The sequence below is a fragment of the Flectobacillus major DSM 103 genome, assembly GCF_000427405.1.
Lineage (GTDB): Bacteria > Bacteroidota > Bacteroidia > Cytophagales > Spirosomataceae > Flectobacillus > Flectobacillus major.
On sequence record NZ_KE386491.1, the window covers coordinates 2,777,203 to 2,834,873 of the forward strand.

The window sequence follows — 57,671 nt, forward strand, 5'->3', positions numbered from 1 at the left end:
GGCTTGGGCGAAGTTCAAGAAATTATCGACATCTGTGATTTTGCCGTAGGCTTGTCACGACAACTTTATGGACTAACCATGCACTCAGAACGCCCTGCCCACAGAATGTACGAGCAGTGGCATCCCATAGGCATAGTAGGTATTATTTCGGCCTTCAACTTTCCTGTGGCGGTATGGTCGTGGAATGCCATGATTGCTTGGGTTTGTGGCAATGTATGTGTTTGGAAACCTTCCGAAAAAACACCTCTAACGGCTATTGCTTGCCAACATATTATCAGTGGTGTACTTCGCAAAAATGAATTACCTGAAGGGCTTTCTAGTATTATTTCGGGCGATGCCCCTGTAGGCGATTGGTTGGTATCGGATAAACGTATCGCCTTGATTTCGGCCACAGGCTCGACCCGAATGGGAAAAGCTGTAGGAAGTAAAGTAGCCGAGCGTTTTGGTAAATGCCTGCTAGAACTTGGCGGCAATAACGCCATTATTGTTACAGAACAAGCCGACTTGAATATCGCTATTCCTGCTATTGTATTTGGTGCGGTAGGCACTGCTGGGCAGCGATGTACCACTACACGGAGAGTTATTGTTCACCAAGCCATTTATGAGCAAGTTAAAGAGCGTTTGCTAAAAGCATATACGCAATTGAAAATTGGGAATCCGCTCGACCCTCATAATCATGTAGGGCCTTTGATAGACAAAAAGGCAGTAGAGGCCTATCTTTACGCAGCCAAACAAGTAAAAGAAGAAGGTGGCTCAATGCTTATCGATGCCCATGTACTAGAAGGCGAAGGTTATGGGTCGGGCTGTTATGTCAAACCTTGTATTGCCGAAGTTAAAAACCATTTCGCCATAGTACAGCACGAAACTTTTGCCCCTATTCTGTACTTGATTTCGTACCAAACTTTAGAAGAAGCTATTGCCTTACAAAATGATGTACCTCAAGGGCTATCGTCGGCTATTTTTACCCTCAATATTCGTGAAGCAGAGTTATTCTTGTCGGCAAGTGGCTCAGACTGTGGTATTGCCAATGTCAATATTGGTACTTCGGGAGCCGAAATTGGTGGGGCTTTTGGTGGCGAAAAAGAAACTGGCGGCGGGCGTGAATCTGGCTCGGATGCTTGGAAAGCCTACATGCGTCGCCAAACCAATACTATTAATTATGGCAATACATTGCCTCTGGCTCAAGGTATCAAATTTGATTTTTAAATAGAATATTTACCTCAATAATATTAAAGCATGAAAAGTCAAGAAATCATAACACAAGAATTGATGAGTAAACTTTGGCAAAACTATTGCCAAAGAGTAACCTATGCCCAACAATATGCCGATATGGTATTGGCCAAAGGTGGCAATGTTGTAAACGACCACTGTGCCTTCAGAACATTCAATACTTTGACTGGAGCTCAAAAATCGGGTATCGAAGCTATTTCGGAAGTACTGGAAAGTTTGGGTTATGAAAAAATAGCCCCTTATTCGTTTCCATCAAAACACTTGAATTCTTTCCATTATCAGCATCCTACCAATATCAATTTCCCTAAGTTTTTTGTAACACAATTGGAGGTAAGCGAATTGTCGGAAACAACCCAAGAACTTATTAATGAAGCAGTTGCCAATGCCGTTGATTTATTGGCTGGCGAACCTCGTATATTATTGGCCAAATTGGCAGAGCAAAAAGCTTTAGCCGATACTCAGGCCAATATTCTGGTAAATGCCTTGGTAAAATTCTTTGCTCGGCCGTGGTCACCTGCCAAACGTTCTACTATTTTGGCGGTCAATCAAGAGTCTCAATTTGCAGCATGGACGCTTTTGCATGGCAATGCTGTTAATCACTTTACGGCCTATATTAATCATCAGCATGTACCCGAATGGAATGATATTGAGTCAACGATGAAGGCTCTCGAAAATGCTGGTGTACCTATCAAGCCAGCAATTGAAGGAGCAAAAGGTAGCAAATTACGCCAAAGCTCGACACAAGCTATTGACGAGCCTTGCCCTGTAATAGAGGCCGATGGCTCGGAAGGCTCTTTGCTGTGGTCGTATGCGTATTATGAATTAGCCGAACGCAACTATATCCAGCAAGAGGATGGTCAATCAGTATGGTTCGATGGATTTTTGGGCGAACAGGCTACTAATCTTTTTGAAATGACCAAAAGATAAGCAGACCCAACTCCACAGTTTTCAATAATCTTTATCACTTATCAGCAAACAAAGTTATTAATGCAGGGCTTTACTACATTGTAAAAGCCCTCATTGATAGCGATTCTTCTCTATGAAAAAAATACTTGTTATTGGTATGGGCAAAGTAGGCTCGCTAGTTGGCGTGCTACTTTCCAAACGTTTTGATGTAACAGGACTTGACAAAAACGTTCCTGCTGTTTCGGTAGCTTTTCCTACCATACAAGGTGATGTTTCCAACCGTGCTTTGTTAGAAGAACTTATCCCAACCTTCGATGCTGTGGTATCGTGTATGCCTTACAACCTCAATTTGGCAATTGCCCAAACAGCTTATAAGGCAGGAAAACATTATTTTGACCTTACCGAAGATGTACCCACCACTACCGCTATTCGAGCAATGGCCGCTCAGGGAAGCCAAGGGGTTTTAGCACCACAATGTGGGCTAGCACCAGGGTTTATTGGAATTGTTGGGGCAGACCTTGCCAATCGCTTTACTCGCCTGCGTGACATAGAGTTGCGTGTGGGGGCATTGCCCAAATATCCCAACGGTTTATTGGGCTATTCGTTTACGTGGTCGCCTGCGGGGGTTATCAATGAGTACATCAACGACTGTGAGGTAATTCATAATGGCAAAACCAAACTGGTATCGGCATTGGATGGCCTCGAAACTATCAATATTGAAGGAATGGAGTTTGAGGCCTTTAGTACTTCGGGCGGCTTGGGTACTATGTGCGAAACCTATTCGGGCAAAGTAGATACACTTAATTATAAGACTATCCGATACCCGGGTCATGGTAAATTAATGCGTTTTTTGTTGTATGAATTGATTCTAAAAGACCGCCGTGAGTTGATAGAGGAAATTTTGACACAAGCCAAACCACCTGTTCAAGAGGACGTTGTATATGTATATGCCGTAGTGGAGGGCTGGAAAAACGACCACCTAGAACGAGAAGAGTTTTATCATGCCTATTCTCCTAAAATTATCGACGGACAACACTGGCGAGCTATTTCGTGGACAACCGCCGCTTCTATTGTGGCTGTTGTCGAGCTTGTTGCCGATGGCAAATTACCACAAAATGGATTTATTAAGCAAGAAGAAATTTCGTTAGAAAGCTTACTAAATACTACTACTGGTCAGTTTTTCAAATAAATATTGCTGACTTTTCTCCAAAATCCCTATCTAACAATTATGTTGGATAGTTTTTTTTTTGGATAAAAAATACAACCTATGCAACCCTTCTCAAAAACGTCTTGTCAATAAGAGTGAAATATATTTCGTAAATCTCTTTTCAATTAAGTGAGCAAATTTTGTTGTAACTGGTGAGTGTATTTCTTGATTATATTTTACTAGCTCTACCACTAGCTCACATCCTTAACAAAGTCTGTATCAATAAGTCAATAATAATGTATATCGAAATAGGCCAATTTCTGATTCCTTTATTATCTTCTATTTATACAGCTATTATGTCCGTTAAACCATGAAAAAGATAGTATTTTGTGTATCCATTTTTGGCCTAGGCTTGTTAGCAAGTTGCTCAGAACAATTGGCTATTCAGCAGCCCGCCGACGCTTCGGCCACGACTGTACCTTCGGCCGTTAAAACTACCGTTTTGCGGGAATTTCCGCAGGCAACACAGGTAAGTTATTCGGCATTAGACAACAATAAAGTATATGGTGTAGACCTAAAAATAAGTAATACCACCGTAGAACTGACCGTTTCGGCTAATGGAGCTGTACTAAGTAGCTTCAAGGTATCGGACGACAGTACAAAAATTATTTTGCCAGTCGCTGCCAAAACGTATTTATCAACCAACTACAGTGGATATCAATTAGAGCGTCTGGGGCAAGGAACAGATGCTGACGGTAATACTTTATACAAAGTACTGATTGAATACAACAACCAAAAAATCACGGTGGTATTTGATACCAATGGTGTTTTTGTAGCTGAATTTAAAGAACCTCAAAGAGCTGGTAATCATAAAGGGAAGGAGCGAAAGTTTTATCAGAGTACATACGACGACCTGCCCACTACCATCAAAGACCAACTGACAGGTTATACTTTCCTAAAAGCAGCCGTCAATGCCGATTCTACGAGTAATAAATATTATTTTGTATTGGCTCAAAAAGACAGTGTTTACTACGAATTTTCGTTCGACAATGCTGGAAAACTTCTTAAAACCAATACTTATACAGCTGAGGTTCGAAAAATAGAAGACAAATCGTTGAAGCAAGCTGATTTGCCTACTACAATTGCTACTTACATTCAAACTAATTATGCTGGCTGGAAATACGAAAAAGGAACTGTTATTAGCAAAAATGGAGTAGTTGATTCTTATTATATTTTGTTATCGAACAACAAAAAGCAAGTAACTCTGGTATTTGATACCAATGGGCAGTTGCTAAAAAGTAGCGAACTAGAACTTAAATTACCCAAATTTGAAGATGTTACAATAACGCTCGACCAACTACCCGACGCTATCAAAACATACCTAACCACTACTTACACTGGCTGGACACTCGACAAAGCAGTTGTATATCAGGTAAATAGTGTTGCCGAAGCGTATTATGTACATATCAAAGTAGATAATACCAAATACCATGTGTATTTTGACAAAGACGGCAAGTTTTTATGGGCAAGGAAAGGAGAGTGAGTTTGTTATTGAGTGGGTGTTAATTGAGTGAATTACAACTGAATGAGTATTTGTAGGCGAGAAGGTAAACCATTATTTATCAAAATTAATTTGACCTAATTATGCACTAGTTCTTAGGTACGATTCTCTAACTAACTTACTTATTCACAACCCTCTCAATCACTAATTCACTCAATAAATAAGTACCTAAAATGATTGACATTAAAAGATATTGGATAGCAGTAATATTGCTGGTCGGGCTTTTGAGTGCTTGTGATGAAATCAAGGACGATATAAAGCCTGTTGTACCAACAAACAATACTGCTATGCTTTGGGATAACCGAACACTTTATACTACACCCAACAATATGGGAATAATTAGTGTAAAAGATTTCTTGAAAAATGCCATAGGAAATGCGCTAAAAATAGAGAAAAATGGCACTTTCGGAAAGGCTTATTTTTCGGCAAATGGCAATTTTATTATTTATTTTCCAGATTCTACAGTTTCGGAGGCAACGGATTTGTTGGTTTTTAAGGTCATGAATGTAGATACCAAGAAAGAAAAGAAAGATAGTGTTTGGGTAAAAATTGTGAGTAATACCGAGCGAATACCCTGTAATGCTGGCGTAGTTCCAGATTTTTTTCAGGTAAACAACAACGGACAAGTTCATATACTAGATGTCCTGCATAACGACCGCTATTGTAATGCCATCTTAGATTCGGCAAGCTTGCAGATTACCCAAGCACCGCTTAAAGGAATAGCCCAAATACAAAATAATAAAATTGTGTATCTGCCCCCCAAAGACTACGATGGCATAGATATATTGTTCTATAAAGTGTGTTCGGGTGGGTCAACGCCCGTGTGTATGACAGCCGCTATAAAGTTGGATATTCATGGAGCTACGGTTCGGCCTTGTTATCCGTATTTGTTACCCAACTATTATTTAATAGCCAAAAACAGAGTCGAAAAAGCGGTATTAGATGTCTTGGCCAACGACAACCTGTGTACTGTTTATAAACCTCAAAGTTTGCAAATAAGCAAAAAGCCCCAATACGGGACAGCCACTATTTCGTCCGACTTTAAGGTAGAATACAAAATACAAACTACCCTATTGCCAGCCAATCTAAACGACGTAGAAGATGGCTTTGAATATACCCTAACCGACTCAACAGGTAAAGTGTCTGAGCCTGTATGGGTAAAAATTAGCTTGTTACAACCTATTTCTTGCGACGAGACGTTTGACAATGGTGTCATGGAAGTATCTGAGAGCAAGGTTCAATACAATGATTTTGAAATACCGTACTATTTGTACCTATCGTTGTGTACCCAAGTAAGCGAAGTAAGCATTGTGTCGCAGGGAACACACGGAATAGCCAAAGTAGTCGGTAAAAAAATATATTTCCAAATAAAAAGTGACGATAAAGATAAAGGGAAAGACAGAGACGATGAATTTAAAATTCAGGTAATTACCACCAATGGAAAAACCCTCAAAGCCAATTTTAAGGTGAAAATCAAAAAATAGTCATTTGGATTCGTAAACAATTATACAAGTGGTTTGAAGTTAAAGGCTTTCCCGAATTTCGGGAGAGTCTTTCTTGTGAAATTGTGTATAAAAAGCTAATTGCCAACTGAATGATAAATGAACAGGAGTTAGTTAGAGCCTGCCAGCGTAATGATAGAAAAGCCCAAACTGCCTTTTACAATATGTACAAAGGTAAGCTTATGGGTGTATGTCGCCGTTATGCACGTAGTAAAGAGGAAGCCGAAGATATTTATCAAGAAGCATTTGTCAAGATTTTCAACAATATAAAGTCACTCGAAAAACCCGAAGCCGTAGGGGCTTGGGTGCGTAAAACCGTTATTCACACAGCCATAAATTTTTATCATTCAAATTTAAAATTTCAACAAAATACAGATTATGAAGCAGTTGTACTAAGCAATGATGATTACCCTAATATTCTAGCAGCACTTTCCAATGAAGATTTGCTAGCTCTTATTCACCAACTTCCCGACGGCTATCGGATGGTTTTTAACCTGTATGTAATAGATGGGTACAATCATGTCGAAATAGGCAATATGCTGGGAATTAGTGAAAATACATCCAAATCACAACTGTCTCGTGCAAAAGAATTATTGCGAAAGCAATTAAAAAAACTGGGAATTGTCAGCTATGAACGTATCCAATAATGACGAAAAAGACCCTTTAGAGGATTTTTTTAATGACCGATTTCAAGATTTCGAGTCGGACGTTGACGATATGCTTTGGGCAAAGATAGCTCCTGAGCTACCTTTACCTTCTTTTATCAAACTCATTTCGTGGCAACTTATTTCAGTTGCTGCCTTGGTGCTGTTTGTAATGGGCTTATTGTGGCTTGATCCAACAGAATATGAAAAAAATACATTGACTTCAATAGCAACTATCTTTTCTCCCCAAAAATATAATCCAAAACACATATTGGCAACTCCTTCAAGCCAACTCAATGGCTCAACGATAGCCTCACCAAACACAAAAGAAACACTCGACCCAAGCAGTAAGCAATATCAAATCGCTGATGGTGTTACAGAAAACTCGGGTATTCGTTTAGCAGAAAAACAGGCGTTTGCTACTAGCTCAAAAAGAGAGATAGCAAAATATTTTGCCAAAAGGACAGCAACAAATAAGCAATCATCTGAGCGTTTGCCAAACAGTACGACAACCAAGCAAGGGCTAGGAATAGGTATTGTACAAGATAAACCAAGTGCTACAACGACCTTGCCTGAGTACAATCTCATGTCTACCGACAAACCATCGGAAGATTATTTAACCTTGCTCAACAAAAAAGATTTTAGTGATTTAGCGGTACGCTTTAATAAAGCCAAAATAAAGGCTAGCCAACGCAAAACCGTAAGGTATTTTAAAGAAAGTAAACCTGTATCGTTTTATATGAGTGCTATGCCATTGGTTAATTATTATACTATTACACCCAATAGTGGCGACAACAATTATATTCATGATATAGTAGTAAATGACGATGCTGGCCGTATAGGTGTGTATTTGCAGGCTGGGCTTATGTTTACGCTAAGCCAAAAACTAAAGTTAAAAACGGGTTTATCATATACCAAATCGAGCCAAAGTTTTAGTTATCAGGTACGTACCGACTCGCTGGTGATCAAGCCAAGCGACAGCCAAGTAGCTGATGTAGCATTTGCCGAAATCAACAAAGTTTATGCTACTTCTACGCACTATTTAGGAACTCGCTTTGATTTGCAGTACACTTTCCTCAAAGGCGAGGCACTAAGCCACCACCTAAGCTTGGGAATGGAAGGAAATATGCAGCTCAATGGCAAAAACAAAATTAATAGCTTCTTGAATATAGGCTATGGTGTTAGCCGCCAAATAGGAGACAACGCCTATTTATTTATAGAGCCAACATTGAGTTTTGCCCTCAATAACCATACCGACGAAAGTTCGCTCTTGCTGGTTCGTCCTAATAAAATTGGGTTTAATATTGGTATGCACTTCAAAATAAAATAGTGGTTAGGCACTGATTTAGCATATCTTATTCAAATCGTAATCTGGTAATAATATTCTTGAGATAACCTATCTCACCCAAATGTTGGTACTCGTGGAGAAAAAAAGTACTCAATTGTTCTTCAACCGTAACACCCACAAAAGGCAAATTAAATGGACTTACAGAAGCCAGATGTTGGGGCGATGCTTGCGATAATAGCACTAATAGTTGCTCGCCTCTTTGGCTAAAAGCATTCAATAGCTCTTCTAAAGGTGGAAATACCTCGTTAGGTTGTAAAGGTGTTTTAGGAGCAAAAATGACCTTTTCGTTGCTAAATAAGCTCAACTTTTCATCGGGATTGAGCAGCTTAATAAGTGTATTTCTAACAAAAGCGATATGCCCCAACTCCCATGCTAAATGATTGACTTTGCTGTAAGGTCGGAAAAACAATTCTTCTGGAGATACATCCTGATAAATTTTAGCAACTTTCGCATTGTTATTGCTAAGCCCCTTTTGTATAAATTGTATAAAGTCCATAATCAAATTTTTATTTTATCAAACGATTGTTTGATAAAAATGCCTAAATAAAATGACTTCTACAATACTTTGTAACTTAAATATTTAGACCCATTTGCCGAAGGTGATGGTCTAAATGTTGAATATAGTCGTAAGCCACCAATTCAAGCGACACCAAATCCTTCTCTTTGTTTTTAGGAATAGCATTTTTGCCCCAATTAGTCAAAACACCATACTTTTCGGTAGGAAGTTTGTTGAGTACCTGAGCAAAATGCTTGTTGAGTAAAACCCATAATAGCATAAGATTTTGGCTATCATAATGCTGATAGTCTGCTGCCTGTACCCAATGATTTTGCTGATACACAATATGAGCTTCAGCCTGATACTGCCCAACGATTAAACGGCGAATATTCGTTTGTGCAGAGTCGACCAAATGCCCTAGTACTTCTTTGATACTCCACTTTTCGGGAGAAGCTTTGGCCCGACGTTGTTCTTCTGAGAGTTGTTCCCAAAAAGCTTGAACCAGTATAATTCTATCGTAGAGTTTATGAATAACGTCTTGCATATTGCTGATGAGTTATAACTAATTTCCTGATTACTGAACCATGTAATTATTTAGTAATAAAAAAGAGAAAATGGATTCGTAAAAGTCTTTTCTCTAGTATCATTATTCAGTAATCAGGGCGGCTTCGTATTGTATATACTTTCTAAATATTTCTTACAAAATTTCCTCAATCAAAAGTAACTCTTCTGTCGAGAAAAGAAGATTATCCAAGCATTTAAGCGAATCCTGTAGTTGTTCTGTACGGCTAGCACCTATCAATACCGATGTTATACGTTTGTCTTTCAAAATCCAAGACAAGGCCATTTGAGCCAATGTTTGTCCACGCTCAAGAGCCAGTGTATTAAGTTGCTGAATTTTGGCTAAAGTTTCGTCTGTAATAGCTGTTTTTTGTAAAAAACCATGAATTTTTGCCGCACGAGAGTCGTCGGGAACACCCTTGAGGTATTTGTCAGTTAAAAGCCCCTGAGCTAAAGGAGAAAAAGGAATACATCCAATTCCCTCATTTTCAAGCACATCTAAAAGCCCTCCTTCTACCCAACGCTCAAACATCGAATATTTGGGTTGATGAATAACACAAGGAGTACCCAACTTCTTCAAGATTTGGGCAGCCTTGGCTGTATCCTCAGCTCCATAGTTAGAAATCCCAGCATACAAAGCCTTTCCTTGGCGTACAATCAAATCCAACGCCGCCATGGTTTCCTCCAAAGGGGTTTCGGGGTCGGGACGGTGATGGTAGAAAATATCCACATAGTCAAGTCCCATTCTTTTCAAACTTTGGTCAAGACTCGATACCAAATATTTTTTTGACCCCCAATCGCCATAAGGGCCTTCCCACATGGTATAGCCAGCCTTGGTAGAGATAATCAATTCGTCACGATAAAGAGCAAAATCTTTTTTCAACAAAATACCAAAGTTTTCTTCTGCCGAGCCTGGCGGTGGCCCATAATTATTGGCCAAATCAAAATGCGTAATACCGCTATCAAAGGCCAAACGAAGAATTTTACGGTAATTTTCAAAGACATCTACACCGCCAAAATTATGCCATAAGCCAAGCGATACAGCTGGTAATTTCAAACCACTTTTTCCACAACGGCGATATTCCATCTGTTGGTATCGTGTTGGATTTGCTAAATATGTCATTGCTTTTTTTATATAAAGAACGTACCTATACTACACTTCTTGAGGGTATTTGAGTCCAATCTGAGCCCTAATTTCGTCCATCAGCTCCATTAGTTCTAAACTAAACTGTAGAGGTAATTTATCGTTTTCAATACGACCTTCGGCCAAGCAGCGTTGTACATCGGAAGCCTCATAGCCATACCCCCAACCATTACGTTCTGTAGCAAAAACCTGTGGTTCTTCGCCATCGAGGGTTAATGTAAAGCCATGTGTTTCATGGAAACGACCATGAATATAGATTTTACCCTTCGAGCCATAAATCGTACATGTGGTATCTGTTTGAGCAGCCAATGTTGAAAATAACGAAGCTGTAGCACCATTTGGAAACGTCAAAGCCACCGAAACATTCATATCTACCCCTGTTGGAGCCATCACTCCTACCGCTTTTACCTGTGTTGGTTTGCCCAGTAAAAGTTTACTAATGAACAAAGGATAAATTCCGATGTCCATCAGCGAACCACCCGTAAGAGCAGGATTGAAAAGGCGACCCTCTGGATTTATGTCGGCCAAAAAACCAAAATCAGCTACAATATGTACGATTTGGCCAATAGTACCAGCTTTAATAATATCTTCTATTTGATTGATAGCAGGATGAAAGCGAGTCCAAATAGCCTCCATCAAAAAAACCTTTTTCTCTTGCGATTTTTGAATCATGCTTGTTACCATCGAAGTGTTGATAGCAAAAGCTTTTTCACAAAGAACAGGTACACCCGCCTCAAGGCACATGAGGGTATTTTCGCAGTGTTGGGCATGTGGTGTTGCAATATATATTACATCAACCAAGCCACTTTGAGCTAGTTGTTCGTAACTCCCAAAAGCATGAGGACAATGATAAGGCTGTCCAAAAGCTTGGGCTTTTTCCAAGCTTCTAGAGGCTACCGCATTGAGTTTGGCATTAGGAACATTCATTAAATCGTCGGCAAATTTTTCAGCAATTTTTCCACAGCCTATAATGCCCCAACGAGTTGGAGGTACTTGATTGTTTTCAGTTTCCACAGTTAAGTAATTTTTATATTGAGATAAATAAAAGGATATTTTGGAGGTATTTCCCCCAAATGGTTTTCAAAAATACATAAAAAAAACAAGCCCTTACAAGGTTTTATTCTTGGAAAGGGCTTGTTGATGTTCTTTGAACTTTTATAATTATAGAGAACCTTAATGAATCTCTAAAAGCAATTATGATACCGAGCGGTATGTTTCTGATTTCAAACTTATTTTATACACCCACCCCCAAATACGCTTAAATAGTTTTGTTAGTATAAAATAAGGTCTTTATTACTATGATAAAGCCTTTAGGGCATCTATCAATTGTTCTACTTGTTCGGTATTGACAGCCGCAAAGTTGGCAATACGCAACTGAGTAGCCTTAAAATCGCCATAGCCCGAGCCTATCACCATATTGTGCGAAGCTTTGATTGATTCAATAATTTCGGCAGCAGGCTTGTCGATAGTATTTACTACTACTACTGTTTGCGAACGGTGTTCTGGATTTTTGACAAAAATTTCTAAGAAATCACATTTTGTTGCAAAATCATACAGCAGCTTAGCCTTACGTTCAGTTTCCTTTCTGATATTGTCGATACCAATACGATTCATATCTTCGGCTACTTTGCCCAATACATAAATCCCTAGTACATTGGGGGTTTCGGGTGTTTCAAACTTTTCAAAGTTTTTCCACAACGACGGCAATGAATGATACGTACCAATAACCCCTTCATTTTTTTTGAGATTTTTGGCCTTATCCAACATAGCAGGGTTGGCTATCCAACAACCCAAGCCAGCAGGCATTCCAAATGATTTTTGTACCGAAAAGAAAGCCGTATCTACTGTTTCAAAATCCAAATCAGGATATGGAGCCGACGACACCATATCTACAGCCACACATTTATCTTTATTGGCTCTTTTAAGTTTATGAATTTCTGCAGGACGCATCTGTACACCCGACGACGTTTCGTTGGCTGTAGTACAAATCAGTTCGGCATATTCAGGAACTTGGATTTCGGCATAGTCAAACCCTTCGCCAAAAGGTTTTTCGTATTTATGAGCAAATTTGTTGAGCTCGTTAGAAAAGTCGTAAAACTTCTTTGAAAACGAGCCATTTACCAAGTGAAAACTTTCAAACTCAACCGTATTTTGGATAATTCTTTCCCAAATTTCTGTTGCAGAGCCAGTAAAGAAAATACCCGAAGATTCAGGGATATTCATCAACGTACGCAACTGCTCGACGGTATGTTGATAAATTTTACGAAACTGAGCAGAACGATGCGAAATAGACCCTAATTGAAGGTCAAACGCATCGCGATAGTGTTGTTCAACAGTTGGAAAAAGTTCGGCTGGTCCTGGGGTAAAGTATGTTTTACGCATGAATCAATAGTGCTTTAATCTTGTTCAGTAAATTATGGAAATCTTCAAATTGGTACTTGAGTTTTTCAGGGTCGAGTTGCTGAATTATTAAGTGATACTTTCTTTACGATACTTTCATTCCTTTCATTTTTCTCAAAAATCATTAAATCTTCTAATTCAGAAGCATTTAATAACAAAGGCGAATGCGTCGCAATAATCATTTGTGTGCCATTTTGTGCAGCATATTTGATACCCCTTGCAACGCCATTAATCATATCTGGATGTAAGCCCATTTCTGGTTCGTCAATACATACTACGCTTCCTCTATTTGGGTTATAGAAGATTGAAAGCAATAGCAAGTACCTTAAAGTAGCATCAGAAATATGCTCAATAGTAATGGCTCTATCTAAGTTTTTTTCTTTTAGAGAAAGTAAGCTTTTACCCGCAATAGGAGTGGTAAAAACAAGTTCTCTGAAGTTTGGATTAATCTTTTTAAACTCTTCTACCAGTTTATCAAAAGCTTTTACTGAATTCCCATTCAAATAACTTAACAATCCTGTCAGATTTTTACCATCACTTAAAAGGTTTACTTCCGAATAGTAAGGCGACAATTGACGGATGGGACTTTCAAAAGTAGTATCGAAATTGTCGTATATTTCGATGCCTTTTAGTAATTGATCAGCAACCTCCAAAGTGGTATCTCCTACCAAAATATCGTAAGAATTTCCAATTTTTCTTATTGTAAATTCAATATGGTAATTATCATTAGTGAAAGTATCGTCAACATTCTTTACAACATTTTTATCAAAATCATAACGTAAGTAAATTGTAGAGGCATCAGGATGTATAAAATTACAAGCACCAGAAAAGCCTCCCCATTTTTGCATAAATAACTTTTCAAATTCACTCGCATTTAAAAAAGCTTTCAACAAACATATCGCCTTAATGAAATTTGATTTTCCTGTTCCGTTAATTCCTAGCAGAACATTGGTATCAGCATTTAATTCGATGGTTTGTTCATTGCCAAAACTAAAGAAATTTTGAATCGTTATTTTCTTAATCATAGTGTTGTGATGAAATGCTGAAATATACCCTTATAAATAATTTGTGCCACGACAATCGTGGCACAAATATAAACGCTTAATACAACATTCTGAACTTAATCGTATTGTCGATTCCTTTCAATTCCTCTACGATTTCGTCGGCATATTCTTTGGCAACATCGGTAATTACATAACCAATATTGTTGGTTGTTTTTAGGTACTGACCTTTGATATTCACATTGTATTTAGCAAATATTCCGTTCATTTTTGCTAAAATACCTGGCACATTGTGGTGAATATGCAACAAACGGTGGGCATCTTCGAGTGCTGGTAGTTGTAGCTCTGGGAAGTTGACCGAGCCATAAGTACTACCGTTGTTCATAAACTGCAACAATTTACTTGGCACAAACTCGCCAATATTGGCCTGAGCTTCTTCGGTTGAGCCACCTACGTGTGGAGTCAAAATAACTCTTGGCAAACCTCTGAGTTCATTGATAAACTCTTCGTCGTTGGTTTTTGGTTCGTATGGAAATACGTCTACAGCTGCTCCCCATACTTTGCCCGACTTGAGGGCATTTACTAAGGCTGGGATTTCTACAACGTGACCTCTTGATAGGTTAATAAAAATCACGTTGTCTTTCATCAAGGCAAATTCTTTTTCGCCTATGATATTGGCGTTGGTTTTGCGGCCATCTACGTGCAACGATATAAAATCAGCAACACTCAATAACTCTTCAAGTGTTTTACATTTTTTGGCATTTCCCAATGCTAATTTATCTACAGCATCATAGAAGTACACTTCCATACCCATAGCTTCGGCAATTACCGATAACTGTGTACCAATACTACCATAACCTACTAATCCGAGTTTTTTACCACGAATTTCATACGAATTAGTAGCCGATTTATCCCATTTTCCAGCGTGCATTTTATTTGACTTCGTCATGATGTCACGTGTCAAAATAATCATTTCGCCAATAGCCATTTCTACTACCGAACGAGTATTTGAATATGGAGCATTAAATACGGCAATACCTCTGTTTTCGCACTCTTCCAAATTAATTTGGTTAGTACCTATACAGAATGCCCCTACAGCCATCAAACGGCTAGCGTTGGGATGTTCTAATACACGTTTGGTCAAGTTGGTTTTTGAACGTAAGCCCAAAATAGATACACCCTTGATACGCTGAATTAGTTCTTCTTCGTCCAATGCCCCTTTTAAAAGCTCTACTTGAAAACCTTCCGTTTTGAAAGCTTCAACGGCTTTTGGGTGTACATTTTCCAATAACAATACCTTAATTTTTGATTTTGGATATGACTGGGCACGGCTTAGACCATTGATATACAAAAACTCATCTAACGACCCTACTACCTCATCAGCCTTTTCTACGACCTTCTGGCGTTCTACGTTTTCGATAAAAGCAAAAAACTTATTGGCTAAGCCCGATTCACGCAATTCGTAGTCGGTATAACCATCGCCAATGGCGTATACATCGCCCTCCAAGTGTAAATCTTGGAGTAATTTTACTTTACCTTTATCCTGCGAAAGAAGGTTGCTTTCGTCATAACCGATAATATTACCTTCGGTATCGTAAACAAAAGTATTGGCATAGACATTTTCTTCTTTTACGCCCATCGATACGGCTACAGGTACAATAAAGTCTTTGAAGCCACTCGATACGATATAGATATTTTCGCTATATTGGTTAATAAACTCTTTGTTACGAGCAAATGAATCTGAGATTTTTCCCATCAAAAACTCAATCAAAGTAGCTACATGCTCGCGGTTTGCTGGCAATAATGCAACTCTTGCTTTTAAGGAATCTGCAAATCCTATTTCGCCTAACATTCCTTTATCGGTAATGGCTTTGATTTCACCGACAATCTTGTCTTTATCTTTATGACCAGCCAATGCTATGGCTGCGAGTTCGTCTAGTCCTTCTACTTTGGTAAAAGTACTATCAAAATCAATGACGAAGTTTACTTGTTGTTCTGCTGTCTTTGTCAACATTTTCTTGCTGTATTGTAAGTCAGGGTCAAAGCCTTTTCCTACGTAATTATTGATAATAAATACAATTTATGAATGAGTCAAAAAATCAAAAGCTCTATTTTCCGACCAGAGTATTCCTTCAAATTTTTTTTGTAAAAAGCCACAATGACCACCTTTGGCGGGTGCTTGAAAATAAACCTTTTCTAGCGACTTGGCTTTATCAAAAGGGAAACATTCTTTTGATAAAAAAGGGTCATTTTGGGCATTTACAATTAATGTGGGTATGGCAATTTTATCAATAAAAAACACCGAACTATTACGGTGGTAATAGTCTTCTGCGTCTTTGAATCCGTGGAGTTGTGAAGTGTAATAATTATCAAAATCTCGTAAAGTACGAATTTTTGATATATTTGAAGTGTTGATTTTTTCTGGAAAATACTTTGCTTTTTCTAGGATTTTCTTGGTAAGGGTTTTGTTAAACCTTCGGGTATAAACCCAATCTTGCCAGCTTTCCATTTTGCTACTACTTCCAGAAAGGTGCAAAGGTACGGAAAATGTTACAGCCTTTTTGATTTCAGGAGCAAGATTTTCGCCTTTTTCGCCCAAATACTTCAAGGTAAGATTGCCCCCTAGGCTAAAACCCATCAGGTATATTTCGGTATACGTTTTGCTGGCATACCTAACCACAAAGTCCAAGTCGTCGGTAGCTCCGCTATGATAAAATCGAAGTTGCTTGTTGACCTCGCCCGAGCAACTTCTGTAATTCCATGCTAAACAATCAAATCCTTTGTGGTTAAATAGGCTTACCATACCCGTAATGTATTGTCGGGTAGAGTCGCCTTCGAGGCCATGACAAAGAATCAGGAGTGGGTTGCTTTTGTGGGCTGACAGTGGTGGTACTTTTGACCAATCTAAATCCAGAAAATCGTGATCGGGGGTATCCAAACGGACACGCTGATAGTTGATGCCCTCTACTTTACGAAACAGTGAAGGGTAAATGGTTTGAAAATGACCATTTGGCAGCCAAAAAGGTGGCTGGTAATCAGAGTGTTTGATAACTGGCATTTGTTTCAGAATTAGTCCTTGAAATTAGGGCTAATCTTTGAAATCCAGTATATTTTATACAAAATTCATAATTAATTCATCGTAAAGTTACATTTATGTAAATTACTCAGCATATTGGTGATTTGCGAATAATGGTGTTGAAAAGAATAAGGTATTCTCTCCAAAACAATTATCTGATTTAAACTTTCTATTAACAGGCAAAGCTATCCGCCTGTCAATAGAAAGAATATTAACCAAGTGATTCGTTGAACGCTTGGCTATCTATAAAAAGCGACTGTACCTTGTAGCTCTATTACATACCTACTTTTGGTAAAATAGGCAAACTTTCGTTGCCATCTTCACCCACAGCCTGAACAGCAAAGAAGTAATGGTCTTTTGAATAAGGTAAATTGATGCCATTTTTTGTCGTAAAAATTTTCTTTTGCCAGAAGGGCTGATACGTTTCTCGAACCAAAACATAATATCCTTTTACCTTGCCCGCCGACTTAGGGGTTTGCCAAAACAACGTGGTAGAATTAGTTAACGACTTGGTATCGATAGTGACATTTTGGGGCGTAGCTGGGGCTTTGGCCAAATTGGCCAGTGTAGCCAAGTTCATAGCAGTATTTTTACGAAGGTATTCAAAATCCATGAATTCGGGTAAATCACCGTACTGAGTACCTTTTTCTGTTCTTAAATCTTGATGTTGGTGTTCAAAATTTTCATTCATCTCGGTTACTCGCACAGCCGCAAAGCCACGATTGACAAACGGTGTGTGGTCGCCTCCACGCAAGAAACGGTCGTTGCGATACACCATTACTACCTCTAAATTATCGACATATCGTTCTCCAATTTCTTTGGTATAGCGAGCCAGCTGACGAGCCTTGCCATCGTTTTCTTGCCCCATATTACGAATACTTGCTGCTTTTTTATCTAGTTCAAAAACAGGTAATCCTTCACTGAATACCCTAACTCGGGTATTGTCGATAATACGTGTTTCGTTACTATTGTTTGAGCCAACAATATCATTATTGAGAATAGCCTCTATATTCCATTTTTCGTCTATGGCTTTCTGAGCCAAATAATCTGCTCCTAAAAGCCCTTGTTCTTCGCCACTTACTACCAAAAAGATAACCGTTGCAGGGAATTTGGCTTGCGACATTACCCGAGCTAGCTCAATTACAGTAGCTGTACCCGAACCGTCGTCGTTAGCTCCAGGGGCATCTGATTCGCGATTCATGACATTAGAAACACGGCTGTCGATGTGTCCCGACACCAAGAAAATTCTGTCGTCGGTGGGGTCAGTTCCTTTCAAAATACCCATTACGTTGCCCATATCTTGGTCTTTGTCGACACGCTTACCATCGGGTTTTAATACCCAGGCATCTATTTTGGCTGTCATTCGTCCTTCCGACTGTTTGGCAAATTCTTGAAAACGACTCAAAACCCAATTTCTAGCAGCCCCAATACCTTTTTTCTTGTCGGTAGTAGTACTTAAAGTATGGCGAGTACCAAAACTTACAAGCTTGAGTATATGCGACTTGAGGCTGTCGGAGTTGACTTGTGTAACCAATTGTTCGATAACGGGGTCTCGTTGAACAATTTTTTGGGCAGATGTTTGAAATGCTATTAGTGATAATACAATAAAGGTTGTTTTTTTCATGTTGATGAAAATTTTGGTCTATCATTAAACGAAATATCCTTTCAAGTTAAGAAATCTATGGGATTCTCGTTGATAAAATAGCCCAAATACAGTTTTTATCGTATTATCGACTGTTCTTTTGAGGTAAGCAAAACCCTTGCAAAAAACACGAAGTTCTTACAAGGGTCAATTTTGACGAAATAACCTTTTTATTTGATGCGATATTTCAGTAGCAAATTAATATTATAAGCTTTTGTAGCTGCTAGCAACCAATTGATACTATTAAACATATCTTCATAACGCACCTTCAGCTTGAAGTTCTTTCTACTTGCTCCAATACCCAAATAAATTCCCGAAAGTTCTAGGGGCCTTTCGTACAAGGCATTGGTTTGATTGGACGACATTCTTAAAATATACCATATCCACTACCTGAACCGTAATTGGATTACTGTTATGGGCATAAATTTCTTTGTCGTCTATGCTTCCCAAGTCCATCGATACCGTATAGCTTTCCTAGCGTTCTCCGCTCGATAACAGGCCAAAACTCCTAATCTGCTGTGGGGCGTACTCTTTGGTCGTATTGTCTGGCTATACAAAAGTGATTGTTTTGAGGTTTTTCCGCCATTCCTTGTTAACAATTTGCCCACGCAAGGTATCGTTCGGAAATATGACTACATAGCCATCGGAAAGGTCTTTTTGAGCAAATAACGGACAATAATACAATAATAAAGCAAATAGTAAAAGCTTGTTTTCTATTGTCGAATAAAACTGATGAACGATACAAAACAATAGCTTTCATCGATTTACTTATAAGTTTGTATTTAGATGTAGCATGCCTCAATATGGCAATAATAATACTCATACCAAAATTATATACCTTTCACGCCAAAAACACCTCCTCATATCCAGGCAAAACGCTCATCTATATACCTTAATATTTTTGGCTTATATAGCAAAAAACTCCATAAGTGTATTGAACACCTACGGAGTTTTTTGCAACATAGTAATTCTGTTATTACTTTGCCAAAGCAGCTTTCAAGTTTTCGTCGATTGCCGCCAAGAATTCTTCAGTATATAAGTAGTGTTCACCATGAGAAACTTTGTTTCCGTGGATACACACTGCTAAGTCTTTAGTCATTTTACCAGACTCAACTGTTTCGATACATACTTTTTCCAAAGTCTGGCTAAAGTTGATTAGCTCCTCGTTACCGTCCAATTTACCACGGAATTCCAAGCCACGAGTCCAAGCAAAAATAGAAGCAATTGGGTTAGTAGAAGTAGGTTTTCCAGCTTGGTGGTCACGGTAGTGACGAGTTACAGTTCCGTGAGCAGCTTCAGCTTCCATTACAGTACCATCTGGCGTAACCAATACAGAAGTCATCAAACCTAAAGAACCAAAACCTTGCGCTACTGTATCAGACTGAACGTCGCCGTCGTAGTTTTTACAAGCCCAAACAAAGTTACCATTCCATTTCAAAGCAGACGCCACCATGTCATCGATCAAACGGTGTTCATAAACGATTCCTGCTGCTACAAATTTCTCTTTGTAATCTGCTTGGTAGATTTCTTCAAAAATATCTTTGAAACGACCATCGTATTTTTTCAAGATGGTATTTTTCGTAGATAAATATAAAGGCCATCCTTTGCTCAAAGCCATGTTGAAACATGAGTGTGCAAAACCACGGATAGATTCGTCAGTGTTGTACATTGTAAGAGCAACACCATCACCTTTGAAGTTGAACACTTCAAAAGTTTGTGGTTCAGAACCGTCTTCTGGCGTGAAAGTAACTGTTAATTTACCTTTTCCTTTTGTCAAGAAGTCAGTTGCTCTATATTGGTCACCAAAAGCGTGACGACCAATCATGATTGGAGCAGTCCAGTTTGGAACTAATCTAGGAACATTTGAACAAACGATAGGCTCACGGAAAACAGTACCATCCAAAATGTTGCGGATAGTTCCGTTTGGTGATTTCCACATTTGTTTCAAGTTGAATTCTTTTACACGAGCCTCATCAGGTGTGATTGTAGCACATTTAATACCTACACCGTATTTTTTGATAGCCTCTGCAGCATCAACTGTAACTTGGTCGTTCGTTTCGTCACGGTACTCCATGCCCAAGTCATAGTATTTAATATCCAAATCCAAGTAAGGAATGATTAATTTATCCTTGATGAATTTCCAGATAATTCTAGTCATTTCGTCGCCATCTAGCTCAACGACAGGATTTGCAACTTTGATTTTTCCCATTTTTGTATGAAAACGTTATTCGTTATTAATGATGCGTGAATAGTTATGCATATTTCGACTGCAAATGTACGGAATGAATTGATACGTAGGGAATTTTCTTTACTGAGAATCGTTAGTTTTTTAGCCAAAGCATTGCTAAAAAACATATAGTTTTCTATTTTTTTAGTAAGTTTAGTGGCTCAATTGTCTTGATTGAAGTAATTTTTTACCATTATCTTAGAATATTCTATGTCAAAAACATGGGCTATTTTTTGCAAAAAATAACCCTTTCTTTTTTTATTGCTCATGGATTTAGCTCTTTCAACACCCCAAATAGAAAATATCTCGGCTCAGCAAACGTGGCCTTTACGCCAGCAAGTTATGTGGCCACACAAGCCCTTGGCGTATGTTCAACTACCCGACGATGAAGATGGTCTGCATTTTGGGCTTTTTGTCGACTCGCAACTTATCGTTGTGATTTCGCTATTTGTACATGGTAATACTGCTCAATTCCGAAAATTTGCTACCCTTACTACTTTACAAGGCAAAGGCTATGGTTCGCTATTGCTACAACACCTTATTGCCGACTGTCGATGTCGGGGAGTCAAAAGCCTATGGTGTCATGCCCGTACTTCGGCATTGGCATTTTACCAAAAATTTGGCCTCGAAGCTGTAGGCAATACCTTTGAAAAAGATGGAATTGAATATATAAAAATGCAGGTAGAAATAGAAGCCCAATAAGCCAATCCATTAATTTTCTGAATCTTAATGAGATAGATTAGTGAAAATAGTAGGACTATTGCCTAATTTTGCCATCCAAATACAACAGATACGTTTCCAATTTCCAACAAGTAGCTTAATACTTGCTAGATTTATTACCAACATGACCGATTATATACTTAGAATTGATTGTCCTGACGAAAAAGGACTTGTGCATAAGATTACAGGCGTTTTGTTTTTCAATAACCTGAATGTAGAACGCACCGACGAATTTGTGGAAACCGAAAAAAATCAATTCTTTATGCGAGTAGCTTTTTCGGGAAACTGCGACCCCGAAAAAATTGAAGATGGATTAAGAGGTATTTTGCCCAATAGTGCCAATATTAACTTGTCGAAAAAAGAGATTAAAGACGTTGTTATATTGGTAACCAAAGAACACCACTGTATCAGTGATTTATTGGCAAGGAATGAATTCAAAGACCTGCCTATCAATATTTTAGCTGTAATAGGCAATCACGATATTTTGCGTTCGCTTACCGAGCGTTTCAATATTCCGTTCCATTACATTCCTGCCAAAGGCACCGACGATGCCGCTCGTTTAGAACACGAAGCCCAGATTCATGAGGTGTTATTGCAATATTCATTTGATTATTTGGTATTGGCCAAATTTATGCGTGTTCTTACGCCCGATTTTACCAAACGCTACGCTGGCAAGACAATCAACATTCATCACTCTTTTTTACCAGCCTTTATTGGGGCTAATCCTTACCGACAAGCCTACGAACGTGGCGTAAAAATTATTGGTGCTACGGCCCACTTCGTTACCGACGATTTGGACGAAGGACCGATCATTTTCCAAGATGTTATTAGTGTAAACCATACCAAAACAGCCGTAGAAATGGCAGCAGCTGGTAGAGACGTTGAAAAAATCGTTTTGGCCAAGGCCCTCAAACTGGTACTTGAAGATCGTGTATTTATTGCAGGCAACAAAACCGTAATTTTTGAATAGCCTTATTTCCCTAATCTTCGATAATCTGCATATTCCTATCGATGATTAGGGATTCCTTCCCTCCTACTTTTTCACAAACCAGATCGCCACTGGTGAGCAAAAAATGTTTGATATAAAATTGAGAGTTGGTCTTGATAACAAAAGTATATTCGCCATCTTCCAATGCCGCTACATCTAGGTTTAGGATTACTTTTGAGTCTTTGAGAATAGCCTTTTTGTGTTCTATAAAATCGGCCGATTTTCGGGTTCTTAAATAAGCGAAGATAGGTTCTTGCGTAGTATTGTCGACAAGGACTTTGTACAAAAGTGGATTTTTATCGTCTTTTATCATATTCACAAAAAAGCCTGATTTCCCAGCCTTTTTCACTACTTTATTCGTAGCTTCGTCTATAGTAATGTACTGAGCCTGAAGCACTTTCGGCACCAAAAGCAATACTACTAACAGCAACGTTTTGAGTACCCAAAGGTTTGGTTTTATTTTCATATTGGTTGTGCTTATTTTTACGCCAAATTACTAATTATCAATCATTTAATCAATGATTAAATTTAGTATTGACAATTCAGATATATCAGTTGTTTTTCTTGTATCATCATTAGGCTAGCCCAATACCCCACTTCGTCTGCTTTCCTTTATAGTATCTTTGGCTTTGTCAAAAGGCTTTATCATACTGCATAAACTTATTAATGCTTAATTTTTTTTGTACCTTTGCGGTTCTGATAGTTAGAACTTTAAAGATTTTAGGATAATCATAATATCTATAACCAACAATGTTTGAGAATTTAAGTAATAAACTCAATACCGCTATGCGTACCCTCAAGGGTAAGGGACGCATCACGGACGTTAACGTAGCTGCCACAATCAAAGAAATTCGTCGTGCATTGATGGATGCCGACGTAAACTATAAGGTTGCCAAAGAAATTACCGACCGTATCAAGGAAGAAGCAATGGGACAAAAAATCTTGATTGCTGTAGACCCAGGTCAAATGTTGGTTAAAATTGTACACGACGAACTTGTCAAACTGATGGGGTCGCAGGTACAAGGCATCAACCTCAAGTCGGACCCTTCGGTGATATTGATTGCGGGTTTGCAAGGTTCTGGTAAAACTACTTTCTCAGGAAAATTAGCTCAGTATCTCAAAAAATCTGGTCGTAATGTATTATTGGTTGCCTGCGATATTTATCGTCCTGCGGCAATCGACCAGCTAAAAGTACTAGGCGAGCAGGTTGGTGTAGAAGTATATGCCGAGCCAGAAAACAAAAATGCAGTAGATATAGCCCAAAACGCCCTTGCTTATGGCCGCAAGTTGGGTAAAAAAGTAATCATTGTCGATACTGCGGGTCGTTTGGCTGTAGATGAGGCCATGATGAACGAAATTGCTGCTGTAAAAGATGCTATCAAGCCTTCCGAAATTTTGTTTGTTGTAGACTCGATGACGGGGCAAGATGCCGTAAATACAGCCAAAACGTTCAACGAACGTTTGGATTTTGATGGCGTTGTTTTAACCAAGTTGGATGGTGATGCCCGTGGTGGTGCGGCTCTTTCGATTCGTCACGTTGTAGAAAAACCCATTAAGTTTATTTCGACTGGTGAAAAAATGGATGCCCTCGACCAATTCTACCCTGACCGTATGGCCAGTCGTATTTTGGGTATGGGTGACGTACTTTCGTTGGTAGAACGTGCTCAGAATGCTTTTGATGAGGAAGAAGCTGAACGTATCAACAAAAAGATTCGTCAAAACCAGTTTAGCTTTGAAGACTTCTATTCGCAATTACAGCAGATCAAAAAGATGGGTAACATCAAAGATTTAATGGGTATGATTCCGGGTATGGGACAAGCCGTAAAGGATGTTGATATTTCTAACGACTCTTTCAAGCCTATCGAAGCTATCATCCAATCAATGACTCCGAAAGAACGCCAAAAACCAGAGTTATTAGATATGTCTCGTAAGAAACGTATTGCTTTGGGGTCGGGTACATCGGTACAACAAATCAACAATTTGTTGAAACAATTTGACGATATGCGTAAAATGATGAAGATGATGAACCGTGTACAAGACGGCAAAATGAAGCTTCCTAATTTTCCAAAAAGATAATATTTGCCCTGTAGCCACATAAAATCATGTTATTTTGTGTGGCTATTTTTTATTAAAACTCATGAAAATCAAAGAGATCAATCATGTAGCATTGTATGTACGGGATTTGCCTCAAACGGTCCATTTTTATGGCAATGTGTTGGAGCTACCTATATTGCCTCGCCCCAACTTTGACTTTGAGGGAGCTTGGTTTGCTTTGGGTACTACTCATACATTGCATATTATAGCTGGCCGTACTTCCGAAGAAATTACAGGAGGCTCACGCAAAAATCATTTTGCAGTAGAAGTAGAGTCTATTAAAGACTGTGAAGAGTTTCTTCGCAACAAAGGCCTGAGCTTTTTAGGCCCTAAACGCCGCCCCGATGGTGCTCCTCAAATCTTTCTTCAAGACCCTGAAGGCTATTGGATAGAATTTACTTCTGATGAATTTATGACAACGTAGTTTTGCCGAGCGAAGCCAATACTTTGGTTACTTCTTCGGCTTGTTGTGTGCCTATTAGTAGGCGTGATTTGTCAGTAAAAACAAGCTGAATCCCTTTATTACCCGATACATTAAAGGCTTTGCCACTATTGCCAAAACCTACCCGATACCCCCAACCACCAAACTCACCAATGGGGTCGTATTCTCGTACAGCCACCGACTCTATTATCTCCCATGGACAGATTCGGTATGCTTGCTGAATCGGATAAAACCGTACATAAATCCCATCGTTCAGTATCATGGTTTGTAGACTTACTATTCTTAGCAAAACACTAAATACCAACATCAATATAGTAGAAATAATAAGAGCAGTATCGCTCATAGGGTTATCGCCAAAGGGGATTTTCAGAAAAATCTGTTTGATAAAGCCATATATAAATACACCGTTTGTTCCAATCATAATCAACCAAATCCAAACTTGGTTAAAGCGTTGTTTCTCAAAAAATAAAGGTTGTTTTTCCATAGGTTCTGCCATAAAACTCGTCAATCTAGTAAATTACCGAATATATTGTGGTAGTACTTGTGTATTACTACCAATGCTATTTTGTATTCTTACTTAATTTACAACAAAATTTGTTTTTGGACTCGCTCGCTTACAGAAATTTAGCCCTTGACTCATAAAAAAGTATCTATTCGTTATTACCCCAATACCTTTTGGGTTTCTAATGCGTACTTTATTTCGCAGGCAAGTAGCCCACTACCTCCGCCATAATGCTGAATAACCATAACATTAGGATTGATTTTTTGTAAATCTTGTCTTAGGGTTTGCTCTTCTACTTCGCTAATACCAGAGCCTAACAAGACTAAATTGAAAGGAATTTGGGCAAATAAGCTCAGGGCTTCTTCCAACGATTCTGTACCCAATGCTTGCCAATCAGGATTCTGGTTGATAAGTCGTAATACGACTTGCAAGATAGACTCATTGCGGCTAACAACTAGTATTTTGATAGTTTCCATAATAATCTGTATAGTATAATTGAAAAAATTAGTGATTTGGCAAATACGCTATTACTTGAAGGTATTCCATTAAATTCGGATTGATCACAAAGCTACTATCACAACGCCCCTCATATTTTCCCTCCAATCAGCATTATCCTATTAACTTATAAGTTCATTATCAAGCCTATATAACAATAACAAAGTTTCAAACAGCTTTATGGTTGTTTGAAGAAAACACTCTTTATTAGTTGATATTTTAGAGAAACATCAATTAATAAAGAGTGCGAAATATTGGATCTAAATACTCATTGGAACATCCATCAACAAGATTTCGGCATCGGCCACATTGGCCTTAATATCAAACTGGTTGGTATCCCAAATCCCAAATCCATCACGAGTATCTACTGTTTGTCCAGCAATCGTAAAGCTACCTCTTATCACAAAAGCATAAACACCATTGCCTTGACGCTTGATTTGATAACTTGTGACAACATCCTTATCAAAATTTCCGATATGAAACCACGCATCTTGATGAATCCAAACCCCTTCATCGTTAGGATTGGGCGATAAAATTTGTTGTAATTTATTATGGCGGTCGGCCACGTCCAATGTCATTTGGTCGTAGCGAGGTGTTACATTTTTCTTATTAGGAAAAATCCAGATTTGTAAAAACTTAGTATCCTTATCGGCATTTCGATTAAACTCGCTATGATACACACCCGTACCAGCACTCATTACCTGAATATCGCCGTGCTTAATAATAGCCACATTGTTCATGCTGTCTTTATGTTCCAAATCGCCCTCCAATGGAATCGAAATAATTTCCATATTGTCGTGTGGGTGTGTACCAAAGCCTCTACCCGAAGCTACGTGGTCGTCGTTCAATACCCTCAAAACACCAAAGTGCATTCTTTCAGGATTATAATAATTGGCAAAACTAAAAGTGTGGTAGCTATTGAGCCATCCATGATTGGCATGACCACGGGTTTCGGCTTTGTGAAGGATTGTATTAGCCATTGTATTGGTTTGAGGATTGGGTAGGTGATTAAACCCTAATATTTCTAAAGGTTTTAGTTCGTCGTTTTCATGTTGATTCAACGAATACCCAACGGCTGTAGAGGCTACCAACATACCTGTTCCAAACAAGCCTTTACGAAGAAAATCTTTGCGTTCCATATTTATCAATTTTTATACTACAAAATTGTATCAATACTTTGTCCAAAGCATTGAACTAGAACAAGAAATACCCCGCAATACGATTTATTTTTTGGCTAATTTGGCACGTACTTTACTCAAAAATTCGGCTGAAATACCTAAATAAGAAGCAATATAATGCTGTGGAACTCTTTGTGGAATACTTGGATACCGCTCCAAAAAATCTAAATATTTTTCTAAAGCAGGTTTTGAAATAGTTTTAAACAATCGGTTTTGGGTAACCGACAAATTACGCTGTACCAACAAACGGAATACCCGCTCAAATTTGGGTACTTTACTCAACAACTCTTCCTTGCTCTGAGGATTCAGGAATAATAGCTCTGTTTCTTCTAGTGTTTCAATAAATATTTTGCTTGGGGTTTGTTCATGAAAACTGGCAATATCGCTTACCCACCAGCCTTCTATGGCAAACTGTAAGATAACCTCCGCCCCATTTTCATCTAAATAATAGGTTCTGACACATCCTTTCAAAATAAACGCCTCAATATTACAAACCTCTTGGGCTTTGAGCAAAAAGGTTCTTTTAGGCACTTTTTTATATCCTAAAATCTGATTGAAAGTAGCCAACTCGTCGGCCAAAAAACTTACATATTTAGATACCGATAAATTGATTGCGTCGAAAGTGTGCATTAGCCTATTTTTTTACCTGAGCATTTCGCCATCATACTAGCTACTAAAGCCCACTAAAATAACGTTTTTTAAATGACAAAGGGTTCTCGCCTGTGAGCTTTTTAAAAGTTCTATTAAAATACGACATACTTTCAAAACCACAGTCAAAACAGGTTTCCGTAACGTTTTTGTCTAAAAGTAATAGATTTTTGGCTTGGTTAACTCGGTAGTGATTTAAAAATTCGACAAAAGTAACCCGTGTCATTTTTTTGAAATACCGACAAAATGCCGCCTCACTCAAATTACTCAAACTAGCTACCTCCGACAACTCTATTTTGCGTTGGTAGTTATCGTCTATAAACTGATAAAGCCTTTTGATTCGTTCTTGGTCACGTTTATTATATTGATTTTCAACGGGTTTTTCATGCAACAATGTATAGTCGTTGGTATTGGCCAAAAACTGAAAAATGTTTAGTACTTCCAAAAACTGCTCGAAATGCGGCAATTGAGCAATTACTTTGAGGCGTTTTCCGATATGTGTTTTGGTATCTGTACCAAAGGCAATACCGTATTTCGACAGCTCGAATAAACGAAATATGGTTGATAATTCTGGCACATTGCCAAAGGCATTACCCAAAAAATCAGAACGTACCTGTAGTACAACCTTCTCATAATCAGTCTTTACCATATAATCGAAGTTGAGATGAGGAATATTTGAGCCAATAAATACCAAGTCGTTGTATTCATAACGTGATATATGCTCGCCAACGTGCCTAGTGCCATTTGCTCCTTCTATATAAACCAATTCAAATTCGGGGTGAAAATGCCAATAAAAAATATGGCTCAAACGAGGATTGAGCAACAACCTAAACGAACTATTAGAATCGGGCGTAAATTCCTCTAAAACAATCTTCATCTTTTGATACGTTATTCTTGTATAAGCCTCAGAAATTGTACTTTATTTGTTTTAATATAATAATAATATACGATTATAGTCAAATTTGTTCAAAAAATGGCAATTATTAGCCAAGATTTTACGGGTTATTCGATATTAAATTTGTATAACTATTTCAATCTAAAACATTGCAAAACAAATAATATCATGCAAATGACCCCAACCATGACTCCTACTATGATGGCCAATACTGCTCATAAAGATATTCCGGGCAACCCATCAACAGCAACAAGTAGCCACATAAGCCTCAACGACCGCTCCAATGGCCAGCCATTACGTGTATTGAGCGAAGACGATTGGAAATTTTGGATACATAATGGCTATATTATTATCAAAAATGCTATTTCTCGCGAGCAAGCCGAGCGTACAGCCACCTTTTTATGGGAATTTGAAGAAAAAGACCCTCATAATCCCGACACATGGTATACAGCTCCAAGAGCCGAAATGAAAATGAAAGAATTGGCAGGCAGTGGTATGGTCGAAGTATACAATCATCAATTACTTTGGGAAAACCGCCAAATGCAACGGGTTTATGATGCTTTTGTGGATGTTTGGGGTACCGAAAAACTCTGGGTAACTATCGACCGTGCCAATCTCAACTTCCCCATGAGGCCAAACCATGTGTTCAAAGGCTTTATTCACTGGGACTATGACCCCGAAACTCGTCCTCAAAATGTACAAGGTGTATTGGCTTTGGCCGACCAAACCGATGAGAATATGGGTGGATTTCAGTGTATTCCTGAGTTATTTAGAAATTATGATACATGGAAACTTACCCAACCCGAAGACCGAGATAGATTTAAACCTGATACTTCAGATTTTCAGGAAAAAATGGTAAAAGTAAAGCTAGAAGCTGGCGACCTACTGATATTCAACAGCTTACAACCACATGGCATTCGTCCCAACCTTACCCGAGACAAAGTACGAATAGCCCAATATATTTCGATGATGCCAGCCGAAGAAGATAATGAAGCCCTTCGTGCATGGAGGGTCAATTCTTGGAAAAATCGTATTGCTCCAGAAGGCTACGCTTTCCCTGGCGACCCTCGTAATTTTGAAAGAGATAGATACCAAACCGCTGTTTTGAGCGATTTAGGTAAAAAATTGCTAGGTTTAGAAAAATGGTAAATACCCTCGACAGGTACAGCCAACTTTTGGCTGTACCTTTTTTTTACAAATCTTCACACATATTTGATTATGCAACATCAACAATTATACACTACGCTCAACAATGGTATCCAAATGCCTTTGTTGGGTTTGGGTGTTTATGATATGTACCAACAAGAAGCCGAACAGGCCGTATCATGGGCTTTAGAAACAGGCTATAGACTAATAGACACGGCGGCTATGTACAACAACGAAACCGAAATAGGCAATGCCATCAGGCAAAGCTTGGTACAACGATCCGATATTTTTGTGACTACCAAAGTTCATAACGATGACCAAGGCTTTGACCCAACCTTGCGGGCATTTGATAAAAGTTTGCAAAATCTTCGTATCGACTATATCGACCTTTATCTGGTACATTGGCCTATTCGAGCTACACGCAAAGAAACATGGCTGGCACTCGAAAAGCTCTATAGCGAAGGGCGAGTAAAGGCTATTGGTGTAGCTAATTATTTAATCCCATTCTTGGATGAACTCCAAACGTATAATTCGATAGTTCCTGCTGTAAATCAGGTTGAGCTAAGTCCTTATTTGTTTGACAAAGATTTGGTAGAAGTCTGTCAAAATAGGAAAATACAGCTTCAGGCGTATACTCCGCTGGTACGAGGCTTACGCATGAACGACCCCAAATTACTGGCAATAGCCACACAGTACAGCAAAACACCTGCACAGATTATCTTGCGTTGGGCTATACAACATGGTATTTCGAGTATTCCTAAATCAGCTAATTTGAAAAGATTACAAGAAAATTTCAATATTTTCGATTTTCATATTAGCCCCGAAAATATGTCTTTTTTGGATGGATTTAATGAAAATTTGCGGGTTGTAGAAGACCCCATGGACCTTTTTTGATAATACCTGCACTGCTTTTAGGCATTATCCATATAACCAGACAGTTACCAAACGTACAAAATCTATTATTTAGGTTTTGTACGTTTTTTTTTCTCACAAAATGGTCTGAAATTTGTAATATCTTTCCATTATATCGTAAAAAACCATTTTATATGAAAGTACTCTATACGGTACTCATTTTCACTTTGCTAATAGGATGTAAAAGTATGAACAACGATACAAGCATTCCACCTCCCAGTATTATGCGTATTTTGGTTCTTGGCGACTGGGGGCGCTACGGCCAATATGCCCAAAAGCAGGTAGCCCAACAAATGAATAATACCGCCAAAAATGAACCCATTGATTTTGTTATTGCTACTGGCGATAACTTTTATGAAGATGGTGTAAAGGACTTAAACGACCCCCACTGGCAGCAGTCTTACGAACAAATTTATACAGGCGACAAAATTCAGAAAGATTGGTTTGTTATTTTAGGGAATCACGATTATTCGGGCAACCCAACGGCAGAACTCAACTATCATCAAATCAATAAAAGATGGAATATGCCTAGTAGGTATTATTCTTTTGCCAAATCGTTAGCCAATAACACCTCTGTTCGTTTTATTTTCTTAGATACAACGCCATTTATTAACGAACATCGAAACAATAGTGCTAAACATTCAGATATATTAAATCAGAATACCACTGCTCAACTAAAATGGCTCGATAGTACGCTATATGCTAGTAAAGAAACATGGAAAATTGTGATAGGGCATCACCCTATTTATTCGGCAGGAACAGGCAGAGGAAATCAGCCAGAAATGATTGATTTGATTAAGCCCCTCTTAGAAAAGTACAAAGTACAGCTTTATATTGCTGGCCATAGCCACAATTCGCAATATATCAAACGCCCCGATAGTAAAGTGGATTATATGGTGGCAGCGGCAGGTGCTTATGCCAATGATATGGTCAGGCCCAACCCTGACTTGCTGTTTGGCACAAATCAGCCTAGTTTTTCTATGTTAACAATTACCCCAACTTCGCTTAAAAGCAGTATTATAGATACTACTGGTACGGTAGTATTTCACAAAGAAATAATCAAATAACAAGCATATTTTTCTAGTACCATTAATCATAACTTTATGAACTATATTTCCGAATCGCAGTATCTTGAAGCATTAAGTGTAATTAAGCAATATGAAAAACAAAATATTGCACAAATTGCTAGCCCATCGGGCTTATCTACATCACTTAACTGTAACAAACATTTGAAAGACTTTATCGAAAAACACCACATTAATAGCCTAGACGAGCTGTGGGCGTATTACCAAAGTAAACAAATGATGACCTGGGCTGGTTTTGGTAAAAAGCTATTAATTGAGGTAGAAAATACCCTCAAGGAAAAAGGCTACCCTGTTTAGTTGTTTAGTTAGTGGGTGGGTGAGTTGTGAATGAGTGATTGAATCAACTAATTTGATTAAGCATATATCAATCAACAAGTTAACAATGCTTATACATTCGTTATCATTCACTCATCCACTAACTCACAACGCCCCCACAATTTATTTCCGAATCACGGCTCCGATTTCTTTCTCAAAAGCAGCCATCAATCGTTCCATTGTTTTGTCGATTACCTTATCGGTCAATGTTTGTTCGTTATCTTGCAAAATAAAGCTTACCGAATATGATTTTTTCCCTTCGCCCAAGTTTTCGCCTTGGTATACATCAAATACATTGATTTGGCGTAAAAGGTTTTTCTCGTACTGTCTAGCAATTTTCTGAATTTGGTCGAAAGTAACTTCTTTATCTAATACCAACGACAAATCACGACGAACCTCAGGGAATTTTGATAATTCAGCAAATACAACATTTTCTTTGTATTGTTTGAACAAATAATCCCAGTCAAAATCAGCATAGAATACCCCCTGCTTCACTTCGGCGGCCTTCGCTACTTTGGCTTTTACCAAGCCCAAACTAACAGCCTCTTTCTTGTTGATAACATACTGAATACCATACTCAAAAGTAGCAGAACCCTCAATAGGTTTTGTTTGGAAGTCTTTAAATCCAAGTCTATTCAATACCTTATTCACAATATTTGCTAATGTATGAAAAGCCACTTTATTAGCTTTTTCTTGCCAAGTTTCGGCTACAGTATTGCCAGTAAGGTACACTGCCAAATGGCGTTTTTCTACATATTTATCATTGACTTTGTGGTAAGTTTTTCCAAAGTCAAACATCCTCAAGTCTTTCTGGCGACGATTGATATTATAAGCCAAAACCTCTAAACCCGAAAACAACATTGACTGACGCATTACGGCCAAGTCTTCGGAAAGACGATTTAGGATTTCAACATTTTCGCCTGTCAAATCAGCCTTGATTAAATCGGCATAAGCTGGTTTGGTCAACGAGTTGGTAATAATTTCGGAGAAGCCATTCGATGCCAACAAGGTAGCCACTTTGGCCTGTAATTTTTCACGGTCTTTGGCAGGGAAATCCGACAGATAGTCTGTACCCAAATGCTCAGAGAGTTCAATATTGTTGAAGCCATAAATACGCAAAATTTCTTCAATTACATCGGCTTCACGTGTTACATCAACACGATATGGAGGTACGATTGCAGTAAAACCCTCTTCGGTTTCTGCGGTAATCTGAATATCCAACGCTACCAAAATACTTTTGATTAATGCTTTATCCAGCTTTTTACCAATCAACCGGTCAACATTTTTGTACAAAACAGGTACTACAAAATCTTGGATTGGCATTGGATAAAAATCAGTAACCTCCGACGCTATAACTCCACCAGCCATTTCTTGAATCAATAAAGCGGCATATTTCAACGCATACAATTTCAGATTGGGGTCGGTACCACGTTCAAAACGAAACGAAGCATCGGTTTTGAGACCATGACGCTGAGCCGTTTTTCTAACAGAAGTAGGATCAAAATACGCTACTTCCAGATATACCCTTGAAGTAGATTCTTTGATACCTGAGCCTGCACCACCAAACACACCTGCAATACCCATTGGTTCTTCGGCATTACAAACCATTAGGTCGGTTGCGGCGAGGGTTCTTTCTACTTCGTCGAGAGTAGTAAATTTTGTACCTGCTTCAAGCGTTTTTACCACTACTTTTTGTCCCTTAATAGCATGCCAGTCGTAGGCGTGCATAGGCTGCCCCAAGCCATGACAGATATAATTGGTAATGTCTACAATATTGTTGATAGGACGCAAACCAATTGTTATCAACGCTTTTTGCAACCACTCTGGCGAATCTTTTACGGTTACGCCATCGATGGTAACACCACAAAAACGAGGACAAGCTTCGGCATCTTCTACCACCAACTCAATGGGGAAGTTGTTGTTTTCTACCTTAAAAGCCTCTATCGAAGGAACTTGTAGAGGGCGTTGTGTTACAGCCTTAATATCGCGAGCCACCCCCAAATGCGAAGCCGCATCGGCACGATTTGGTGTCAAACCAATTTCGATAAGAAAATCTGCTTCTAAATTAAAATATTGGGTTGCAGGCGTACCATTCGGCAGGTCGGTATCGAGTATCAAAATACCATCGTGCGAATGTCCAATACCGATTTCGTCTTCGGCACAAATCATTCCTTCCGAAAAATGCCCATAAGTCTTTTTTCTATCTATGGTAAAAATGGCCTTTCCTTCTTTGTCGTACAGAGTTGTACCTACAGTAGCCACAATCACTTTTTGTCCAGCATCGACATTGGCAGCACCACACACAATTTGAGCGGGTGTTTCTTGGCCAACATCTACTGTAGTAAGGCTCAACTGTTTTTCTTTCACCATAAATCGCTCGCAGGTAAGCACTTCGCCAACCACAAACCCTTGTAAACCACCAGGGATTGAGTCGTGACGTTCGATACCTTCCACCTCTAACCCTGTGCCAGTAAGGAGGGTATCTAACTCTTCGGGAGATTCATTGATTTCGATGAACTGTTTAAGCCAATTAAGTGATATTTTCATCAGATTGTATTTTTATTATTAGCTATTTGTATTAAAATCCTAGCAGGATATTGTTTTTCAGTCCGCAAAGTTACACGTTTTACGCTTTTAGTCTTTGTTTGAACAAAACAAAAACAACTCTAGGTATTGAAATTACCCCGGCATAGCCTTGTATGCTATATATTACTACATATTTACCTCAATTGGTAGCTGTTCTAAAGAGGTTTTCTGTAGCAGTAAGGTACTGAGATTGGTCTGTTTTCTAAATTTTAACCCACCGCTTCTACATTTTCTTACAAAAAATCTATAAACTTTTTTATCTTGCTATTCAATCTAAAGACATTCAATTAATTACGCCATCATTATGAAGAACTTATCCATTGCAGAAAAAATGAACCTACCATGGGTAGAATCGCCCTTTTTCTATGATTTATTGAAAAAACGTTCACTTTCGCAAGAAAACGAAGCCTTAGTAACCCATTACCATGAAGAAGGATTTATTGTATTGAGAAATGCCGTGAATCATCCGTTAATTGATTCCGTTATTAGTGATTTGCAAGCGGAATTTCCTCAAAACCTTGGCGAACAGCCTGCGCGTCACCAAGATATATGGAAAAAATATCAATCTGTAAAAGAACTAGCTAGCCAGCCTCAGATATTTGATGTATTGCGATTGTTGTACGAACGAGAGCCAATACCTTTCCAAACCCTTAATTTCAAATTTGGTACACAACAACGTGCCCATTCCGACACCATCCATTTTAGCTGTATTCCTGCTCGATATATGTGTGGAGTATGGGTAGCCCTCGAAGACACCAATGCCAACAACGGCCCACTATTCTATTACCCTCGTTCGCACCGTTCCAAAGAGTTTAATTATTTTGATATTGGTATAGAACCCGAAAAAGATTATGCAGAATATTGGAAATATGAGGATTTTATGGAAGAGCTTATGCAGGCTCAGGGAACTCCCAAAGTAGAAATTCACATGAATAAAGGAGATGTTTTGATTTGGTCGTCTAACCTGATTCATGGAGGTACACCTATTCGTGGCGGAAATGTTACCCGCTGGTCGCAGGTGTCACATTATTACTTTGAAGATTGCGTATATTATAGCCCACGCTTGTCGGATATGTTTGCCAATAACCTCAACCTACGGCATGTTATCAATATTGCCACTGGCGAGGTAGTACAACACAGCGAAAACGGCAAGCCTATCGAAACTATCAATACTGGTGATTTTAAATATGCTATTAGCCATAATTTTAGTATTCCTGTACTTACCAAAGAGATTATCAAACGTATTATTGGTAAAAAACCATTTTAAAAATGCCTAATACTGCTCTTAGCAAATAACTCGACTATCTGCTAAGAGCCTGTTTTTGTTCATTATAACTTCAATACCAACTGGCTTTTATCGGCCTTTGCAATTTTCTTATAAAAATCTGTAAGTTCTTGGTAATCTTTAGCTTCAAATATGCCATTATTTCTTACAAAATGGCGAGTATAAATCAGCTTGTTATCCTTCAATGTATATTTAACAGTAAATGTCCCAAATTTAGATTGGAACGTTTGTGTAGGAGGCAAGACTTCTACAGCCTGATGAGTAGGCAACATAATAGTAACTTCGTCGTGATGGGTAAAAGTATCAAATAGCTCGATAGGGTTAGTTCTAGCAACTCCTGTATTTTTAGGGATAAAATCTTCACTTAAAAAAATATCAGGCGTAACAAATAACCTTGAGCCACTTGCTGTGGCTATTCTTTTTAAATTGGCCTCGCAAGTAAGTTGAACCTTCGGTACTTTACTTTTTTCTCGTTGCCAATTAAGCTTCTCTAAGCTAGCACTGGGCAAAGCCAAATATTTGGGTAGATATTCTATTTGCTTTTCGGTGTTATTGAGTTCCATTATTTCGGCAAAAATATCTTGTAATGCTCCCGAAAACGAAATATCTAAAGTAGCTCTAGCTGTTCCTGTGGCATCTAGTTTAATCGTAGCTTTTCTGTTAGCAGTATTATTAGAGGCAGTCAGTGCAGGCGTTTTTACCAAAACACCACCTTTGGGTGTTGCCAATAATGTATGTCGATTACTCGTAAAGTTAGAGAGATACCCAAAAGGATTAGTTTGTGAGGTACATTCTAGCCAAATCGTATCGGACGACATAGGCACACACAATATAACATGGTTAAATTGCTGAGAAGGAAAATCCACTAAAATATCGGGTTCGTGATGCCCTGCCCGAATCGACGCATAGTACGATTCTATACCAATCGTTTTGAGGAGAGCTTTGGTATAGTTGCTCAAAGCCTTGCAGTCGCCGTACCCTTTGTCGGCTACATACTGAGCCGCAAAAGGTTGTAACCCTCCTATTCCCAACTGAATACTGATATAACGTGTTTTTTGCTGAAGGTATTCATACACCTTTCTGACCTTGCCCTCTTTAGTAGCTTCGGCAGCAGTAAATACCTGAATTTCAGCAACAATACTTGGCGATAACTGGTCACGGTTTTGGTTTAATAGATTATCAAATACCCCGACATTCTGCCATGTGGTATAGTCGCCCCTATAGCCTTCCATTTCAAAAACACTTGGCGATGCCATAACTCCAGGCCCTTTTTTGGCCCAATTAGGGGTAAAATCCTCGCCTTCATGCACTTTCAAGTTACTTACCGACCACGTATAGATCGTTGTTTCGGCTTGCTTACTGATTTGAGCTGCCGCAATCCCATTCAGTTCTTTGTAACGCAAAGGTAGATTATAGGGAACTTCTATGGCTAAGGTATTTTTCTGAATCGCTAATTCTGCGGCATTGGCATGAGGAAACCAGTGTTCATAAATAGCCAAATTTTTGTCGGTAACTTCGTACGAATATTCAACAGTAAAGGGGAAATCGGCATATTTGAACTGAGCTAGCTTGTACCTTAAATCATCAAATAAATTGGTTTCGCTAATATTTCCTAAGTCTTGAATTTCTTCTTTTTTAAGTTTTCTGAGTTTTTCGCCTGAAGCGCTGTACAATATACCTTCCAGGCGATTTACTTTGGTAAGCTTATCGTAGGCAACCACCAATGTACCTTCGTCCATGCCTTGTTCATCTAAAATAGTCACTACTATATGTTTTTTGCGAATTCCCATCCCTGCGTTTTTAATCGACAGGGTAGTTTCGCTAATTTGGACAACCGCATGAGCGTTTTCTAATAAGGCTGATGGTATATTACTAACACCCCACTGTGCATTGGCAGATAATCCCATGCAAAAAGCAACTACTATTAATAGGTATTTCATCATCATTTATTTTCTTTTTAAAACAACCATTTCGCCATGCTTTTGCACAATCTGCTCGTAGAACTTACGCAAAGCTTGGTATTCTTCAACAGCATAAAAGGCCCTTCTCAACTGAATACGGCTAGCTACAATCAGCACGTTGCTGTCGTCGACAGTAGCCGAATAGAAGAAACGACCGCCATCGTTGGGTAAGGCAATGTGCATACCTTTGGGCAGTTCTTCTATGGTATAATCGTTACCTAATTCAAATTTGCACGAAATAATCTCTTCTTGCGAATACGTAAAATCTACAGGAAAAGTACGTTCGGGGCTACTCAAAGGGGTGATTTTGAGCCCTTCTTGTAAAAAGGGTAACAAATAAACTTTATCTGCTACTTGGTTAAAAGCGTCACTGATTTGGGTATTAATTACAATTTTGGGCATTTGGCCTTGATTATTATTCTCAAACCCTTCAAAATCAATTTGGGTATTAGTCCACTGAGGTTGTTTTTCTAACAATTCTTTCGAGAGTTTTTCTTTTCCAAGAATCCCCATTTTTTCACGAAGAGCAACTCCATGATAGCCATTACCCGACAATACCATAGTTCCTTTTACCAAGCCATCTTTGGCTAGCTGCATTTTTATGTCTACTAATTCAATACTTTTTTCAGGAGTAGTAATAAAAACCCAACGGGAATGCCTAGGAACCAGAAGTCGCCCCTCATAACTCATACAATAAGCAGGCAACATACCCCAGTTTAGTATTTTACTGGTAGCATCCAAGAAAACACTTTTACCCTGTATATTGACGTAAACAATGGCATAATTAAAGCGAGTAATCATGGGGTAGTCTTTCCAGATAAGGCCGTGTTCGCGAGTACTTAGTATAACGGGGTTGGCCTCTACTCCTACTTGTCGAAGCAGTGCTATTAACAATAAATTTAGGTCAGAGCTATTGCCTCTTTTATTCTCAAAAACTTGTTTCAACGCCGAACTTGTATAAAGGCTTTTCTCGCCATTCCATGTAAAATTTTGCTGTACAAAACGAAATACCTCTTTGGCCAAGCTTAGTGTATCTAGCTTTTGGCCTTTCAGTAATTCGGTAGTTTCGTTAAAAGCTCCTATTTTTTTAATGGTTGCCCCAAAATTGTCGTCCTGTAGCATATCGTTGTCTAAAACCTCCCAAGTTTTTGAAAACGACTTAGGCTTAGACATCCCTCCCAAAATATACTCAACTAATTCAAAATGAATCATACGTCGGTAGTCATCAATATTGGCTACAAAATTTTCTTCCTTTTGAGCAGGAATATTGTTCATAATCCAGTGATAATTATGATGTTGATTACGCTCTTCGTAAGTTTCTGTAGCAAAAAAACCTTGGGTAGCTTGTGTAATAATTCGATAAGAAAAATTATTAGGATAACTAAATTTATATTCGCTTTGAACCGTAGGAATATCTGTTTGCAAAACACAATCTTTGGGTTTGAACGGATACGGTGAATGTATCGTATAAGAATATTCGATAATTGAACCTTCTTTTACTTGTGGCAAAGTAAAGGTTACTTTTTCATAGGAATCACTTCTTTTGGCATGAAACACATCCTTTTCTGCTAACTCCTCTGTTACTATCTGTTCGTTCTCCCAGTTGTATGTTTTACCCTTAACATCCTCGATACTTTCATAACGGGTGTCGCTATTTCGTCCATAAAGATACACCGTCACTGTACTTCTTTTGTAGGCAGATTTTTTGAGAATTTTTATTCGCATACAATACCTATACGAAACCTGATAGCCTTCAGCACCTTCGTAGACAGCCCCAGAGCCATAATCATTGATTATATAAGCCTCGGCCGTAGAATCTTTGGCATATACTTTTGCTTGAAGCTCTTGTGCTGTAACCAACGGAAATGTTGGTAGGTCTTGAGCTAGTACGATTTGTGAAATAAAGATAAAAACAATTAGTAATATGCTTTTCATCGTGAATAGGAATGGTATATTGGATTGTTATTTTTTCTTGAGAATCACTTGCTGAGCTCCTTTCTGTGAAATGTATTCATAATACGATTTGATATGCTGGTATTCTTCGGCAAAAAAGACTGCTTTCTTGATAAATTGCTTATTCATCAATAGAATAACATTGCTGTCTTGTGAATTAACCAAATAGTTAAAACTTCCAGCGTCTTCTGGCAAAACTAAGCGAAAAGATTTAGGTAATTCTTCTATAATATACCCGTCAGGCAGAATAATCTGAATGGTATAGAGCTCGGTAAGAGGTGTGGCAAAATCAATAGGAAACTTTCGAGAACTACTCTGGAATGGATTTTTTTCATGTCGTAAATCAAACATAGGGTTAAAATAAATTTTATCTTGCCCCACAGTAGCCACTTCTTTCATTCGGAGGCTAATTACAGCATTTAGCGGTTCTGACAAAGTCGCTACATCGGTAAATTTTATACTCTTGATTTGCCAATTAGGATATTCTTTCATCAAAGTTTCTTGATATTTGGCTTCGCCTCCTTTAGCTAGCAAAATTCGTTTTTCATGTGCAGTATAGCCCTTATAAGTGATTGACAATTCACCTTCAAGGTCGCCATTTTTCAATAAGCGAAATACCCCAGACTGTAAAACTTCTTTTTTATCTGCTGATACTAAAGGCACCCATTTATCATTTTCACCATTGACAATTAATCGTCCTTGCCCATTCAAACACCGAATGGGTATTTGTCCAGCATAGCTGAATGGTTCGGTAGCATCGAGCAACATTGCTACTTGGCCTAATTTAATATGGGCAATAACGTAGTTAAATTTCTTTTCTAAAACGTGTGAAAATAATATACGGCCATGTTCACGAGTACTCAGAATAACAGGATTAGCGTTCAAATTCAGTTCTCGTAGCAAGGCTACCAAGGTAAGATTTATATCGGCTGAATTGCCCATCTTACTTTCAAAAACCTTTTTTCTTGTATCTGAGCCATAAAGACTAGATACGCCATTCCAAACCACATGCGACTGGATATAAGAATATGCTGCATTGATACGCCCAACGGTATCTTTATGGGTAGCCTTTATGGTATTGGCCACATCTCTGAGCATACCGTCGCTTTTGAGGAGTTTTCCAAAAGAGTCATAACCCAATAGGGCTTGTGACATATCGTTCCATGTAATCGAAAAACTCTTTGAAGGTGCATTCTGAGGGTGATATGCCGCTATTTCAAATTCTATTTTGGTGACATAATCATCGATAGTAGTCATAAAGGGTTCTTCTTTAATAGCTGGAGCAGCTTTGACGACCATTCTATGGGCAGTACTATTAATATTACCTTCCATACCAATAAAATTGATACTATTAGGACTTTCGTTTTTGATATAAAAAGGCTCGTAACCTTGTGTGAGAAAACGAAATTGATAAAAAGTGGGTATGTCTAAACGTAGCTCGCTCCAAGCTACAGGAATGCTTTTTTGAAACTCCCAAGAAGGTATATTTGTATCAAAATCTGACACTACTTTATAGCTATATTCAATAATTACACCTTCCTGTACATTGGGCAGGGTAATTTTGGTAACAGTAAGCTGGTCTGTTTTTTTCTCTTCAAAAATGGCATCTTTTTGCAACTTATCTATTTGCATTTTGCCATTTACCATACGGTAGGTAGCCCCTTTTATGTCTAACACATATTCTTTACCTTGCTTGCTTAGGTGCGTAAGTATAGAAAATGTAGCCCAATCATAGCCTGCTTTTTTGAAGATTTTGAGTCGCCTATGATGAGTCAAAACTACTTGTAACCCTACATTGGCGTTGTACTGATAACCAACATTGGCATAATCGAATAGAATTACGGCTGCGGCCGAGCTGTCGTTGCCATAACGTGTCATGGCAAGTTCTTCTGGCGAGATTTTCCCAAATTTGAGAGGAGCATCTTGGGCTTTACCTCGAAAGCCAAGACATAGTAATACCACGACTAGATAACTAAGTGTAGAATAACGTTTCATTGTTTTAAATATTTAATTAATAGATGAACAATTTGTAGGGTAGTTGAAGTTTATTCACTAAAATACCCGATGAAATTAATAAATTACATCGGGTATTTTGGCAATATATCACAAAAAAAAATTACTGTCCTAAATGACTTAATTTGTCACGCCTTGGAATTGTTAAAATTTGTTTCTGGCGGCCATCTATATAATGTACCTTTCCATTGACAAATAAGCCTTGTTCTTCTAGCATTACTCGTACTTCTTTATTGCCCCATTCAGGGATTTTTACCTTGGCATTAAGCTCTATTGCATAAGCTGTATTTTCGTTGATAGGATAATCGCCATTGCCGGGAACACCTCCTTGCATATCCCACATACCAATAGCAGGCCCAGCCGCATGACCATGATACCCCACTGGATGCGAATAAATTTGTGCAACTACGCCATCTTGCTCGGCTTTTCGCAACGACAACGCCAATAATTGATTACCAGTCATGCCTACTTTAAAAAATCCTGTTAAAATATCTTGTAGGCGATTTCCTGAAGCCAAAGCTTTGGCCAAATAGGCTGGTACTTCTTTTTCTTCTGGACGCAATACGTAGGCTAACTCTTGCACGTCGGTATTGAGCCTCAAATAAGTAATACCAAAATCGCAATGAAGCAAGTCGCCAGGCAAAATTACATCTTCGGCTGGGCGGCGGTCGTAAGGCCAGTTCGTTTTATCAGGGTCGGGGCGTTGCACATCTACCGTTGGATGAAACCACGTATCAAGCTTCAGTTCGGCTACTCGTTCACGCAAATACCATACTACATCTTCGGTAGTAGTAACACCCGGAACAATTACTTTTTCAGAAAAAGCTTCTGCTATAATCTGGTGTGTAATTCGGTCGAGCATCTCGTAGAGGGCAATTTCTCGGGGTGTACGAGTTTCTAGCCAGCCCACACAGAGGCGTTCAGCCGAGGTTACTTTACTTTTCAGATTTTCAGGCATATTGGCCATTAGCTCTTGGTGTTCTGAGTGCGTTAGGCCATCGGCATGAGCATACTGCTCAGAAATATCTAAGGCTATTTTTTTAGGGTTTCGTTCTGCCATAATTTGTATCAAACGTTTCCATTGGTTGGGTTCTTCTTCAGGCTTCCATGCCGATTTAAAGATTGTTCCAACATTATAACGGGCTACAGCCAATGCTTCTAATCCTTCTTTTTCTCCTTTGTCAAAAATCACCAAAATAGTTCTGCGTCGAGCATTAAGCCATGTTGAAGGCAACATTGTTTTGATAATTGGGTCTTCGTTGTATTCTCGGGCAATGATTACCCACATATCAATACCATTTTTCCGCATTAGGCTGGGCAATACACTTTTAAAACGTTCGTCCAAAAGTTGATCTTGAACCACGGCACGGTCTTTTAAAGGTAAAATAGGGGGCATTTCTTGAGCGAAACTAGCTATATGAAGCATTACAATAAACAGTAGTGTGGTAAATAGTTTGTTCATGAGGAAGACGTGTTTGTATAATAATAATTCAGCAAATTATGTTTTAATTAATTGTTTATAAGCAAATTAACATCACTCAAGGATTTTAATATCTAAGTTTAGCAGATAAAAAGGCACTCCTGAAAATTTATTAATGTGCTACATCATGATGACCTTTTTCCTTGTTTGGGAATACGAGGAAAAAAGGCTGAGGTTTTTTCTACGTATTCTTTGTATTCGGGTTTGGTTTCTACCAATTTTTGTTCGAGCAATGCTACCCCCGACACCTTCATCAACAAAAAAGTCATGAGTATTGGGCTAAAGATTGTCCAAGAAGCCCCCACCGAAACAGCTAATAAAAAATATCCCCACCAAAGAAACGCATCGCCAAAGTAGTTGGGATGTCGGGTATATTTCCACAAGCCTTTGTCCATTACATATCCTTTATTGGCTGGATTTTTCTTGAATTGCGACAGTTGCCAATCGCCGATAGCCTCGAATAAAAAGCCTATCAACCAAATCACCACGCCATAAACATCGGCGATTTGCCAGGTAGTAAAGCTTGTATATTGAGCAAAAAATAAGGGTACAGCAATAATCCAGAGTAACACACCTTGTAGCAAATACACCCTAAAATACGAAATCCACCAATAAGATGTACCATGAGCTGCCCGAAATGCTTGATAACGGTAGTCTTCGCCTTTGCCGTGGTTGCGAATCGTGATATGCAATGATAAACGAATTCCCCAAATACTCACAAGACTACAAAGCAATATCGCCCTTGGATTTTGTAAACCGTTGTTGAGCCAGCACCAATACCACGCTACCAGCACAAAGCCCATTCCCCAAAACGAATCGATAATACTAGAGTCTTGGAGTTTGACACTGTATAACCACAACAACGTTAGGGCAAGAGCAATTAAACCAAAGCCCCCCAACAGGCTGGGGTATTGATACGATAATACGGACATCAGTCCTAAAACCAATACTGGCACAAGAATACTTAGGAATTTCATTGGCAATGGTATTTATAGTTAGCTGTGTATGTGCAATAATTATTACATGAGCATTGCCAGAAATACCATTGGTCAGCTTAACCACAATCTACATCAACCACGATACTCGACCCTTTGTATTCCTTATTAGTGGCAATTGTCTCTATTTGCTCGGTTATATAATTTTTTGCTCCTTTTAGATTAATAGTCTTTTCAAGCTTAATCATGATCTCAAATAAAAATTGATTTCTGATACGCTCTACAAGTGGCTTTTCGGGGCCTAAAACTCGTTGTTTACTGAGTTTTTCGGCTAAAAGATCGGCCAAAGCCTTTGCTGTTTTTTCGGCAATAGCTTCTTCAAAATGTTTAATGGTTATGCGTACGAGTCGGGTAAAGGGCGGATACAAAAAACCTTCCCTTTCATGTATTTCTGAGCGATATAGAGCTTCGTAATCGCCTGCTATAATTTGGTGTAGAATTGCTTGTTGCGGATTGTTTGTTTGAATCAACACTTTTCCCTGAATATCGCGTCGACCTGCTCGGCCTGCCACTTGGGTCAACATCTGAAAAGCCCTTTCCGAAGCCCTAAAATCAGGGAAATGAATCATGCGATCGGCATCGAAAATGCAAACTAAACTTACTTTCTCAAAATCTAAGCCTTTCGATATCATCTGTGTACCTACCAGCACGTCGACTGCACCACTTTCAACTTCGTTGATTAAAGTCTGAAAAGCGGTTTTGGTACGAGTTGTATCCAAATCCATTCTGGCAATTTTGGCTTCTGGAAAAATCAATTGTAATTCTTCTTCGATTTTTTCAGTCCCATAGCCTCGTGTTCGTAGCTTCACCGAGCCACAAGCCTGACAGGTTCTAAGCATGGCCTCGTGATAACCACAATAATGACAACGCAATTCTTGACCGCTGTAATGGTAGGTAAGGCTAACATCGCAGTTGGGACACGACGCAATGGTATCGCAGTCGTCGCACTGTATATACGGAGAATATCCTCTACGGTTTTGAAAAAGGATAGTTTGTTCCTTTTTTTCTAAATTTAGCCGAATGGTATCGAGCATTATATTGGAAAAGTCTCCTTTTACAAGCTTGTTTTTTCGAGCATTCTTAATATCAACCAACTCTATATTAGGCAACTGTGCATTTCCAAATCGCTGCAACATCTTTACTAATCCATAACGTCCTGTTTGGGCATTATAATAACTTTCGATCGACGGCGTAGCCGAACCAAGCAGCACTTTGGCCTTTTGTTTGTGAGCAATCACCACCGCTACGTCTCGTGCATGATAACGTGGAGCGGGGTCAAATTGTTTATAGGACGTTTCATGCTCTTCGTCAACGATGATTAATCCGAGGTTGTCGAAAGGCAAAAAAACAGCCGACCGCACCCCTATTACAAACTGAAATTTGCCAGTAACAACTCCTTTCCACACTTCGACCCGCTCATTATCTGAAAATTTGGAATGATAAATACCCATTTTATCGCCAAAGACTTTTCGTAATCGTACCACAATCTGAGTAGTAAGGGCTATTTCGGGCAATAGGTACAATACCTGTGAGCCACCTTCTAATACTTGTTCGATCAATTTGATATACACCTCGGTTTTGCCACTACCCGTGATACCATGCAGCAATACCGTATCTTTTTGTTGAAACTCATTCATGATTTCGGTAAGAGCCTGTTGCTGCGACTCTGACAAAATAGGTGTGGGAGCTTCCACAAAATTAGTATCCTCTTCAAAACGACTCACGATAACATCAAACTGCTCAAGAATTCCATTTTTGAGCAGGGTATTCAACGAGCTATCCGACACTTCGGCTTTGGTGAGTACATTTTTTTCGATCCCCTTTTTATTTAGTTCGGGCGTTCTGAGGACTGGTACATACCGCAAGTAATGTAACACTACGTCCAATTGCTTTGGCGTTTTTTCTAGCTCTTTGAGCAATGCCGTTAAATAGCCCGCCTCTTCATAAAAAGCATTGAGCCGTATTTTACGCAAAATTTTGGGCGTATATTTTTCTTTTACCTCCTCAAAAACAATAATAGCTTGCTTTTGTACCAGTGATTTGATGAGGTGATACACATTTTTTACTTCGGCAAAACGAGCTAATTCGTCGTATGTGAGCGATTGATGCTTTTTGAGTTCCTCGATTAGTTCAGTTTCACGCTCGGTCAATAGCTCTGGGCGATCAAATTCGGGATTAAACTGCACCTTCGACAAGCTTGATATTTTTAACCCCGAAGGCAAAGCCACATTGAGTACCTCGCCTATATGGCACATATAATACTCGGCAATCCACTGAAATAATTCTATTTGGGTTGGCATAACCAACGGAGCGTCGTCGAGTAATTCAAGAATATATTTAGCTTGGTATTTTTGTGGTGGTTGGTTGTGCAATCTGGCAATTACGGCGGTTACTACTTTGGTTTTGCCAAACTGTACTATTACTCTTGCTCCTAGTCGTACTGCATTGGCAAATTCGCGAGGAACACGATAGGTAAACAAGTTGGGAACTGCCACGGGTACAATCACGTCGGCAAATATGGTTATTTCTTCTTGAAAAGAATCAGTAAGGTTTTCTTGTGCTAACATAGTGCAATTTACACGAAAAATTATTTTCGTCAGCTTGCCGACTTTCTTAAACTATACATTTGCCGTAGATTTGAATAATCAAAACTGGGATCGAACCAAATAGTAAGATTCTCGCTAGCATATTATAGACAAGCAGCGCCAATATGATAAATGGATTAAATATATTCGTTATTACTTTTATTATCAGCTTCTTGGGGTCTATTCATCCTGGGCCGCTGAATCTTTCGGTGGTACAGCTTACCCTGAAAGCCAATTCACAGAAGGCTCTTTGGATGGCTTTGGGCGGTGTTATTCCCGAAATTATTTACGGCCTACTGGCGGTAGAAGGTATTTCGATTTTCCAGCAATATCCACAAATTTTTGCCTTTATGAAATGGGGCATTATTCCTGTTTTACTGTTTTCGGGCTATTGGACACTCAGGCCTTTTTCTCAAGATAAACCAACCGAACACGCCACTATTCAAACTAATATTTCTACCAAAAACACTTTTTTCAAAGGCTTTTTCTTATCTATTTTCAACCCTCAACTTTTACCGTTTTGGCTAATTGTTTTGGTCAATTATCATAATTATCAATCGTTACAAATTGATAATAGCCTTGATAAGTTGGGTTTTTTGTTGGGTGCTAGTCTTGGAGCATTTTTGCTGAATTATCTTTATATTCAAATTGCCGAAAAAAAACGAAGCCTATTGTTTGAGTATATTCAACAAAAACATTTCGATAAAATTATTGGCTATACTTTTATTCTGATGGCTGTTTTTCAGATGATAAAGATAGTATTATAATATAAACCACAAAGTGTCATATCGTTCAACCTTAACAATTAAACCATTGAAAACCAAACAAATACCCCTCTGGCTTATTAAAATCTTCACTTACGAGTATTGGACTTGGTGGGTGTTTTATATTCCTTTAATTCCTTATTGGCTTTATCAGGCTGTACGTACACGCTCGCTTACTTTTTTTACCAATGCCGACCCTTGTATCGACTATGGTGGTTTTTTTGGCGAATCCAAGATTGATATTCTCAAACAAATTCCACAGGCTTACTTGCCCAAAACGATATTTATTACACAGGGCTGTAGTTTTGAGTTTATCATGAACAGTATTCAATCGAATGGACTTGCGTTTCCTATTATTGCCAAACCCAATATTGGAGAAAGGGGATTTGAGGTTGAGAAAATAGGCAATGAAGAAGCACTACAAAAATACTTTGCCCAACATCCTATTGATTTTATTATTCAGGAATATGTGAGTTATGAAATAGAACTGGGCATTCTGTATTATCGCATGCCCGAAAGCACCACAGGAAAAGTAACATCGGTAACTCGCAAAGAATTTTTATCGGTTGTCGGCGATGGGCAGTCTACGGTACAAGAGTTGATGCAAAAAAGTACCAGAGCCCGTTTTCAGCTCGACAATATGAAACAAAAGTTGGGACAACAGTTTTACAGAATTTATCCTCCGCACGAAAAAGTGCTACTCGAACCTATCGGAAATCATTGTCGGGGTACAAAGTTTTTGAATAATAATAACCTCATTACCAAAGAACTCCACGAGGTTTTTGATAAAATAGCATTACCTATACAGGGTTTTCATTATGGTCGTTTTGATTTGAGAGTTCGCTCTATCGGCGATTTGTACAAAGGAGAGCATATCAGAATTATGGAACTAAATGGGGTTAGTGCCGAGCCTGGGCATATTTATGACCCAAGCTACAAACTATTACAGGCTTATAAAGATTTGGCTTTTCATTGGCGAATCATAGCCGATATATCTATTCAGCAACAAAAAGCGGGTATTATGCCCGTGCCTACCAAGGTACTTTGGCAGGTAGTAAAAAGACACTTTTTTAAATAGTTAATTATAATAACACCTCTAATTAATGGGCCTGTGACCCGTTTTAGCGGTGGACGAATGATTGAAAATTTTGGGTGTTAGATTATTCTTGATGAGGAATAAATCTTTTTATCTGTACTAATATTGAAAACTTCTGTACATTGCTTAGAACACTCGATACCTAAAGTCCTGTTGTTCGAGCAAATCATGAAACGAGAAGGTAAGGTTTTTTTGTACTCGGTTAATCTGCATGATACACTGCGTTACTAATTCGTTGTTTCTATTGACAGTCATATCATTTTGAATATCGCCAGTACCTCCGTATCGGTGAAAATCAACGACATCCTCGCCCGAAAAATCAGGGTTTTGTTGTAAAAAATCCTTAAACCAATGTTCTCTTTGCCGCATTACTTCGGCAGAATACAGTGTTGCCGATGACCAAATATGTGGAATCGTTGGGTTTTTGCTTGTATTGTACAGTGCTTGGCCATCCCAACGAATCTCACAAATTTGTGTTTGATTTTGGTGGTTAATGATAATTAGTGTAAAATTTTCAATACCTATGAAATTATAATTCTGGTAAAAATCGCTAATGGTATTATACTGAAAAAAATCCAGTATAATTTGGCCACGGCTTTGCCGATAAGGAGGCTGTGGCGTATGCTTTTCAAAAGCCCCATTCAACAAACAAAGGGTATAGTTTTGTGACGTTGCAATCCAAGTACCTCCTGCTTGTGTATCTTTTGGCATAAATAAGCATTGCCCATTGATAGTATATTGCTTGGGAGGAATTGCTTTAGGGCGAGCTACAGCCTCATCTCTATTGTTGGTCAGAATAAACCCACTAACGCTTGTTGGCAAAAAAGTCAACACACACATAATACTGCTATTTGAAATGAAAAGTTGAGCTTACTGAGCTTGAGCTCGGTAGCGAATAGTAGAATAAGCAACCCCAAAGTCAGAAGGGACAGTTATTTCTGGAAATGCCTCATTCAATCCTATTTTGATAATCGCCAAATGATGAATGGTGTGTTCTATCAAATAAATCAATTCACGATTGTAGCTACTCGGAATCACCCAGTCTTTTTCTGTACCATAATCTGATTCCAAGCGTAACGTTCTGTCGTCTTGCCAAAGGGTCAGCTTTCCTACAATTGTTCCCAATAATTGAATCGTAAATTCTTTATCTGTTTCAATCAGGAGCTTTCGTTCTCGTTTATCATAATTGACAGTACCAGTTACATAACCTTTCAGTAAACACTGATAAAACTCGGTAATATGCCTAACATGCTGCCCTACCGAATTGCCATGAAGTTGTTTGAGGGCTTGTGTATATTGTTGTTCAGTTATTTGCATCAAGAGGTCCGACAACTGCGTAATAACCTCAATATTTATTTGCTGTAACATTCATACAAGGGATTAAAGTAGTATAATAATCAATCTATTTCTTTTAGCTTTTGTCAAGGGCTATCAAAGTCTATTTATGGGGAAAGTTTGTTCATTCCTCTATCACTCTGATGGCATTTAGTACAATAGAAAACGTTACGTCGTCGCTCATACCCCAAGTACCTCCTCCTACTTTCCAGTCACGTCGATTAATAACCGTTGAGCCTTGAAAAGTAGCTTTATTACCTTCTTGGTAAAACACAAAAGGCAGTTTAATCTGTTTGGTTGCTGCTTTCATCGTCAGATTAAAATAGCCTATGTAATTATTCCCTTCCTTTTCAATTTTAAGGGTTTTCATTTTGATTGTTGGATATTTGGCTACATCAAAAAAATCTTCTTTTTCTCGTAAATGCTTATTTCTAAGGTTATTATCTGTATCTATCGTAGCGGCATCTACCGTTGCTACGATACTTGCATTAGCCAAATCGTTGGGGTCAAATTTGATACTGCTAACCAAACCCGAAAACTTTCCCTGTACGGTAGCCCCAAGCATCTTGATTTTGAAGCTAATATTGGCAGTTTGGGGCTTCCAAATCTGAGCCATACTATTCACATAACCATATACGAACAGCAATACCAATAAGATTTTTTTCATGAGTTAAATTTTGATTGAAACTGCCACCAATGGCATCAGGCTTTTGTACCGCCAGCGGTCATTGTAATCTTGTTCGATAGCTACTTTTTTATCGGAACTATATTCGATAAACTGAAAACTCAAACCTGCTCTAATTCCTATTTTGTTAGATACCCAATACCTAGCATATAGTTCAGAATTGAGGCTTCCTAAGTCGGAATCACTCACCAACAAAAGGTTAAAGCCTGTGGGTTTTGCCCCCGCACCAATGCTTCCATCGTCAAAACGCCTTTTTGAGTTAATGGCTTTGAGTGTTCCAGTTTGCTTGCCTCCAAAGGTATAACCGAATGCATCAATATTAAATCCAACTTCTAGCTTGGAAGCTATTTGATATTGCAAATTGATAGATATATTCAAAGCATTGGTTTGTACTCTACCAACCCGAAAAGTATCGATATTAGCTACTAAATCATCCGAAAATAAAGCCACAATACTCGAATTGCCAGATGTAAACTTAGCTGGTGCTGTTCGCAGCTCGGTACTTCCCTTAAAAAACGACGTAAGGCGTACACCATACCCTAGCTTAAATTTGCCCGATGCACCTATTCCATACATTTGGGTGTACGACAGTGCTGGCGAAAAGCCACTTCCTCCAGCCAATGCCAAGTCTATGGTAGTATATTTTCTAGGAATTTCCTGAGCAAATGTAAATCTGGTCAGCAACAACAATATTAATAAGATACTTAGATTTTTCATTTGATTTTATCAATTTAATTAAAAGTGAAAGAAGTAACAACACGCTATCTATAGATTAATTTAAACGGGCACTTCCAAAAAGAACCGAAAATTGCTTGCACCAAATCAGCACATAAGGATGGGTTTTGAGGTCGACCTGAGCAGGGACTTCTACGTAAAAAGTCCCTTTTTGTGTCAATTTTGTAATACTTACATGGTTTTTAGCACCTGTATTTTCGGCCATATAAATATACAAATCAGGGCCTGCGTCGGTCATGAGGTTTTCAAAGGAAAGATACCTCTTTTGTGTATTTAGGCTATCGGTCAATACCTTTACTGTACCCGAAGTAGTATGTACGCCATTAGTAAACATACCCTTGATGGCCTCATTTTTATCGGACGATGGCAACACAACTGTGGTAGGAGGTGCTTGATTGACAACGGGAATGATTTCGTTTTGTACACAAGCAAACATCAAACTTAGGAGGGCAAAAAATGCAAATGCTTTCATATTTGTCTGTTTTTTTTAAACAAATATGAAAGCATTTACAAAACCAAGATGTCGGCTAGTTGACGATACTCAACAATTAAATCGTATCCGAAAGAAATAATTCTGGATTATTTTTTGGCAATAGGATTGGCCGAAAGAGCTAGAAAATCTAATATCTGAATAGTATTGCGGGTATAGTCCAAAATACCAGCCTGTTTAAATTCATTGAAAAGTTGCGTAACAGTTTGACGAGTCGAGCATATCAAGCTGGCAATATCTTGATGAGTCAAATAGTTTTTGAGTTCTATTCCTTCATTATTTTTTTGTCCTTCTTTCGTAGCCCAGTCTTTGAGAAATAACAAAAAGCGACTTCTCACATCCCTAAACATCAAATTGGCATAGCGATTTTCGAGCCTCTTCAGCCTAAAACCAATCAATTTGGTATATTTGATAGCCAAGGCAGGGTTACTTTCCAAGACACTCTCAAAGTCGGCTACTTTAAAACTACAACACGTAACTTGGTCAGAAACCGCCACAGCAAATTCGTCGGTAGAGTTGTCGTCGAGCGTAAATTGACCAAACAAATCGCCACTTTGTAGAATATCCTTGATGGTTTCGTTGCCATCGGCATCATTTTCTACAATTTTGATAGTTCCTTTTTTTACGGTATAAACGCGTTGGGTATCGTCGTGGCTAAAGTAAATAATTTCACCTTTCTTGGCCGTTTTAAAATTAGAAATAAGGCAAATTTCTTTTACTTCTTGCGAATTTAAGCTCGAAAAAAGCTTATGATTCTTTAAATACCAATACTTAGTTTCATGATTCATGCTATATTGCGAGTAGTTGTGAGGTTATTCGTGAACGAAATTTACGTAATTTTAAGTATGCTTAGGTATAAACAACATAGATAATTTTGTGGTTATTTCGACAAACGACAAATGAATTTTGTGGCTTTAGGAAAAGAATTTACCTATAAGCATATTAATCATACCCCATAAAATCAGCACTTATAGCCAATTTAATTTGGGCTTAAAACTTATCATTCATTTTTAGGGTAAAACCTTTAAAAATTGTGTATTTTTGAGAATCACTAATAAAATGTGAGCTTAATCCTAACTCATAAGAATCGGTTCGCTAGAAAATATTCAATCCTGCCTATGGCAAAACTATTAATTATTGACGATGAAAAGGCGATTCGTGGAGCCTTGCGTGATATTCTGGAATACGAAGGATATACCGTAGAAGAAGCGAGCGATGGAGAACAAGGTCTGGAAATGGTGAAACAAAATGACTACGATGTTGTTCTTTGCGATATTAGAATGCCTAAAATTGAAGGACTAGATTTGCTACAACGTGCTACAGAAATGGGCAAAGGAACGCAATTCATTATGATTTCGGCCTTTGGTAATGTAGAAACAGCCGTAGAAGCTACCAAGCGTGGAGCGTTTGATTTTATTTCAAAACCCCCCGATTTGAATCGCTTATTGGTTACGGTACGGAATGCTCTGGAACGTGGCAAAATGATTACGGAAACCAAAGTACTCAAGAAGAGAGTGTATCGCCTCAACGAAATTGTGGGCGAGTCGGCTCCGATTCAGCGTGTAATAGATACCTGCGACCGTGTTGGCCCTACAGAAGCCCGAGTGTTGATTACTGGCCCCAATGGTTCGGGAAAAGAAATGGTAGCCAAACGCCTTCATGAAAGAAGCAATCGTGCTCACATGCCTTTGATTGAAGTTAACTGTGCTGCTATTCCATCTGAACTAATTGAATCAGAACTATTTGGTCATGAAAAAGGAGCTTTTACTTCGGCTATCAAGCAGCGAATTGGTAAATTTGAGCAGGCCGACGGCGGCACACTTTTCTTAGACGAAATTGGCGATATGAGCCTTTCGGCTCAGGCCAAAGTACTTCGGGCTTTGCAAGAAAGTAAAATTACCCGTGTTGGTGGCGACAAAGAAATCAAAATCAATGTTCGGGTTTTTGCGGCAACTAATAAAAATTTACAACTCGAAATTGCTGAAGGTCGGTTTAGAGAAGACTTATTCCACCGCCTCAATGTTATTCCGATTCATGTGCCTGCACTGAGCCAACGCCCTAGCGATATTCCGCTATTGGTCGATAAGTTTTTGCAAGATATTGCCGACGAATACGGTCAACCAACCAAAGAAGTAAACGACGATGCTATGAAATATCTGCAAGCTTTACCTTGGACAGGTAATGTCCGTGAGTTGCGTAATGTGGTAGAACGCCTCGTAATTATGTGCGGCGATATTATTACCTTAGACGATGTCAAGCTTTTTGCAATGCCTGTTATTTAGTTCATAACAAAGATTATATAGCACAAACCCTATCAGCACATTGGTATTGATAGGGTTTGTTTTTGTACAATCGTATCGTTTTTCGCCCTTATTTAGGCTGTTTTTTTTCAGGTTTATCCTCTCCTTTTTTGCTTTCTTCAAGCTTAGGGTTTGTACTCAAAAATCCTGTTCTATTCACAATTTTCCATTCACCTTTAATAAGCTCTACAATACGGAGTTCCTTGGTAGCTTCTTTTTTCCCTTCAAAGGTTTTCACTTGGTCGAAAGTTAGCCATACATACGTTGGATTCACCTTCCTGAAATTTACATTTTCACGCTTATAAGTAGCCGTTTCATTCTTTTTTCCTTCAGCAAAAAAACTGGTAACAAAACTATTCAAAGCATCCCAACCATCTTTTTGTATCATTTTTCCTTTTTCGGTAGTAGCAAAATATACTTGAGGCGTTTGGCGGTAGAGCAATATCCATTTGTCATAATCTTTGGCCACATAATATTTGGCTTCGTCCGAAATAACCTGTTTGATACTAGCTTGTTCTTGTGGAGATGTTACATTCTGAGCAATAAGTAATTTTGAAGACAATACTAACAAAAGAAGAATAAAGAATCGTTTTTTCATGTGTAAGAATTTTAGGATGATGGTATTAGGATTATAAGTAATCGAACAATTTAGCAAGTATATATTTGACAATCAAACACTTAACACTATATCTATACCTAATAGCGTGTAGATTACCCCCAATTTAGTCAAAACTTTATCTTTGATAACGCATAAATCTTAATTTTCAAGATAAATTTCTAATAGAAATCTACTTTTTTACGTCAAAGCTGTTTAACAGAAAATTACTAAACTTCTTTTACAAAGAAACCGATTAGCATTAAGATAGATTTTTAATAGTGAATCAATGACAATATCTCAACAACTTTCCACAAAAAAGCACTTTGGTTGCTAACCAAAGTGCCTATCTATTCTAAACAAAAAATCCTATTTACGGTAATCTAACGCAGGTTTTCTATCACCCAAAAGAGCTTCGTATTTGAAGCCTTCACCTCTTTTTTCTGTCCATTCGGCTCTTGCTTTATCAATAAGGCTCTGGTCGGTATACAAATCTAAAGCGGTAATAGCCAAAGTTTTTGCCGCTACAATCATACCTTTCTGGCCAATCGACATGCCACTTGCTGCTGTTGACTGCCAGCTATGTGCCGCCGAGCCAGGCACCCAAGTAGCAGTACCCAAGCCGACTGTTGGTACAACCCAGCTTACATCGCCAACGTCGGTAGAACCACCACTGGTAGCACTTTCAGACGCATCTTTCAAATCTTTGATTTTAGCTGCATTTGTAATAGGCTGTTTTTGCTCGCCTAAAGTTTCGCTAATTTTTTCAGCAAATTGCTTTTCTTCTTCATTATACACTACACCACCTACTTTTTGCAAGTTGTTGTTCATTATACTAGCCAATGTTAGGTTAGGTAAAAGGTTGTATACCCCCCCCAATACTTCCCATTCTACTTTTGTGCCTGTACCCAAAGCAGCACCTTGAGCCGCATTTTCAATTCTTTTCCAGATACTTTGCAATATAGCACGGTCTTTATGACGGGCATAATAATATACCTCTGCAAAAGCAGGTACAACATTGGGGGCATCGCCTCCTTTGGTAATTACATAGTGAATACGAGTATCTTGTGGAATATGCTCACGCATCATATTTACCATGTTGTTCATTGCTTCTACACCATCCAAAGCCGAACGTCCTCTTTCGGGCGAAGCAGCGGCGTGTGCCGCAATACCTCTGAAACGAAATTTGGCATTTTTATTAGCCAACGACGTACTAGCATCTGCGGCGTTGGCCGAACTAGGGTGCCAGTGCAACACCACGTCGATATCGTTGAAATATCCCTCACGCACCATATACACTTTGCCAGAGCCACCTTCTTCGGCAGGGCAGCCAAATATTTTGATAGTACCCGACTTACCTGTTTTTTGTAACCAGTTTTTTACCTCAACGGCTGCTGCTACCGAGGCCGTTCCAAACAAATTATGTCCGCAACCGTGTCCTCCTTTTTGATTTGGAATAGGCTTCACTTCTGGCACAGCCTCTTGTGCCAAACCTGGCAAGGCATCGTATTCGCCCAAAATACCAATAATTGGCTTGCCAGCCCCATAAGTGGCCACAAATGCCGTTGGAATACCCGCAATACCTGCTTTTACCTCAAAACCTTCTTTTTTGAGTTGTTCTTGCAATAGTAATGAACTTTTTTCTTCTAAGTATCCAAGCTCTGCAAAATTCCAGATTTGCTTAGAAATACCTGCATATTCATCAAAACGCTTGTCCAGATTACTAATAATTGTTTGTTTATCTCCATCAAGAGCATTTGGTGTTGCCTTCTTTTTTTGTGCCAACCCCGAAAACGACAACAATGTCAATAATACGATTACTTGTTTTTTCATAAATAAAGATAGTTTGGTAATTGTGAAGCGAGCGACTGAATTATCAGATTATACGACTATGATTAGTTTTTAATTTGCCCAATACTACAAAGTTAGAAATCTCTGACAAAAATCAAAGCTAAGGAATATCTCCTTCCTCAAAATTGTACTATTTTGAGGGGTTACACCTATATAATAGTACTAAAAATAGGTTTTAATACCCTACCTCCACTAAGCATACAAGCAACAGATTGAATGAATATTAAAGGATGGCACTATGCTTAGTAATTTTCAAAATCACTTATTTACAAAATTAGCATTGACAAATATTTTTTTTAGCTTACATTTGCATATATTTTTAGATTAACCTAAAATAATATTAAGCTAAACTGAAATGAAGCATATCTTACTAATTATCACTTGTTTATTATTGACAAGAACCCATGCCCAAATCAAACTAAGTGGTCGTATTACTCAGCAGGGTTCTGGCGATGCACTCATTGGGGCCAATATTTATTTACTTGAACTTAGGCGTGGCACTACCACCGACGCCAATGGCGAATACCATATTAGCCCAATTCCTAAAGGAAATTATACTGTACAAATCAGCTATATTTCACACAAAACGCTTATTCAGGCTTTAGTTTTGCAGCAATCGCTCGTTCAAGACTTCGCTTTGCCGCACACTGCTATTGC

General features: G+C 38.6%; 53 protein-coding genes (2 of these 53 only partly in view). 20 read left to right on the plus strand and 33 right to left on the minus strand.

The window, feature by feature from the left end; all coding sequences use genetic code 11:
- The 7 genes from amaB to FLEMA_RS69350 form a co-directional block, all read left to right on the plus strand.
- Positions 1–1,206 carry the 3' portion of an L-piperidine-6-carboxylate dehydrogenase gene (amaB, locus tag FLEMA_RS69320; RefSeq protein WP_081681318.1) on the plus strand. 321 nt of this gene lie to the left of the window's left edge, so only the last 1,206 of its 1,527 coding nucleotides appear in the window; its start codon lies off the left edge, out of view; its stop codon occupies positions 1,204–1,206.
- 30 nt (positions 1,207–1,236) lie between these two features.
- On the plus strand, positions 1,237–2,157 hold the full coding sequence (locus FLEMA_RS69325) for a DUF1338 domain-containing protein (RefSeq protein ID WP_044171801.1): 921 nt from the start codon (positions 1,237–1,239) through the stop codon (positions 2,155–2,157).
- A gap of 112 nt (positions 2,158–2,269) precedes the next feature.
- The gene (locus tag FLEMA_RS69330) at positions 2,270–3,325 is read left to right on the plus strand and encodes a saccharopine dehydrogenase family protein (RefSeq protein WP_044171803.1); all 1,056 of its coding nucleotides are present in this window, start codon (positions 2,270–2,272) and stop codon (positions 3,323–3,325) included.
- Positions 3,326–3,653: 328 nt separating this feature from the next.
- Positions 3,654–4,826, plus strand: a complete 1,173-nt coding sequence (locus tag FLEMA_RS69335; RefSeq protein ID WP_044171805.1) for a PepSY-like domain-containing protein — start codon at positions 3,654–3,656, stop codon at positions 4,824–4,826.
- 191 nt (positions 4,827–5,017) lie between these two features.
- On the plus strand, positions 5,018–6,328 hold the full coding sequence (locus tag FLEMA_RS69340; RefSeq protein WP_044171807.1) for a hypothetical protein: 1,311 nt from the start codon (positions 5,018–5,020) through the stop codon (positions 6,326–6,328).
- A gap of 110 nt (positions 6,329–6,438) precedes the next feature.
- The gene (locus FLEMA_RS69345; RefSeq protein WP_044171809.1) at positions 6,439–6,993 is read left to right on the plus strand and encodes an RNA polymerase sigma factor; all 555 of its coding nucleotides are present in this window, start codon (positions 6,439–6,441) and stop codon (positions 6,991–6,993) included.
- Positions 6,977–8,320, plus strand: a complete 1,344-nt coding sequence (locus FLEMA_RS69350; protein ID WP_044171810.1) for an outer membrane beta-barrel protein — start codon at positions 6,977–6,979, stop codon at positions 8,318–8,320. The genes FLEMA_RS69345 and FLEMA_RS69350 overlap by 17 nt, the downstream gene beginning before the upstream one ends.
- 25 nt (positions 8,321–8,345) lie before the next feature.
- Here FLEMA_RS69350 and FLEMA_RS69355 read toward each other — a convergent pair whose 3' ends face one another.
- The 12 genes from FLEMA_RS69355 to FLEMA_RS0120795 all read right to left on the minus strand — a co-directional run bounded on the left by FLEMA_RS69355 (position 8,346) and on the right by FLEMA_RS0120795 (position 20,867).
- The gene (locus tag FLEMA_RS69355; RefSeq protein ID WP_044171812.1) at positions 8,346–8,834 is read right to left on the minus strand and encodes a DinB family protein; all 489 of its coding nucleotides are present in this window, start codon (positions 8,832–8,834) and stop codon (positions 8,346–8,348) included.
- A gap of 76 nt (positions 8,835–8,910) precedes the next feature.
- Positions 8,911–9,378: a DinB family protein gene (locus tag FLEMA_RS69360; RefSeq protein ID WP_044171814.1), complete on the minus strand. Its 468-nt coding sequence runs from the start codon at positions 9,376–9,378 to the stop codon at positions 8,911–8,913.
- 153 nt (positions 9,379–9,531) lie between these two features.
- Entirely contained in the window at positions 9,532–10,518 is a 987-nt protein-coding gene (gene mgrA, locus FLEMA_RS0120715) for an L-glyceraldehyde 3-phosphate reductase (RefSeq protein WP_026995942.1), read from the minus strand.
- A 30-nt stretch (positions 10,519–10,548) separates the two neighbouring features.
- Positions 10,549–11,553: a Gfo/Idh/MocA family protein gene (locus tag FLEMA_RS0120720; RefSeq protein WP_026995943.1), complete on the minus strand. Its 1,005-nt coding sequence runs from the start codon at positions 11,551–11,553 to the stop codon at positions 10,549–10,551.
- A 282-nt stretch (positions 11,554–11,835) separates the two neighbouring features.
- On the minus strand, positions 11,836–12,921 hold the full coding sequence (locus FLEMA_RS0120730; protein WP_026997779.1) for an aminotransferase class V-fold PLP-dependent enzyme: 1,086 nt from the start codon (positions 12,919–12,921) through the stop codon (positions 11,836–11,838).
- 65 nt (positions 12,922–12,986) lie between these two features.
- The gene (locus tag FLEMA_RS76140; protein ID WP_026995944.1) at positions 12,987–13,964 is read right to left on the minus strand and encodes an AAA family ATPase; all 978 of its coding nucleotides are present in this window, start codon (positions 13,962–13,964) and stop codon (positions 12,987–12,989) included.
- A gap of 76 nt (positions 13,965–14,040) precedes the next feature.
- Positions 14,041–15,954 carry a phosphoglycerate dehydrogenase gene (serA, locus tag FLEMA_RS0120745; RefSeq protein ID WP_026997780.1) on the minus strand — a complete coding sequence of 638 codons (1,914 nt, stop codon included), beginning with the start codon at positions 15,952–15,954 and terminating at the stop codon, positions 14,041–14,043.
- Between the two features lie 66 nt (positions 15,955–16,020).
- A complete protein-coding gene (locus FLEMA_RS0120755; RefSeq protein WP_026995945.1) occupies positions 16,021–16,998 on the minus strand; it encodes a YheT family hydrolase in 978 nt (325 codons plus the stop codon).
- A gap of 292 nt (positions 16,999–17,290) precedes the next feature.
- The gene (locus FLEMA_RS0120765) at positions 17,291–18,640 is read right to left on the minus strand and encodes a M20/M25/M40 family metallo-hydrolase (RefSeq protein ID WP_026997781.1); all 1,350 of its coding nucleotides are present in this window, start codon (positions 18,638–18,640) and stop codon (positions 17,291–17,293) included.
- Between the two features lie 188 nt (positions 18,641–18,828).
- Positions 18,829–19,023, minus strand: coding sequence for a hypothetical protein (locus tag FLEMA_RS69370; protein ID WP_044171815.1), 195 nt, complete (start codon positions 19,021–19,023; stop codon positions 18,829–18,831).
- A gap of 184 nt (positions 19,024–19,207) precedes the next feature.
- Positions 19,208–19,408, minus strand: a complete 201-nt coding sequence (locus FLEMA_RS76810) for a hypothetical protein (RefSeq protein ID WP_144080107.1) — start codon at positions 19,406–19,408, stop codon at positions 19,208–19,210.
- Between the two features lie 226 nt (positions 19,409–19,634).
- Positions 19,635–20,867, minus strand: a complete 1,233-nt coding sequence (locus FLEMA_RS0120795; protein WP_026997782.1) for an isocitrate dehydrogenase (NADP(+)) — start codon at positions 20,865–20,867, stop codon at positions 19,635–19,637.
- Between the two features lie 285 nt (positions 20,868–21,152).
- Here FLEMA_RS0120795 and FLEMA_RS69375 point away from each other — a divergent pair, with 285 nt between their 5' ends.
- Both FLEMA_RS69375 and purU read left to right on the plus strand, forming a co-directional pair.
- Positions 21,153–21,587, plus strand: coding sequence for a GNAT family N-acetyltransferase (locus FLEMA_RS69375; RefSeq protein ID WP_044171817.1), 435 nt, complete (start codon positions 21,153–21,155; stop codon positions 21,585–21,587).
- A gap of 142 nt (positions 21,588–21,729) precedes the next feature.
- Positions 21,730–22,575, plus strand: a complete 846-nt coding sequence (gene purU / locus FLEMA_RS0120825; RefSeq protein WP_026995947.1) for a formyltetrahydrofolate deformylase — start codon at positions 21,730–21,732, stop codon at positions 22,573–22,575.
- 10 nt (positions 22,576–22,585) lie between these two features.
- Here purU and FLEMA_RS0120830 read toward each other — a convergent pair whose 3' ends face one another.
- The gene (locus FLEMA_RS0120830; RefSeq protein ID WP_026995948.1) at positions 22,586–23,059 is read right to left on the minus strand and encodes a hypothetical protein; all 474 of its coding nucleotides are present in this window, start codon (positions 23,057–23,059) and stop codon (positions 22,586–22,588) included.
- A 284-nt stretch (positions 23,060–23,343) separates the two neighbouring features.
- Between FLEMA_RS0120830 and ffh the strand changes: the two genes are divergently transcribed.
- Together ffh and FLEMA_RS69385 are read left to right on the plus strand one after the other, a co-directional pair.
- Entirely contained in the window at positions 23,344–24,669 is a 1,326-nt protein-coding gene (ffh, locus tag FLEMA_RS69380) for a signal recognition particle protein (protein WP_044171819.1), read from the plus strand.
- Positions 24,670–24,730: 61 nt separating this feature from the next.
- Entirely contained in the window at positions 24,731–25,111 is a 381-nt protein-coding gene (locus FLEMA_RS69385) for a VOC family protein (RefSeq protein ID WP_044171821.1), read from the plus strand.
- On the opposite strand, the gene FLEMA_RS0120870 is transcribed toward FLEMA_RS69385, so the two are convergent.
- The 5 genes from FLEMA_RS0120870 to FLEMA_RS0120920 form a co-directional block, all read right to left on the minus strand.
- On the minus strand, positions 25,098–25,613 hold the full coding sequence (locus tag FLEMA_RS0120870) for a hypothetical protein (RefSeq protein ID WP_044174728.1): 516 nt from the start codon (positions 25,611–25,613) through the stop codon (positions 25,098–25,100). The two genes, FLEMA_RS69385 and FLEMA_RS0120870, sit on opposite strands and share 14 nt — an antisense overlap.
- Before the next feature lie 176 nt (positions 25,614–25,789).
- The gene (locus FLEMA_RS69390) at positions 25,790–26,107 is read right to left on the minus strand and encodes a response regulator (protein ID WP_044171823.1); all 318 of its coding nucleotides are present in this window, start codon (positions 26,105–26,107) and stop codon (positions 25,790–25,792) included.
- Between the two features lie 279 nt (positions 26,108–26,386).
- Positions 26,387–27,265, minus strand: coding sequence for a pirin family protein (locus tag FLEMA_RS0120900; RefSeq protein WP_044171825.1), 879 nt, complete (start codon positions 27,263–27,265; stop codon positions 26,387–26,389).
- Positions 27,266–27,349: 84 nt separating this feature from the next.
- A complete protein-coding gene (locus tag FLEMA_RS0120910) occupies positions 27,350–27,934 on the minus strand; it encodes a Crp/Fnr family transcriptional regulator (RefSeq protein WP_026997783.1) in 585 nt (194 codons plus the stop codon).
- 43 nt (positions 27,935–27,977) lie between these two features.
- Positions 27,978–28,829: a helix-turn-helix domain-containing protein gene (locus tag FLEMA_RS0120920; RefSeq protein ID WP_026995955.1), complete on the minus strand. Its 852-nt coding sequence runs from the start codon at positions 28,827–28,829 to the stop codon at positions 27,978–27,980.
- A gap of 186 nt (positions 28,830–29,015) precedes the next feature.
- Here FLEMA_RS0120920 and FLEMA_RS69395 point away from each other — a divergent pair, with 186 nt between their 5' ends.
- From FLEMA_RS69395 to FLEMA_RS69410, 4 genes are all read left to right on the plus strand, one after another.
- The gene (locus tag FLEMA_RS69395; protein WP_044174730.1) at positions 29,016–29,996 is read left to right on the plus strand and encodes a phytanoyl-CoA dioxygenase family protein; all 981 of its coding nucleotides are present in this window, start codon (positions 29,016–29,018) and stop codon (positions 29,994–29,996) included.
- A 69-nt stretch (positions 29,997–30,065) separates the two neighbouring features.
- A complete protein-coding gene (locus FLEMA_RS69400) occupies positions 30,066–30,887 on the plus strand; it encodes an aldo/keto reductase (RefSeq protein WP_044171827.1) in 822 nt (273 codons plus the stop codon).
- Positions 30,888–31,039: 152 nt separating this feature from the next.
- The gene (locus tag FLEMA_RS69405) at positions 31,040–31,972 is read left to right on the plus strand and encodes a purple acid phosphatase family protein (RefSeq protein ID WP_052354098.1); all 933 of its coding nucleotides are present in this window, start codon (positions 31,040–31,042) and stop codon (positions 31,970–31,972) included.
- 36 nt (positions 31,973–32,008) lie between these two features.
- Positions 32,009–32,287, plus strand: coding sequence for a hypothetical protein (locus FLEMA_RS69410; RefSeq protein WP_044171829.1), 279 nt, complete (start codon positions 32,009–32,011; stop codon positions 32,285–32,287).
- A 141-nt stretch (positions 32,288–32,428) separates the two neighbouring features.
- Here the strand turns inward: FLEMA_RS69410 and pheT are convergent, their stop codons facing one another.
- Positions 32,429–34,852, minus strand: a complete 2,424-nt coding sequence (gene pheT / locus FLEMA_RS0121015) for a phenylalanine--tRNA ligase subunit beta (protein WP_026997784.1) — start codon at positions 34,850–34,852, stop codon at positions 32,429–32,431.
- Positions 34,853–35,195: 343 nt separating this feature from the next.
- Between pheT and FLEMA_RS69415 the strand changes: the two genes are divergently transcribed.
- The gene (locus tag FLEMA_RS69415) at positions 35,196–36,158 is read left to right on the plus strand and encodes a phytanoyl-CoA dioxygenase family protein (protein WP_052354099.1); all 963 of its coding nucleotides are present in this window, start codon (positions 35,196–35,198) and stop codon (positions 36,156–36,158) included.
- Between the two features lie 62 nt (positions 36,159–36,220).
- On the opposite strand, the gene FLEMA_RS69420 is transcribed toward FLEMA_RS69415, so the two are convergent.
- The 6 genes from FLEMA_RS69420 to priA all read right to left on the minus strand — a co-directional run bounded on the left by FLEMA_RS69420 (position 36,221) and on the right by priA (position 47,145).
- Complete coding sequence (locus FLEMA_RS69420) at positions 36,221–38,122, minus strand: DUF3857 domain-containing protein (protein ID WP_081681319.1); 1,902 nt, start codon at positions 38,120–38,122, stop codon at positions 36,221–36,223.
- Complete coding sequence (locus tag FLEMA_RS0121070; RefSeq protein ID WP_026995958.1) at positions 38,123–40,072, minus strand: DUF3858 domain-containing protein; 1,950 nt, start codon at positions 40,070–40,072, stop codon at positions 38,123–38,125.
- Positions 40,073–40,099: 27 nt separating this feature from the next.
- A complete protein-coding gene (locus FLEMA_RS0121075; RefSeq protein ID WP_026995959.1) occupies positions 40,100–42,085 on the minus strand; it encodes a DUF3858 domain-containing protein in 1,986 nt (661 codons plus the stop codon).
- A gap of 121 nt (positions 42,086–42,206) precedes the next feature.
- Entirely contained in the window at positions 42,207–43,565 is a 1,359-nt protein-coding gene (locus FLEMA_RS0121085) for a M24 family metallopeptidase (protein WP_026997785.1), read from the minus strand.
- Positions 43,566–43,708: 143 nt separating this feature from the next.
- Positions 43,709–44,560: a DUF1295 domain-containing protein gene (locus FLEMA_RS0121095; RefSeq protein WP_218918536.1), complete on the minus strand. Its 852-nt coding sequence runs from the start codon at positions 44,558–44,560 to the stop codon at positions 43,709–43,711.
- Positions 44,561–44,637: 77 nt separating this feature from the next.
- Positions 44,638–47,145 (minus strand): replication restart helicase PriA, encoded by a 2,508-nt coding sequence (gene priA / locus FLEMA_RS0121100; RefSeq protein WP_026995961.1) that lies wholly within the window; start codon positions 47,143–47,145, stop codon positions 44,638–44,640.
- A 143-nt stretch (positions 47,146–47,288) separates the two neighbouring features.
- On the opposite strand from priA, the gene FLEMA_RS69425 reads away from it, so the two are divergent.
- Both FLEMA_RS69425 and FLEMA_RS69430 read left to right on the plus strand, forming a co-directional pair.
- Entirely contained in the window at positions 47,289–47,930 is a 642-nt protein-coding gene (locus FLEMA_RS69425; RefSeq protein ID WP_044171833.1) for a LysE family translocator, read from the plus strand.
- Between the two features lie 46 nt (positions 47,931–47,976).
- A complete protein-coding gene (locus FLEMA_RS69430; RefSeq protein ID WP_052354400.1) occupies positions 47,977–49,005 on the plus strand; it encodes an ATP-grasp domain-containing protein in 1,029 nt (342 codons plus the stop codon).
- A gap of 144 nt (positions 49,006–49,149) precedes the next feature.
- On the opposite strand, the gene FLEMA_RS69435 is transcribed toward FLEMA_RS69430, so the two are convergent.
- From FLEMA_RS69435 to FLEMA_RS69450, 6 genes are all read right to left on the minus strand, one after another.
- The gene (locus FLEMA_RS69435; RefSeq protein ID WP_044171834.1) at positions 49,150–49,863 is read right to left on the minus strand and encodes an NRDE family protein; all 714 of its coding nucleotides are present in this window, start codon (positions 49,861–49,863) and stop codon (positions 49,150–49,152) included.
- A 30-nt stretch (positions 49,864–49,893) separates the two neighbouring features.
- Positions 49,894–50,391 carry a hypothetical protein gene (locus tag FLEMA_RS0121170; RefSeq protein WP_026997786.1) on the minus strand — a complete coding sequence of 166 codons (498 nt, stop codon included), beginning with the start codon at positions 50,389–50,391 and terminating at the stop codon, positions 49,894–49,896.
- A gap of 91 nt (positions 50,392–50,482) precedes the next feature.
- A complete protein-coding gene (locus FLEMA_RS0121180; protein WP_026995963.1) occupies positions 50,483–51,025 on the minus strand; it encodes a YceI family protein in 543 nt (180 codons plus the stop codon).
- 3 nt (positions 51,026–51,028) lie between these two features.
- Positions 51,029–51,760: a hypothetical protein gene (locus tag FLEMA_RS69440; RefSeq protein WP_044171835.1), complete on the minus strand. Its 732-nt coding sequence runs from the start codon at positions 51,758–51,760 to the stop codon at positions 51,029–51,031.
- 55 nt (positions 51,761–51,815) lie between these two features.
- Positions 51,816–52,250, minus strand: coding sequence for a DM13 domain-containing protein (locus FLEMA_RS76145; protein ID WP_052354100.1), 435 nt, complete (start codon positions 52,248–52,250; stop codon positions 51,816–51,818).
- Between the two features lie 107 nt (positions 52,251–52,357).
- Positions 52,358–53,056 carry a Crp/Fnr family transcriptional regulator gene (locus FLEMA_RS69450; protein ID WP_044171836.1) on the minus strand — a complete coding sequence of 233 codons (699 nt, stop codon included), beginning with the start codon at positions 53,054–53,056 and terminating at the stop codon, positions 52,358–52,360.
- A 330-nt stretch (positions 53,057–53,386) separates the two neighbouring features.
- Here FLEMA_RS69450 and FLEMA_RS69455 point away from each other — a divergent pair, with 330 nt between their 5' ends.
- Positions 53,387–54,550 carry a sigma-54-dependent transcriptional regulator gene (locus FLEMA_RS69455; RefSeq protein ID WP_044171837.1) on the plus strand — a complete coding sequence of 388 codons (1,164 nt, stop codon included), beginning with the start codon at positions 53,387–53,389 and terminating at the stop codon, positions 54,548–54,550.
- Between the two features lie 88 nt (positions 54,551–54,638).
- Here FLEMA_RS69455 and FLEMA_RS0121275 read toward each other — a convergent pair whose 3' ends face one another.
- On the minus strand, positions 54,639–55,166 hold the full coding sequence (locus tag FLEMA_RS0121275) for a hypothetical protein (RefSeq protein WP_044171838.1): 528 nt from the start codon (positions 55,164–55,166) through the stop codon (positions 54,639–54,641).
- Between the two features lie 366 nt (positions 55,167–55,532).
- Positions 55,533–56,996, minus strand: a complete 1,464-nt coding sequence (locus FLEMA_RS0121280) for an amidohydrolase (protein WP_026997787.1) — start codon at positions 56,994–56,996, stop codon at positions 55,533–55,535.
- Between the two features lie 373 nt (positions 56,997–57,369).
- On the opposite strand from FLEMA_RS0121280, the gene FLEMA_RS69460 reads away from it, so the two are divergent.
- A protein-coding gene (locus tag FLEMA_RS69460) for a TonB-dependent receptor (RefSeq protein ID WP_044171839.1) crosses the window boundary here: on the plus strand, positions 57,370–57,671 show its beginning. Its footprint extends 2,104 nt past the window's final position; only the first 302 of its 2,406 coding nucleotides appear in the window; its start codon is at positions 57,370–57,372; its stop codon lies off the right edge, out of view.

Excerpts from the sequence above, each read along its gene's own strand:
- FLEMA_RS0121095 (WP_218918536.1), bottom strand. The coding sequence starts at position 44,560 with ATGAAATTCCTAAGTATTCTTGTGCCAGTATTGGTTTTAGGACTGATG.
- FLEMA_RS69375 (WP_044171817.1), top strand. The coding sequence starts at position 21,153 with ATGGATTTAGCTCTTTCAACACCCCAAATAGAAAATATCTCGGCTCAG.
- priA (WP_026995961.1), bottom strand. The coding sequence starts at position 47,145 with ATGTTAGCACAAGAAAACCTTACTGATTCTTTTCAAGAAGAAATAACC.
- FLEMA_RS69425 (WP_044171833.1), top strand. The coding sequence starts at position 47,289 with ATGATAAATGGATTAAATATATTCGTTATTACTTTTATTATCAGCTTC.
- FLEMA_RS0121170 (WP_026997786.1), bottom strand. The coding sequence starts at position 50,391 with ATGTTACAGCAAATAAATATTGAGGTTATTACGCAGTTGTCGGACCTC.
- FLEMA_RS0121180 (WP_026995963.1), bottom strand. The coding sequence starts at position 51,025 with ATGAAAAAAATCTTATTGGTATTGCTGTTCGTATATGGTTATGTGAAT.
- FLEMA_RS69385 (WP_044171821.1), top strand. The coding sequence starts at position 24,731 with ATGAAAATCAAAGAGATCAATCATGTAGCATTGTATGTACGGGATTTG.
- FLEMA_RS69350 (WP_044171810.1), top strand. The coding sequence starts at position 6,977 with ATGAACGTATCCAATAATGACGAAAAAGACCCTTTAGAGGATTTTTTT.
- FLEMA_RS69330 (WP_044171803.1), top strand. The coding sequence starts at position 2,270 with ATGAAAAAAATACTTGTTATTGGTATGGGCAAAGTAGGCTCGCTAGTT.
- FLEMA_RS0120755 (WP_026995945.1), bottom strand. The coding sequence starts at position 16,998 with ATGCCAGTTATCAAACACTCTGATTACCAGCCACCTTTTTGGCTGCCA.
- FLEMA_RS69390 (WP_044171823.1), bottom strand. The coding sequence starts at position 26,107 with ATGGAAACTATCAAAATACTAGTTGTTAGCCGCAATGAGTCTATCTTG.
- pheT (WP_026997784.1), bottom strand. The coding sequence starts at position 34,852 with ATGAAAATATCACTTAATTGGCTTAAACAGTTCATCGAAATCAATGAA.
- FLEMA_RS69395 (WP_044174730.1), top strand. The coding sequence starts at position 29,016 with ATGCAAATGACCCCAACCATGACTCCTACTATGATGGCCAATACTGCT.
- serA (WP_026997780.1), bottom strand. The coding sequence starts at position 15,954 with ATGTTGACAAAGACAGCAGAACAACAAGTAAACTTCGTCATTGATTTT.
- FLEMA_RS69370 (WP_044171815.1), bottom strand. The coding sequence starts at position 19,023 with ATGTCGTCCAATCAAACCAATGCCTTGTACGAAAGGCCCCTAGAACTT.
- FLEMA_RS69325 (WP_044171801.1), top strand. The coding sequence starts at position 1,237 with ATGAAAAGTCAAGAAATCATAACACAAGAATTGATGAGTAAACTTTGG.
- FLEMA_RS69420 (WP_081681319.1), bottom strand. The coding sequence starts at position 38,122 with ATGATGATGAAATACCTATTAATAGTAGTTGCTTTTTGCATGGGATTA.
- purU (WP_026995947.1), top strand. The coding sequence starts at position 21,730 with ATGACCGATTATATACTTAGAATTGATTGTCCTGACGAAAAAGGACTT.
- ffh (WP_044171819.1), top strand. The coding sequence starts at position 23,344 with ATGTTTGAGAATTTAAGTAATAAACTCAATACCGCTATGCGTACCCTC.
- FLEMA_RS0121075 (WP_026995959.1), bottom strand. The coding sequence starts at position 42,085 with ATGAAACGTTATTCTACACTTAGTTATCTAGTCGTGGTATTACTATGT.
- FLEMA_RS0120900 (WP_044171825.1), bottom strand. The coding sequence starts at position 27,265 with ATGGAACGCAAAGATTTTCTTCGTAAAGGCTTGTTTGGAACAGGTATG.
- FLEMA_RS0120920 (WP_026995955.1), bottom strand. The coding sequence starts at position 28,829 with ATGAAGATTGTTTTAGAGGAATTTACGCCCGATTCTAATAGTTCGTTT.
- FLEMA_RS69360 (WP_044171814.1), bottom strand. The coding sequence starts at position 9,378 with ATGCAAGACGTTATTCATAAACTCTACGATAGAATTATACTGGTTCAA.
- FLEMA_RS69440 (WP_044171835.1), bottom strand. The coding sequence starts at position 51,760 with ATGAAAAATCTAAGTATCTTATTAATATTGTTGTTGCTGACCAGATTT.
- FLEMA_RS0120910 (WP_026997783.1), bottom strand. The coding sequence starts at position 27,934 with ATGCACACTTTCGACGCAATCAATTTATCGGTATCTAAATATGTAAGT.
- FLEMA_RS0120765 (WP_026997781.1), bottom strand. The coding sequence starts at position 18,640 with ATGAAAAAAACAACCTTTATTGTATTATCACTAATAGCATTTCAAACA.
- FLEMA_RS0121275 (WP_044171838.1), bottom strand. The coding sequence starts at position 55,166 with ATGAAAAAACGATTCTTTATTCTTCTTTTGTTAGTATTGTCTTCAAAA.
- FLEMA_RS69345 (WP_044171809.1), top strand. The coding sequence starts at position 6,439 with ATGATAAATGAACAGGAGTTAGTTAGAGCCTGCCAGCGTAATGATAGA.
- FLEMA_RS69410 (WP_044171829.1), top strand. The coding sequence starts at position 32,009 with ATGAACTATATTTCCGAATCGCAGTATCTTGAAGCATTAAGTGTAATT.
- FLEMA_RS0121085 (WP_026997785.1), bottom strand. The coding sequence starts at position 43,565 with ATGAACAAACTATTTACCACACTACTGTTTATTGTAATGCTTCATATA.
- FLEMA_RS69355 (WP_044171812.1), bottom strand. The coding sequence starts at position 8,834 with ATGGACTTTATACAATTTATACAAAAGGGGCTTAGCAATAACAATGCG.
- FLEMA_RS69450 (WP_044171836.1), bottom strand. The coding sequence starts at position 53,056 with ATGAATCATGAAACTAAGTATTGGTATTTAAAGAATCATAAGCTTTTT.
- FLEMA_RS69455 (WP_044171837.1), top strand. The coding sequence starts at position 53,387 with ATGGCAAAACTATTAATTATTGACGATGAAAAGGCGATTCGTGGAGCC.
- FLEMA_RS69405 (WP_052354098.1), top strand. The coding sequence starts at position 31,040 with ATGAAAGTACTCTATACGGTACTCATTTTCACTTTGCTAATAGGATGT.
- FLEMA_RS69400 (WP_044171827.1), top strand. The coding sequence starts at position 30,066 with ATGCAACATCAACAATTATACACTACGCTCAACAATGGTATCCAAATG.
- FLEMA_RS69340 (WP_044171807.1), top strand. The coding sequence starts at position 5,018 with ATGATTGACATTAAAAGATATTGGATAGCAGTAATATTGCTGGTCGGG.
- FLEMA_RS69435 (WP_044171834.1), bottom strand. The coding sequence starts at position 49,863 with ATGTGTGTGTTGACTTTTTTGCCAACAAGCGTTAGTGGGTTTATTCTG.
- FLEMA_RS0121070 (WP_026995958.1), bottom strand. The coding sequence starts at position 40,072 with ATGAAAAGCATATTACTAATTGTTTTTATCTTTATTTCACAAATCGTA.
- FLEMA_RS69415 (WP_052354099.1), top strand. The coding sequence starts at position 35,196 with ATGAAGAACTTATCCATTGCAGAAAAAATGAACCTACCATGGGTAGAA.
- FLEMA_RS0121280 (WP_026997787.1), bottom strand. The coding sequence starts at position 56,996 with ATGAAAAAACAAGTAATCGTATTATTGACATTGTTGTCGTTTTCGGGG.
- FLEMA_RS0120870 (WP_044174728.1), bottom strand. The coding sequence starts at position 25,613 with ATGGAAAAACAACCTTTATTTTTTGAGAAACAACGCTTTAACCAAGTT.
- FLEMA_RS76140 (WP_026995944.1), bottom strand. The coding sequence starts at position 13,964 with ATGATTAAGAAAATAACGATTCAAAATTTCTTTAGTTTTGGCAATGAA.
- FLEMA_RS0120830 (WP_026995948.1), bottom strand. The coding sequence starts at position 23,059 with ATGAAAATAAAACCAAACCTTTGGGTACTCAAAACGTTGCTGTTAGTA.
- mgrA (WP_026995942.1), bottom strand. The coding sequence starts at position 10,518 with ATGACATATTTAGCAAATCCAACACGATACCAACAGATGGAATATCGC.
- FLEMA_RS76145 (WP_052354100.1), bottom strand. The coding sequence starts at position 52,250 with ATGAAAGCATTTGCATTTTTTGCCCTCCTAAGTTTGATGTTTGCTTGT.
- FLEMA_RS0120730 (WP_026997779.1), bottom strand. The coding sequence starts at position 12,921 with ATGCGTAAAACATACTTTACCCCAGGACCAGCCGAACTTTTTCCAACT.
- FLEMA_RS0120795 (WP_026997782.1), bottom strand. The coding sequence starts at position 20,867 with ATGGGAAAAATCAAAGTTGCAAATCCTGTCGTTGAGCTAGATGGCGAC.
- FLEMA_RS69335 (WP_044171805.1), top strand. The coding sequence starts at position 3,654 with ATGAAAAAGATAGTATTTTGTGTATCCATTTTTGGCCTAGGCTTGTTA.